Source organism: Paenibacillus baekrokdamisoli (assembly GCF_003945345.1).
Taxonomy (GTDB): domain Bacteria; phylum Bacillota; class Bacilli; order Paenibacillales; family Paenibacillaceae; genus Paenibacillus_Z; species Paenibacillus_Z baekrokdamisoli.
In genome coordinates, this window is the sequence record NZ_AP019308.1 from 1,787,815 (window position 1) to 1,845,485 (window position 57,671).

Here is a 57,671-nt window from a genome sequence, read left to right on the forward strand (position 1 = left end):
ATGACAAAGAGACTTTTTTTGCGAGAAAAAAGGCTATCGACATGTATATGAAGAATGAGCGCCCACTCCATGAAATTAGCGCCGGTACACTCATTGACAGGAAAGATATATTGGCATTTGTGAAGAGATGCCTTTCTTACGATAACCAAGGTAGAATCTGGGGTTATAGAGCACTTATTCCCCGGAAACGATTAAAACAATATGAACGCAAGTCTCTACCTATATTATCAACGCAGGACGAGCTATCCAAAATGACAGGCGCTTTTACATTACTATTAAAGCAGTATCCTACCGTTAAAGAAACGATTGACAATTTGTATTTGGGTAGAAATACAAAACGAGAAGTACGATCGCCTAGAATTAGTGTGAAAGATCTACATGTTAAATTCTTGGAAGCCTGTACCAAGGCGGGTATTACATCCAGCGAATATCCATTTATAAGTGGAGATTTAGGAAAACGATCGTTATATCGTTATGTTGATATTCTTGAACAATGGCACTTTGGCGAAGCCGCTAAACGCTACGGTGAGAATGCAAGTCAAAAAGCAAGACATACAGGAATAGGCGCTCCGAATGCCCCTTCGCCAGTTAGACCTTTGGAACGTGTTCAATTTGACGGACATCGAATAGATTGTTCAATTGCCATTGTGTTCCACACGCCAGAAGGCGACGAAATTGTGGAAGTGATGGATCGCCTTTGGTTACTCTGCATCATTGATGTTGCGACAAGAATCATCTTGGGTCACTATCTTAGCTTTAATAAGGAGTATTCCGCTAGCGATGTACTGCATTGCATTAAAAAAGCTGTCATGCCCAAGGAAGTGCTTCAATTATCAATCCCAGGATTAACTTATCATCCGAATGGCGGCTTTGCATCAAGGCTGTTTCCTGAAATGGAATGGGCTTTGTGGGATGAATTTCATCTGGATAATGGAAAATCTAATTTAGCGAATCAAGTCAGAGATCGACTTAAACGAACCATAGGCTGCGCGGTTAATGCTGGTCCTGTGGCATTGCCAATGAGAAGAGGAATAATTGAAAGGTTCTTCGAAACGTTAGAAGAAAATGGGTTCCATCGTCTCGTAAACACAACCGGTAGCAACCCTAGAGATCCACGACGACAAGATCCGGAGAAAAAAGCAGTGAAATATCGAATTACCGCTGAGCACATAGAAGAACTGACAGATGTACTCATATCCAACTACAACGGAACGAAACATGAAGGAATAAATCTTTTGACTCCGCTGCAATGTTTAGAACAGCGTTTAAACAGAGGTTTGCTTCCACGAGTTATGACTGAGGAAAAAAGACAGGAAATCGCTTTTCTTTCTCTCGCTGCAAATCGAGTTGTTCAAGGAAACATTAGCCAAGGAAAGCGCCCTTTTATTTACTACGAGGGGACTGAGTATCGTAACGAAGTATTATCACGAAGTCCTGAACTTATTGGCACCCAATTAGATCTACTGGTGAATATCGACGATCTCCGAGTAATTAGAGCATTTTTGCCTGATGGCAGTGAGTTTGGCGTACTTACGGCCAATGGAAAATGGGGTATTACGCCGCATTCACTTCAAGTTAGAAAACAAATAAACAAATTAAGAAAGTTGAAAATACTGCATTTCACCAATTACGACGATCCAATTGAATGTTATCACAGATATTTGCAAGAACAGGCTAAAACGAGTCGATCGGATCGTAATCGCTTAGCCGCACTTCAACGAAGTAGAAAAAAGCAGAAAGAAAAAGTGGACTCCAAAGAGATTCTTCCAGATGATACTCAGAGCAAAAATGTTGTTCCATTAGTTGAAGCATCCACTAAAAAGAGTATGAATATAGATCGAAAACGGTTTAGGACCATTACTTATTAACGGAGGGAGAGTCATGGTAAATCAACCTAGCCCCATCGAAAATAGTTCTGCCTTGTCACCGCCAAGACCTTATGTGGCTCAAGGTACTCATCCCATTGAGACCGGAAGATACTTGCTGCCGACGAACGAAATTATTCGTATGTATGATACCGTTGCCCAATGGATCACAAATCGTTCACCCGGCGGGATGATTTATGGCAGACCGAGACTCGGGAAATCAAGAGCCATTACGTATCTTTCATACGAACTTCCAAATGAATTCGGTAATCATCTCCCTATATTTACTATGAAATGTCGACAATACAAACAACCGAGTGAGAGTAGCTTCTTTGAAGATCTATTGAATGATGTGGGGCACGCTTTGCCCTTTAACGGAAAAGCAAATTTAAAAAGAGACCGACTATATCGATACTTTGTAGAAAAGGCTGAACGCTCAGCTCAAAAACGAATTATATTGTTCATCGATGACGCTCAACGACTCTTTGAAATTCAATATGGCTGGTTGATGGATATTTACAACGAACTTGATAGTGCCGGCATTAGCATGACAGTTATTTTGGTTGGACAGGAGGAACTTGTTCATCAACGTAGCGCATTTATTCAAGCCAAGAAAGCTCAGATAATAGGAAGATTTATGGTTCACGAATACAATTTTAAAGGAATAGTCGACGCTGATGATATGGCTGTTTGTTTGTCCGGTTACGACAATATTTCAGAATATCCCGAAAATAGCGGATGGTCCTTTACCCGTTACTTCTTTCCAGATGGGTTTGATCATAATGGATGTCGTCTTGAAAATTGTGCAAAGGATCTATTTAGCATATTTACAAATCTTCGCAAGGAACACGGACTTACAAGAGCAACCGAAATACCAATGCAATATTTAACGCTAACAGTTGAGAATGCACTTCGTCATTTTGGAGCTAATGGGGAGGATCTTCAATGGCTGAACAATGAGCAATGGAAATCCTCGATTACTGGCTCTGGTTACATTGAAGCCGAGACATACCACGAAGTGGTATGAGAAAACTTAAATGTGTTTTTCCTGAGTATAAAGAAATACAGAGGCAATTCACTTGGAATCCGGACTGGATCTCAGATTACGAATCACCTTGGGGAATTTTCGAAAAATTTAAGTACGCAAATTGCGTTACGGCGAAAGATATTCTGTTCCAATTCGGTAATGAGGAAGTATTAAGTAGAAGATCCATAAGTTACAGTCAACAGAATTGCAATCTCATTGATATGCCCCGATTGAACAATGAAAGTATTACAAACATCTTGAAATTAGACGTAAAAGCTAGAAATCAAGAGTTTATGGACCTGATGACATTTGTTCCGAGACATCGTCCTTATCAAGATTTTTTTCGCAAACAGCTGACATTCTGCTTAACGTGCATGAAGAACGGCTTTCACAACATATTAAACCAATTCTCGTTAATTCATGAATGTCCAATCCATGGAGAACCGTTGTCGGACCGCTGTCCGATATGCGACAAATCTTATCCGTATCGTCTCGGTGATGACGCGCTAACTGCACCGTTTCAATGTTTCTGTGGCCATCAATATTTAAGCCGCACTTGTAATTATTCAGAGTTATGGGAATCCAAACCTGTAATCAAATCAACCGAAGTGACAAATTGGATATCCATGTATTATAAACAAAAGATCAATTTTAATGATCTCATTTTGTCCAGTGAAATTTCGTTTCGCAATTTACAAGGCGGTATGGATTTTATTTTGCAGGCAGTCGATCCAAGTTATAAATCAATTCAACCCGAAAAACATTATGTGGTTAAGTCGCCGTCAAAAATCATGATTTATGGAAATTATTATAATGAATTCGAATCCATTCGAGAGTCCGGCAGCGACGAGAGATACCTCGGATTTATTGAAAAAATAAACGAACTCATTTATCAGAGCAATAGAAGCACCTTCTACGCGATTGCTAAACACTTTAGAGCTACAATCCTTCGGGATCATATCGCTTGTGTTAGAAAGTTAGAACTGTTTGATACCAAATGCCCTTATGCGTTTGCATATGTAAATTGGAAAAAATTTATCGAAGGACATGCACATACGCGACAGGTAGACAATAAATATCGACCTTCAAAACAACAAAGCAAATATGAAATGGAGTTCATTTCTAAACAAGATGATTCTGCATTATGGGATATTGTAACTAAATGGGAATACGGCAAGCTCTATTGGAAGTATAAACATCTTACTGCAACTACTTGGATTATTAATAGGGTTCTTGCTCATTTTACCCTTAATCATTTTTACAGATGGCTAGAATTTGCTAAAAATAAGGAATCGCTCGACATGGAGTACAATGATGTTCCATTTCGTTATGAGAACGTTCCATTTTTCTTGATTAAAGTACCAAGTGACAACCAAACGGAACTCGAGTTCCATTGGTGGGTTAAGGATCAATCTCAACGTAATCTTGATTTGAAATGCCCGTTCTAAAATGCGATTGAGGAAAGGGAGTAGTTTATGAATCCCATTTGTATCCGTGGTGCAAAGCTGCATAATTTAAAATCTCTTTCTTTAGATATTCCAAAGGGTAAGTTTGTCGTCATAACTGGTGTAAGTGGTTCGGGTAAGTCGACATTGGCGTTTGATCTCCTATATCAGGAAGGTAGGCGCAGGTACGATCGTGCAGTCGGTTCATCTCATTTATCGGAAACGGACTGTTTCGACGAAATAACGGGTTTAGTGCCTACCGTAGCAGTAGAACAGAGAATTATTCGGCAGTCTAATCCTCGAAGTCTAGTAGGAACACGTACTCGATTACTCAGTCTTATGCAAATTGTGTTTTCCATGGCAGGAAGTTATCGCTGTATTTGCGGTGGTGAGACTGATGAGCAAAGGCTCTGTCATGATTGTGGCCTAACGGTAGAACCGTTACCAGCGGAGCATTTTAATTTTAATTCCCCTTTTGGAATGTGTTTGAGATGTTTCGGTGCAGGACAAGTATCTAGCTTAACGATAGAACAAGCAATGAGCGATCGGAATTTCGATAAATGGTCTGTTTTACGCGGCACACCCGGCAAGATGAAAGATGGAGTGAAACGACTTGCGAAGGCTTACGATTTCGATCCAAACGGATCTTATTTCAACCTGTCTGATAAAGCCCAAGTCGCATATCTAAATGGAGATTTATCTGTAGGATACGAGGGCTTAATGCCTTTTTTACATAGAATCAGCATTGGGGCAGAGGGGACCGGTTCCTCTGTTTGTCCTTCCTGTCACGGCTCTAGAATTGGGCGAGAAGCCCAAAACGTGACCATTAGAGGATTACATATAAGTGCGCTAGCAGAGAAAACATTAAAGGAACAGGCGTATTTCTGGGACGATATATCCGAAAGTATACTCGATCTAGAACCTTCTCTCCAAGGCGTTCTAAAGCGAATTCAGATGCAGATCAATCATCTATGTGGTGTAGGACTTTCTCATCTCTCACTGTACCGGCGAATGCCGACTTTAAGCGGCGGTGAAATGCAGAGATTATTCCTCGCTGCACATCTCGAATCGGAACTGGAAGGACTTATTTATGTCTTCGATGAACCTACCGTCGGTTTACATGAGAATGAAAAACAACTGCTGATCAAGAGGTTGAAAGAATTACAAACTCAAGGAAACAGTGTCATAGTAGTTGAACATGATCTTGGCGTTATTAGTTCTGCTGACTGGATTATTGAGATTGGACCTGGCGCTGGAGAGGAAGGTGGAAGCATTGTCTATCAAGGGAATTACAAAAGCTATATGAATTGTGTGGATTCCCTAATCGCCCCATTTCTTAGTCGTGCAGACAAAGTGACGCGCGAAGGATTTCACAGAGCACGACAAGCTTTTTCTTTTACAGATGCTGTGCCAAGGCTGAAGCTTAAACACGCCACAACCAATAATTTAAAAGATATTGATGTATCCATTCCTCTAGGTATTATGGTTGGGGTAGCCGGAGTTTCAGGTAGCGGTAAAAGCTCACTTATTTCCTCAACGCTTGTTCCTTTGCTGGCTAAATCTTATGGCTCTGTTATCGCTGATGTTGATCAGGAAATAGATGCGGAAGATGAACAAGTGATCACAATAGAATCAAAGTCGACTGTTCTTGAAGGCTCTAGTTTGTTGAACGGGGTATCATTCATCACTCAATCGTCTATCGGGCGATCAAAGACATCTACACCTGCCAGTTATATTGGTATTTGGGAAAAAATTCGAACACTATTCGCAAATCAGAATAAAGCCAAGGGATTGGGGCTAACCTCTGGGGATTTTTCTTTTAATTCAACTGGCGCTTGCTCTGAATGTCGTGGAGAAGGGACGATCAAGAAAGAAACACGAGGATTTACTTTTGAATGGCCGTGCCATGCTTGCAATGGAACTCGCTATTGTCCAGAAGTGCTAGATATCACAGTTAATGGAAAAAACATTGCAGATACACTAAAAATGTCTGTAACGGAGGCTGCGGATTTTTTTGGTAATGAGTCTGGTATATCTGAACCACTTAGGTTACTGGAAAAGGTAGGAATGGGATATTTGAAGTTAGGCCAGTCATCTACGACCATTAGCGGTGGAGAAGCTCAACGGATTAAATTGGCTAAGGAGCTAGGGCGCAGCCGTACTGGTGGAATACTATATATTTTTGATGAACCAACAACTGGACTAAGTTGTGTGGACGTAGAGCGACTTATGGAAGTGCTGAGAAGCCTTGTTGATCTAGGAAATACGGTGCTGGTTGTTGAACACGACTTGTCAGTTTTATTGGAATGTGATTGGCTCATTGAAATGGGACCGGGTGGTGGAAACGCAGGTGGATTAGTAATTGCGGAAGGTTCTCCTGAAACACTTGCATTACTACCGAATTCTATTATCGGTTCCTATTTTAGAGGGGGTAGCATTAATGTCGTGGACGATCTTGACTCCTGAAGAAGGAGCAATCGATGCTTCGCAATTGGCACTTGCGGATCGCGAGATATTCGTTAAATTCCCTAATGTCTTGAGTATGTTAATCGTGCGAGACGGATCTATTGTGTATGAGCGATATTATCGGAATAACGGACCGGATGATGCGTTTCCGGTTATGTCGGTTAATAAAAGCATCTTATCCGCATTAATTGGAATCGCACTTAATAAAGGAATATTATCCAGCCTTGATCAATCTGTGTTGGACTTTTTTCCGGAAATGGATACACATGATGTCGATCCTAACGTACAAAAATTGAATCTGAGGCATTTGCTTACCATGAGTTCAGGCTTCTATTATCCACGATTAGCTGGAGACTCTCAGCCGATATGGCAGCGAACAATACTTAGTCGCAATTGGATTGAATTTAGCCTGAGGTTACCTGTACGGGATGGTATGGGGTTGCAAGTTAACTACAAAAATACAGATGCTCTATTACTAGCAGCTTGTTTGAGCCGAGCTACCGAAACTACAATAGGAGAATTGGCAGAGGAGTGGTTATTCAAACCTCTTGAATTAAACATTCAGCACTGGGAAGCAGAAGATCCTCAAAGGCTTGGCATTGGAGCATTAAGAATGACTGCACGAGATATGGCGACAATTGGCCAGCTTTATTTGCAGAGGGGAGCATGGGGAGAGCAGCAGCTCATTCCCCAAGAATGGATATCAGCATCCACATGTCCTCAACTGGACAATTACGGCTTCTTGTGGTGGATTGACAAGGACGGCTTTTCTGCATCCGGCGCTGGCGGTTCATTAATTAGAGTAATCCCTGAACAGCAGATTGTAGTCGTATTTCAAACTAAACATCTCAAGCGCTTTAAGGATCCACGAGATATTGTAGATCGCTACGTACTGAAAGCGGTATATTAGTTAACAGGAAATTATTTACCATTTGAAAGGACTGCTGATTTGTGTATAGAATTCTTATTGATACTTGTGTTTGGCTTGATCTCGCGAAGGATTACCATCAACAGACGATATTGGCTGCTCTTGAAGACCTAATTGATCAGGGACTTATAGAATTAATTCTCCCAAAAAATGTAGTTGATGAATTTGCTCGAAATAAAGATCGTGTTATAGAGCAGAGCACCCGTAGTCTATCCAGTACTTTAAAACGTGTTAAAGAAGTTGTGGAAAAGTTTGGCGATCCACAACAAAAAAGTAGTGTAATAACACAGCTTAATGATGTTGATCATCGTCTTCCTATTCTGGGAGAGGCTGCAGTAGAAACAATTGACCGAATTGAAAAATTGTTTGAAAGATCTACAACTATTGAAATTTCAGATTCTGTGAAGCTCCGGGCAGCGGAAAGAGCTATCGACAAACTCGCTCCCTTTCACAGACAACGCAATGGAATAGACGATGCGATTCTTATTGAGGTTTACACGGATATTATTAGAGAAGACGAAGCATCTGATAATCGCTTTGCCTTTATCTCGCATAACACTAATGACTTTAGCCACCCAAATGCGAGTAAAAAATTACCTCACCCTGATATTGAATTATGTTTCTCACTAACAAAATCGTATTATTTTATTACTCTTAGTGAAGCGCTTCAACACATCGAACCAGAACATTTTGATGACTTAATGATTGAACATAATTGGACAGAGGAACCAAGAAGGCTGAAGGAGATCATCGAAGCTATTGATGAGCTTGTTACAAAGGTTTGGTATAACCGTCATCAGGTGCTTCGAGAAAAGATTGAGGAAGGTACTACTCAAATTGTCGAGAAAGAGACCTTTCCCATAAAAGATCATGCTACTCGACCAATTCAACGTAATGTATGGGAGAGTGCACTCAGGGCGGCGGCTAAGGTCGAAGAAAGAATTGGCTTAGAACACCTTGGTCCCTGGGATGACTTTGAGTGGGGAATGATTAACGGCAAGCTTTCTGCATTACGTTGGGTACTTGGGGATGATTGGGATATGTTGGATACATAAATTCGGGCGTATAGATGGTCATGCGCGGTGGTTCAACTGGAATATTTATTTTGAGAACAGATGGATTATCCTAATAATGCTATAGGCAAAGAAATGAGAGGCCATACGAACACGGCATCAGCGGACTCGAGAACTCCTATAATCACACCGCTAATTCTTTTTGAAAGGTTATTGATATAATAGAAAGGTGGGAGATTTTTGATAGAAACAAAACGTCTTATAATTAGAGAAATGGTGCAGTCCGATTATGATGCATTGTGCGGAATATTGTGTGATGAGGAAGTAATGCGTGCTGCTTATGAAAGTGCATTCAACTTAGAAGAAGCACAAAATTGGCTTAACAGACATCTTAAAAGATATGAAGAGTATGGTTTTGGACTTTGGGCTGTTGTATTAAAAGAAACAAACGAAATGATTGGTCAATGTGGCTTGACAATGCAAGGCTGGAGAGAAAAAGAAATTTTGGAAATAGGATTTTTGTTTCAAAAAGCGTATTGGCACAAAGGTTACGCAACAGAAGCGGCAATTGCTTGCAAGGAATACGCTTTCTCTGTTCTTAATGCAAATAGGGTTTATTCTATTATTAGGGACACAAATATAGCCTCTCAAAAAGTTGCTGTTCGAAACGGTATGAATATTATTGATAAAGATACTAAGAATTTTAGGAATATAGATATGGAATTTTTTCTGTATTCTGTAGAGCGAACAAAATGAGCATAATACAAAGTAAAAAACAATTGATAATGTAATATGCCTTTAAATGCTATTATGAAATTCAAATTGGGTGAAGTAGTGAAGTAAGCAATCGAATAATGCATGACACAATAATCCCGCAATCAAATTCTTGATTGCGGGATTATTGTGTCAATAAAACTACTGGGGGTATTATTGATTCAGCATTGCGGGTAAGTTTGTGTCATTGGACAAATGATGAAGAAAAAAGTTACTAGGCATTAAATCTATTTATAGACATATGTATAAAATACGGGTTTTGTGTATATGTACATGGGAAAACACAGATCGCTAAATACCTTTGCTTTTTCGTGTCATCATTATTCTGTACTGCCCTTTATAAGTTTTCTTCAAATGAACACATTACAAAAAAACTAAGCGACCTCTCCCCGGTAGATTACCGAGAAGCGATCGCCACTTAACAAACTCTTTTTATTACAGTCTACTTTTTATTTCTTATTTTTCGAACTGGGGAAATAACCCAGTACACCATACCAACGAACAGACCTCCGCCAACAATATTGCCTAAAGTAACCGGGATCATATTATGCAACCATCCAGCAATTGATATTGTTTCTGGGTGATTCGGTAGTAAAGTAGCAATACTTAATAGCGTCATATTAGCCACGCTATGCTCATAACCACTCGCAATAAAGGCAAATAGACACCACCAGATGAGGATTAATTTAGCGACTTCCTCCTTGGCCCGAATGGACATCCAAATAGCTAGACATACTAACCAGTTACAAAGAATACCTCGAAAAAACAGTTCCATTACGGGTAGATGCATCTTTTTAGCTGCTGCCATAAAGAGAAGGTGTTCAGCAGGTATACCCTTGAACAGCCCCGAACCTAGAACCAATAAGCAAAGAACCAAAGCCCCTAGTAAATTACCTATAAATACGATGCTCCAGTTCTTAACCGTATCCTTCACGGTTGTTCTACCTGCTAATGAACTCATCATAAAAAACATATTATTACCTGTAAATAGCTCTGAACCTGCAAATATGACTAAGGTGAGTGCGATTCCAAAAGATCCCCCCATAACGAGGGATTGAAAAGGTGACTTGATTGCGGCTAATGGGGCACCTAATGTGTAAATTAGGATAATCCCAAATCCCACATAGGCACCCGCTAATGCAGCAGCAATTGTATAGCGAAGTACACTTTCGTTCATCTTTTCTTTTTTCTTAACCGCCGACTCTACTATGGACTCTACACTTTCTGTATACAAGCGGTCTACCTCCCATAAAAGCCAATTTGAATATCGTCGTTCTTCACAATAACAGGATATGTCGCGACTTGCCCTGTATCTGGTGCTTGCACTGCTCCACTCGTTAGATCAATCTTCCAGTCATGTAAGGGGTCATAGATATAATGTCCAGATACGATCGCTTCGGCCAAAGGCCCTCCCTTAGGGTGCGGCGACTTATTCGCCAAAGCGTATACATTCCCATCCGAAGTACGAAATATAGCAATCTCCTGACCTTCAATGATCACAACGCGACCCACTTGTACTAAACACTCTTCAATCGAACCTATAGAATAATAATTAGTTGTCATTTCCATTTGAACTCTCCCCCTTTCCTTTCAACATACTAATGGATTATTCCACTGAAATTGCAGAAATGTTATCCTCAAACAGAGCTGTTCGTGTTTTGTCATCATTAAGCATCTTTCTCCATGGTTCTTCCACCTGTTGTAGTGCAATTTCAATTCGATTAACGAGTTCTTTACGGTTATCTAGATTATCCAATATTGCAGACTGAATCTGTTCAAGGCTTATCCGTTCTACCCATTCCGAAGTTCTCTCCAAATATTTGCCGGTTTCACGATAATACTGCATAATTGCTCCACAAATCTCTATCAATTCTTCATCACTTTTAACCTTACAGAAGCTATCAGCAATACGAGACTTAATCCCTCCATTACCTCCAATAAAGATTTCCCATCCTCCATCATTTCCGACGATACCGATATCCTTGGTACATGCTTCTGCACAGTTCCGCGGACAACCATTCACAGCATATTTAAATTTGGCAGGTAAATCGAGACGCTCAAATTTACGTTCTAATAGTTCTCCCATAGACATGGAATCTTGTGTGCCGAATCGACAGAATTGGGAACCTACACATGTTTTGACCGTACGCAGCGATTTAGCATAAGCATAACCTGAAGGCATATCAAGTTCTTCCCATACTTTAGGTAAGTCTTTCTTCTTGACTCCAATCAGAGCCAGCCTTTGTCCACCTGTCACTTTAATGACCTTAACATCATATTTCAAGGAAACATCAGCGATTGTCTTGAGATCTTCCGGTGTCGTAACGCCACCATACATCCGTGGAACAACAGTGTACGTCCCGTCTTTTTGAATATTTGCGTTCATTCGTTCGTTAACAAACCGTGATTCTTTCTCGTCTTCATAACTCTCTGGATAAATCATACCCAAGTAGTAGTTGATTGCTGGTCGGCATTTAGAGCAGCCCTCCGCGTTGCTCCACCCAAGAACATTCATAACTTCACGTGTCGTTGTCAAACCTTTCGCCTTAATCTCTGCTACTACTTCATCCCTATCGAGCGAAGTACAACTACAAATCCCTTTTTTCGAAGCGGTCTTGAAGCCATCCCCAAGGACATACTGCAGTATTTGCTCAACAACTGGTTTACATCCTCCACACGAACGGGTTGCGCCAGTACAAGCTTTAATTTCATCTACGCTCGTTAAACCCTGATCCGTAATAACATCGACAATTGTTTTCTTAGTTACCCCATTACATCCACAAACGATCTCATCATCGGACATTGTTTCTACAGAGGCTTTTTTCTTAGCTCCATCACCGCAGCATCCTGTACCCATGACTGTATTATAAATATCATCAGTCATCTCGGATTGCTGCCTAATCAACTTTTGCAGATTAGAAGACTCTGTTACATCTCCGAATAAGACAGCTCCGACAATGACATTGTCATGAAGAAGAATTTTCTTATAGGTTCGTTTCCACTCATCTTTAGCAGCAATCACGGTGTGCTCCGGTCCTTCAACAAACTCACCTGCTGAGAATACGTCGACACCAGAAATTTTAAGTTTTGTTGCAACAATAGAACCTTCATATGGTAAAGTGTCTACTCCGCAAATATGCTTAGCCAATACATGTCCTTGTTCAAATAATGGGGCTACGAGCCCGTAACATACTCCCCGATGTTGCGTACACTCACCGACAGAATATACACCCTCAAATGAAGTACGCATATAATCATCTACAACAATACCTCTTTCTACTTCCATACCACTTGCCTTGGCAAGCGCTATGTTTGGTTTAATACCCACCGCCATCACAACAAGCTCCGAATCTAATATACTACCGTCGCTGAAACGTAATCCACTTACCCTCTCCCCTCCAATAAGTTCAGAGGTTTGTTTTCTCATCGCGAATTTAATACCTTGACGTTCCAATTCCGCTTGTAACATTGACGAGGCGGTATGATCCAGTTGACGTTCCATAATATCTTCCATCAAATGGACCACTGTTACATCCATGCCCAAATTCACGAGTCCTTTAGCAGCTTCTAACCCTAACAGTCCACCACCAATGATCGCAGCCTTATTATATTTCTGAGCAGCAGCAATCATTTGGTTACAGTCGCTAATATCTCTAAAACCTACTACGCCTTCTTTGTCGCTACCAGGTATCGGTAGAATAAATGGGTTAGATCCTGTAGCAATAATGATCTTATCGTAACATTCCGTATTACCCTTGTCCGTAGTCACTTGCTTATTTTCCGCATCAATATGTGTCACCGTCGTTGTCGTATGCAGCGTAATTCGATTGTCTTTATACCAGTTCCAGTCGTTCAAGACAATATCATCGACCGTCTTGCTACCTTCTAGAACATAAGAGAGCAAAATACGATTATAGTTAGGATGTGGTTCACTACCAAATACCGTAATATTAAATGAATCACTTAGTTTCAGAATTTGTTCAACTGTACTTATCCCAGCCATACCATTACCAATCACTATTAGTTTCTCTTTTTTTTGTTCATGCATGTTAGAATGCCTCCTTCTGCTACCTTGCTTTGTAAAATAAGTGTAGCATTTTAGAACATTTTCATTTGTGATGAATATCACAATGTTTTTGAACAGTTGGAGGAAGATGATGTATTCAGTCTAGACTTGCATGCAATAAACGCGTGGAAAGCACTGATTTGTTGTATGCCACCCGGCATCTTATCTCAAGACAACAATAGGGGCACAAACACGTAGTGGTGTTTGTGCCCCTATTGTCCAGAGGAACGTTAAATTACAAGTAAAAGATATGAAAACTGCCACTAGTTGCTGCTGTCCCAGCTCAATGAATCAGAACACGTTTGGATCCTCGATTGCCCAAAAACGATTTCCATACGGATCAAAAAACATCATGTCCTTGCCACCTCCGCCTCCAGGAACAATCTCACCGACCTTTACTCCGCTATTGATTAGATCCACTCGTAGTTGTTCAATGTTTTCAGTTAATAACTGGACAGAATAATGCGGATTGGAAATGATATTCCCTGTATACCAAATACAATTCTCATCTTCATCTTCTGCACCAAAAAGAAGAATACGTTGACCAGAGGGTAACTTCAGACTTGCAATTCCACTTTTCTAAACCAGCTCAAATCCGAGAACACGCCCATACCATTCAATCGCTTTTTCATATTCTTCAAAGTTTCCTGAATGCGTGACTGGGATTCCGAGTATAATTTCTTTTATTCCGGTTGACATCTTACCCCCCCTTTATGTAAAGCGAACAGTGTATTGATTTACACTTGAATAACACTGATCATATTTCCATTAATATCAGTGAGGTCAAAACGTTTAGGCTCGCCATTCCTTAATTCTGAAACCATTACTCCATTTTTCTTGAGTCTAGCCCTCACTTCTTCTAAATCCTTTACAACAAAATTAAATGGGGTGTATGTAATAATTGGTTTGAAGTCTGAAATTTGAACTAAATGAAATCCGCAGTTAGGTGCTATTGCTAAACCAGCCATTCTTTCGTTGCTCCAACGCAGCCCGAAACCAAATATAGTTTGATACCAAGCCAACGACTCTTGAAGATTCTTTACAGGTAGAAAGACTGCGTCAATACGATCAACAAACTGCTGAACAACTTGTTCACTCATTGAAAAACCTCCATTTTATTGAATTTTTAGTTCTAATACCCATCTTAAAGTACGTCTGTTCGCATGTAAACCTACTTTTCTACTAACCTGCCCGTCCACTCATTCAGCGCAAGCGCCACACACTGATCAGCTTACGCTGAGGCTGAGCTAGAAGAAAATATAAGCTAGAGAGACCAGTCTCGCATTGGACTGTTCTCTCTAGCTTGGCACATTCAGTAAGGCTATAATCCCATTTTCGCTATCGTCAATACAACATGCAGGGTGTCCGCACCTTGTGCGATTGAGGTTATGACGTACCTTCATGCCGGGAGCGGAGGATTGAACGCTTGTTACCTCGTCCGGATATACCAAATACAGGCTGAGTTATCGGCTTATGAGTGTCGCAATCTAGCAAGTAAGAGGATACGACGCGTCACTTCGTTACTTTTACAATCATGATATCGCTGAAAGATGTTCCCGCATCATTCTCCAGTTGGCACTGATACTCATAAGTGCCAATCGGTTTGCCGCGGATCGCCGAAACGGCTGATTGCGCTTGCGGTGTTTGGTTGTTCAGCGTCTGCGTATCGACTAGAACGCCATTCTCATATAGACGATACGTTGTACCGTTAGTGCCCCACCACATGCTCATGTTTACATTAATGTCCCCGTCTCCATCCCAGTTGTCATTGGAGAGCACCGGCTTCGCCGGAGTCGCTTGTGTAACCGTAACAGTCAGCATATCGCTTCTCGTTGTGCCAAATACATTGGCAAGCTCAACGTAGTAACGGTAGGTCCCATTTTTCCTGCCGCTAATGGAGGTAACGGCAGACTGGGCATTCGGCGAATTGTCCGAGAGGATTTGCGTATCGATCAGCACGTCATTCTCGTATAACTTATAAATTTTGCCGTTATTTCCCCACCACATATCCATTTTCACGTTGTAACTGCCGTCAAGTAAGCCCGTATCCCATCCGTTGTCGTCGAACAATACAGGTTTGCCCGGTGCTCCGGTTGCAACAGGCTGCGTATGATCTACCCAGACTTTCCCGTATTGGGCCGGATTTTTGGTTTGGCCGATCCCGCTGCTCCATTCAAGCCATCCGAGTCGACCGCTGCCGTTATTGTCATTAACCAGCACGGACAGTCGAAGCGGACTTTGCGGGTCGTGAACATAAGGATACAATTCGGAAGAATCGACATGGATATAGTACGTCGTTTCATTGGGTACAGATTGATCTACTTTTAAGGACGCGTGCTGCGCTACGCTGTTGCCCGGTGTCCAATTCGGCGGTAAATTGCCGCCGACAAAGGGAACGAATTGTTTATACAGCACGGGGCCCTGCGGTGTCAGTGCCGCCTGGAATTCCACCTGATCTCCAGGGAGTCCTAGTCCGAAGGTATCTACTGCGAACTGCACGCTATCCCCTTTCCAGAAGTTTCCTAACGGATTGTCCTGTACAAATGTCCCATCCTTCACGCGAACGATCAAGTCCAGTCCGCCATCAGAATACCCCGCCGCTAATGTAGCGTTGAAATCCGCTGGTTTCGTCGCCTGGGAAGCTGCTTGATATGCCCAATGATCCGTCGTCCAAACCGCATCGTCGGCAATTGTCAAACTAGTAGGATCGAACAGCCTGCTGCTGGATCCCACCGTTTCAGGAACATTATAGCTCTCCGCACTTCTGTCGAAATCCGAAATCAAGAACGGTTCGGAGACCGGCAAAGCTTCGAGCGCTGTTAACTCCACGTTGCTAATCCAGATTAATTTTCCCGGACGCAATTGAAGTGCGTTATTGGCCTGAAGTGTCTTGCCTTCCCAATCCGTGACTGTCGTCTCTCCGGTGAAGGCAGACGCTAGACGCGCATCGATGGAAGACGAGGCAGTCCCATCGGTCCACACGCCGATTAACGGAATTCCGTCGTTGTCTAGCACAACTGCCTTCTGTCCGTTACCCAGAACATACTCCCCTTTATAAACGAGTGATTGTCCGGCCAAGTCTAGGAAGTGGCGGGTTACCGACGCGGCGAGCCTTGGCTCGAGCCGCGGCTTCGAACGGAATAATCCCGATGCGTGTGTCACATTTCCTGTGCTTTTGGCATAAGCCAAAGTTTCCATTTCCGATAAATTCAACATATTGAAAAATGTGATTTTCTGTGCTCCCCATTTGATCTCTTTCAGGTAGTCCACCACCATGCGCATGGCCATCTCGGATTCCGAAGGTACAGGGCCTGTTACTGAGTTGGAACTGAGGAGGAGAGCATGGCTCTCAGAATTGACCCAACTCTTGGAAGGAACACCTAACGCCTGATCCAGACGCTCGAAATCACGCGGATCGGCTTGATAGCCATGAAGTGCGAGTTTATCGAAATAGGATGCCCCGCCCAAACCGAGCACCTGTTTATAGAAGGACAAATAATTGCGTCCCGCGAGCCCTCCGATCCATACTTCCGAATCCGGCCGCTCCGCTTTGATCGTCTCGTACGCCGTCTTCAGCAATTCAACATAACGTTCGGGTGTATCCATCCAAAAGACGCTCAGCTTAGGCAAATTCGGCTCATTCCATACTTCCCATGATTTTATTCGGTCTCCATACCGGACAACAGCGGCTCGAACGAAATTTTCCCAATCCCTCATATCTGTAGGGGCATAAGCGGAATATTGCGGCACGCTAACGTTCACCTGCGTTTCTTCCGGATGCGGTGATGCCCATTGCGGCGTGTATAACAGATTGCCGGCCAGATCGAATCCGTAGCTGGTCAGCTTGTTAATCTGATCGTCGAATCTCGTCCAATTGTAAACGCCTCTGGATGTTTCAATAGCCCAGCTTGTATCTCTGAATTGCGTTCCCCAAGGAACGGCATGGATTCTCGCGAATCGGAATCCTACGAGATCCGCGAGCTTCATCGCATTCTCACCCTCCGAGAGCTGATAGCTGAAGCCCATGACTGGCCATCTCTCCGCTATCGCCTTGGCCGGGCCCCCGCTTACAACTATGGAATAACGCTCACGCCAAAATTCTTTAGAATCCGTTGACGAATAGGTATATTTAACTGGCAGCTTCGTTAATTCCAGCCCGCTCTGGCGATAAGCAAAAGCGATTTCGTAGTATCCTGGCTCCGTCGGCGTCCAACTCCATCCTTGATCTAGGAACGTTTGCCTCGGAACCGCCAGTTCCGCAATCTGCTCGTTATCCGAGTTGTAAACGCTGCCAATTATGCTCGTGACCGAAGTAGGTACAGTGCCCGCGTCACGCCTGAAGGTTGCCGTATCCCCTATCTCCCACCAGTTCGCCAAGTTGGCGCCTTTCAGCGTAAACGTAATGGGGTCGAACGATTCATCCGATGCTTCTATCTTTACATCATCAAAGTACAAGGTTCCGCTTACTGTGGAGGCCGTGGCAATTTTGGCAGTGGTCAGGTTCAGCACAAGCTTGTTGGTGCCTGCCGGAAATTGACTTTGATCGACTGTAAACGAGATTTCGCGCCAATCCTGAAAGGATAAGCCCTCGGTCTTGTCCGTCGTGTACTGAGCCAAATAAGTTCCGTTATTCTGAAACGAGACGAAAATCCGGGGCTTGTTTCCCGCGTAATCCGATGATGCCTTCACTTTCACTTTAATTCTGTACGAGGTCATATCTGCGGGAAGAGAAATTTCGCTCGACACCCAGCCCGCGAACCCCGCATTCACGCTTGGGACGTACACCGAACGATCTCCGCTGCTCTTCTCGTTCTCCGAATAACCCGCCGCAACCGCAGGGCTGCCGGCCGGTTTCTCCCACCAATACGTTCTCCAATCTTTGGGTGCGAGAACGCCGTTGCTTGCCGCCAGCGTTTCGAAGCTCGCATTGGGTACAGGCATTGATTGTACGACTGCTGCATGACCACTACTTGTTCCCATAACCATGAATATCAACAACAGTCCCAAGAAACAGGCTAAATTCTTCAACCATTTCATCACGGATGGCCTCCTTAGATATCTCTTAATGCAATCGCTTTCATCACTCCTGTAAAATCGATCATCACGAATGCGCATCGTGAAAGATTCATCCACTTGTTAGAGAAAATAGGAAGCAGCCTTATGCGCGGTACTAATAGGATCACCCATTCGCTACTCCGCGCATATAGACTGCTCCATCATGCTGAATGTTTATTTTTTCATTTCCGTTTGCTTCGCCACCATATCCCATAAATCTTTCATCATGAAACTGCTGTCTTGGCTGGTTTGATACCACTTGATCATGAAGTCGTCCATTTGTTTGCCTCCGGCACGATCCCAAGCGGCCAGAACGTCTTTATAGGCCTGATCAACGGAATATTTGCTGCCGCTCAGAACTGATTTCAACCAGGTTTGCGTAATTTCCAATTTGACGGTGTTGAAGGATGCCAACAGTTCCTTCGGCATAGTTGGAATCAGTTCCTGCAAGGTGACAAAACGGTATCGTTTGCTCGGATCGAGATATAAGGACTCGGCTTTATTGAAAATGTCCAACCCCGCTTTTTGCGCTGGATCCTCGGGATTGAATTGATTTTGCATAAAAGCACACTTTCCTGGCAGCAAACGGGAGTACGAGTGCGCGTAATCGCCCGCCCAACTAACCTCCGCCTTGGTTTTATCCGGGTCGATAATTTGCGGACACCCGTTTGCATTCTTATTATAATGCGTGCCTTCTAGTCCGAATAATAGGGTAGTGCCAGTCGATATGCGATCGATAAAGTCGATATACTGGATCGCCGCAGCAGGGTCCTTCGCACTTGCATTGATAGCGCTTGTCATTTGCACCGGGCTCGTTACGTCCGGAATGAATTGACCCACCGGACTTTCCGGTAGCGCGATCGGGATAATCTCTGCATTCGGGACAGCCTTCTTCAGGGTTTCCAAATCGGATACAGTCGCATCGAACCAGTTCCCTATGAAAGCAGGGTAGATGCCAAGCTTGCCGTTCAAGAAATCTTGTTTGGCTTTCTGTCCGTTCTTGTCATTGACAAAGTCCTTATCAATCAGACCTTCGTCAAACAAGCGTTTTTTAAATTCTGTGGCCGCTCTCGCATTATCAAATGCCCGGCTCGGTTGACCGTCTACGAGACCGTACAGCTCAACGGGATTGCCAAACATCATATCGACCACAAACTCGGAACGCCAGCTTATCGCCATTCCGTAAGTATCCTTCTGCCCGTTGCCATCCGGATCTTGCTCAGCGAACGCTTTGGCTACCTTATACAGATCTTCGGTCGTCTTGGGAACTTCCAATTTCATTTTCTTTAACCAGTCTGCACGGATAAACAGGGCGTAACTCGGAGCGGTTTCCAAAGTTCTTCCAATTTTGTACATTTTCCCGTCTGGACTGGTTGCGACTTTCTTGAGAGCGGGATTATCCTCAAGTATCTTCTTGTATTCCACGCTGTTCTGTTCAATCAGATCGTCCAACGGCAGAAGCAGCTTCTGGTCTATGAACGAGTTGACAATATTCGGATCGAACTCATTGATGATGTCTGGAGCCGATTGGGATGCAAACAGAACATTAAACTTTTGAGCTGCATCGTTACGCGGGATCGGAACGAAATTGACGTTCACGGGGGCATTTTCATTAATATATTTGGTCCAACGATTGTTCTCCAGCTTACCTTCGACAGCTGGAATATTGCCACGGTCATAGACCGATACGGACACTTCCCCTTTTGCGGCCGGTGTTGTTGAGGATGCCTCCGGTGTTGTGGAAGAAGCCTCCGGTGTAGAGCTTGCTTGCTTTGAATCATTTTTGTCTGTACATGCCGTCAACAGACTAGACAGCATGATGACAGCGGTTAGCGTTGCTGTAAACTTTTTCATTTTTAACTTACCCCTTTCGTTTCTTCATCGATTTTATACCATTTGTTGTATACTTGTAACCCAGTCACGCAATAGTTGCCGGCATCACCTCCTTCAAGCTCGATCTCTTATCCTTTTACAGATCCCAACATTACGCCCTTAACAAAATACCTTTGCACGAACGGATAGACGATCAGCATTGGAGCGATCAAGACGATCACTCCGGCGGCTTTAATTCCTTCTTCCACCACATGAACCTGATCATCCGGCTGAACGGTCACGCTTTGCTGGAGCACGCTTTGACTTTGGATCATTTTCTGCACCAATACGGTTAAGTTCTGCTTGTCCGTGTCGTTAATATAAATCAGCATGCTCAAGAAGATATTCCAGAAAGCGACACCATAAAAGAGCGATAATGTTGCAAGCACCGGCATAGAAACGGGCAACACGATTTGAAGCAAAAGCCGGGTTTCGCTGCATCCATCCATTCGAGCGGCCTCGTCAATCTCTGAGGGAATGTTCTCGAAGTAAGTACGCAATAGCAGCATATTATAGGTGCTAACAAGTGCAGGCAGCCAAAGCGCCCAATACGAATTGACCAGACCAAGACTTTGGATGACCAGATAAGTAGGGATTATCCCACCCGAGAAGATCATCGTAAAGATCATCGCCAATGTGAAAAATCGTCTAGCATAAAAATGGGGTCGAGATAAAGGGTATGCAGCGAAAGTTGTGACGATCATGCAGAATGCAACGCCGACAACCGTCAAGACTACGCTATTCGAAAACGATTTAACGATTGGCGTTCCATTAAACAATAAGCTGTATGTATCCATATTGAATCCTGCTGGCCACAGTGAGACTTTTCCCGTTTCAATGGCGGTCGAATCACTTATGGATAGCGCAATCAAGTGTAATAACGGAAACAAGCTCGAACAAGCAATCAGGATCAATACAATATAATTTACAGTTTTGAACACGTTCTCCCCTTTGGATAAGCGCATTTTAATCACTCCCTTGTCAGAATAAGCCCCTGTCAAAACGTCTCGCGACCCCATTAACGGTAAGCAATAAAATAAACGCAACGACGGATTCGAACATGCCCATGGCGGTCGTTAAGCTGAATTGCGCGCCTTGCAGACCGACACGATAAATATAGGTGCTGATGACGTCAGCAACATCGTTTACCGCAGCATTTTGCAAGATATAAATCTGATCGAAACCAACTTCCAGTATCCGCCCCATGGACAGGATAAAGATCAACATTATAGTTGATGAAATTCCCGGAAGGGTGATGTGGATGATCTGTTTCCACTTGTTGGCGCCATCCATGCCTGCAGACTCGTAAAGCGATGGATCGATGGTTGACATAGCCGCCATGAAGATGATGGCGTTAAAGCCCATGTCCTTCCAGATACTTGAACTGACAAAGATTGTTATCCATGATTGGATATTGTATAAGAACGGGTACGGTTCTCCCCACCATTCGGTGATCCAGTGATTAAGCCAGCTTCCTTCCATGCCGAAAATGCTGAATATGATTCCACCTACAATAATCCAAGAGTAGAAGTATGGGAGATAGACGAGTGTCTGCACGGTCTTCTTGAACCACATTTTCCTCACTTCGTTCAATAAAATAGCCAGAATAATCGGAAACGGAAACCCAATGAAAATATTCAGGCTGCTTAAAAGCAAGGTGTTTCGAATGATCTTGATACTATTGGGATTACTGAATAGCTTGCTGAAATTTCCCCATCCAGCCCAAGGACTGCGAAATACGCCATCCATTAAGTTGTAGTCCTTGAAGGCAATGATCAATCCGCCCATTGGGGCGTATTTGAAGATGAGGTAAAACAAAATAACGGGGATAAACATCACGATCAGCGGAATGTTTTGTCGGAAACGTTTGCGATCGAACTTCTTTGGTTGTTGTTTATTATTCATTCGGCTATCTGCCCCTCTCTCGCTTTCTATGCCCTAACTGTATATGGCGTGAGGTGTTCATTCAATCGCTCGTTTTCCTTCCATCAACAAAATTCTCAAAGAAAAAGAACCGTCTTCGCCCGGCTTTCCGAGGTCCAACGATTCTTATTGAGGAAAACACCTATCAACAAAAAAGGACAAATCAACAATCTTCTATCCGGATTGACGAACGCGAATTTCCTTCCGGTAATCACCTGGTGTCTGGCCGACCAGCTTCTTGAACGAACGAATAAATGTATTCGGATGCAGATAGCCGACCTTTAGTGTAATTTCCTGAATCGAGCAATCGGTTCTTAGCAAAAGCTCCTTCGCATGTTCGATGCGAATTCGAGCCAAATGATCAATAAAATTTTCTCCGATTTCTTCTTTAAACAGACGGCTGATGCTCTTCATGTGAACATGAAATTCCTCGCTCAGATGGAGCAAAGATAAATCCGGATTGGCGTAATGCTCCTCTAGATATTCCTTAATGCTGCGTATCAGCAAATAATGACTGTTGTTTTGGCGGAGCTCCTTCATCACATTTGCGAATTCGGCTAATATGAGATGCAGTTCCTGCTGGAGTTCATCCAAAGAGTCCCAGCCATCCACCGACTTTTGCAGTTTCGCAAGAGCGTCTCCTGTCCATAACGTCTTCAAATCCGACGGAAGCTCCGTCAACTCTTTCTGCAGGAAAAAAATCAGGTAGCTCATTAGATTGGACAATTCCTCGCGCGTGTACAAGCCCAAGCGCATTTCTTCAAACAACCGCTCGAAATGATCAAGCCATGCACTGTCACCGGTTCGGTATGAGAAAGCCATTGCGCGGATATATTGAAGCAAATCAAGCGGCTGCTGCTTCCCGACAGATGGGATTTGCCAATAGCCGATGACGCTTTTTTGACCTAGCGATGGTTTGTACTGGAGAGCCTTCAATGCTTCATTATAAGCGTCATGAATCAGTTCAATGAGGTCAATGCCTGAACTGATTCCGATCGCAATGTCGAAATCGAGATTCGTTCCTACCCACCGGCATAATTTATCCGACAAGTCCATGATCAGTGATTCAGACTTCTCCTCCATCAAAGCTGTTGGAATATGGAATACTACGGTCAATTGATCGTTCGAAGTCCATTCCGCCCACGATGTAACGTTCCGGGTATCCGCCATTTCTTTCACGACACTTGCGAGTATATATTTTAATAAATTTTGGTCTTGAGGCGTATATGAATTCGTAAACCTGCCATATTTGCTGATTTCGATTACGCTTACGCAAAGAGAGGCGAATTCGAAAGGCAAGCCGAGGCTATTCATCTCCTGCTGCCACTTTTCCAGCTTAAGCGGTCCGTTGCCTTCAATCCATTCGAAGAAGAAATGCTTCCGTTTATAAATTAAATCTTCTTCATGCTGCTTATGATAAGCGTTGAACTGCTCCATCAAATGGTCAAGCGCGGAATCAATGAACTTGAAGTCATCTTGGGCGCCTTTTCGAAACAATTCCGCGCTTTTCTGCTGAGAAAACATCTGAAAACGTTGAATGATCGATTGAATCGGCTTGTAGTTGATTCTGGCAGCCACCACGATCCATAACAGGCCAATGATAAAGAAGATTAAGCAGACGATAAGCCAATAATCCGACATCGTAGAGACGAATCGAAATGCGTTCCCATTCTCCAGTCCGCTGGAAATCGTCCAACCGGAATAATCGGATTTCAATTCAGTCATAATTAAGCCTTCGTCGCCAGAACCCTGATAGATGGGCGTGCCGACGCGGTCATTAAGACGGATGTGATTGGACTCCACAGGCATGAGCGAATGAACGAACCGGATAATCGATTGAACCTGCACATTCACGACGATAAGCCCGTCATTACCAGAATTAAGCGGCACGTAACGGACCAATGACAGGAAATCGGCAACCTGCCTTTGTTCTGTATATCCTTTACGAACATTCAACCAGGAATGATTCAAATTTGGCTGTTTTAAAGCTTCCACAATCACTTGTTTATCAACAAAAGAATCCAACGTGTCAACCGAATAAGGCGTCTGCACCTTATCATCCGATAACCGATACAAGTAAATGGAATCGATCAGCGGCATCGAAGCCATGAGTCTTGACACCTTTAATGATGGCAAATAGCCGGAATAGTAACGTTCGTCACGAAGCGCCTGATTAAAAAAGCCAAACAGCGTTTCATCGGTGGCAACCTCATTCGTGATCGTATTATCGATCAACTGCATCTGATTGTCCAAAGATTGAAGCACTTGCTTCGCATAAATGGCATTTGATTCGACGGCTGTTTTTCGCGACATGTCGCCGAATCCCAGCAGCAAAATAAATAGAAGGAGAGGCACGATAAACAAGAACACTGTTACATAAGAAAGCAGAAGACGACGGAGCCATGTCTTGTTCAGCATCATTCTCTTGATCATTCTATCTGATCACCCGTACTTCCTCCGGAAAATCTGTTTCCCACTTTCCATGATCGTATGTCAGTTTAATCCATCCGGAACGCACGCGGACTTGAAGCGTAAAATATTCCCATTGCGCTGGAATGTTGGGTGAGAACGCGATTTCCTCCCATCCCGGCTTTGACGGTTTCAGTCCGATAATCTCTTCGATCAGCAAGGGGATCGGAGCGCTCGCCCATGGATGACAAAGACTCGTATTCCACTTCTGATCTTTCCCCCAAGCCTCAAAACAAGTCGTAGCCCCTTCTTTCACCATATTCCCCCAAGAATGCTCATCTTGGGAACTCAAGAGCTCGTAAATCAATGCATGTTCACCGATTCTCGCCAAAGCTTTGAGCACGAAATAGGAAAAATAAACGCCGCACGATAATCTTTTCTCGCGAATCTGATTGACGATAGTAGGTATGGATTCATTCGGAGCCAGGTCAAACAGCAAGGGCAGTGTGTTGGAATGAAGCGCGTGATGCGAGCTTCCCTCCGCATCCGTGAACAACCGCCGGGATGGATCATAAAATACTTCAATAAAGCGTTTCTTCAGTCGAGGAAGATGATTTTCATAGGAAAAGTCAACAATATCACGCAATTCATTCACGGCTTGGATGCATCCCAAATAAAAAGCATTCACCACGTTATGGCAACCGGTGCCGATCGGCTTAGTCAGTTCAAAGTCATATCCATCGCGGAGCTCCTTGGGCCAATCGACCAAATTCCATTTATCAGCGATTTCATGCAGTAAGCCGTCTCCTCGATCATAGGCTTGAAAATGATCGAGCAATTTCTCCGCATAAGGAACCATTTCCCGCACAAAGGCAAGATCTCCGCTATAGCGGTAATATTCCAGCAGCTGCAGCGGCCACTGAAGCGAAAAGTCCGCGATTTCCTGCATAAAATGCCCCGGGACCACCGCCATTAGACCTGGGCAGGTGAAGGAACTAAGCGCAAATTGCTCAATCGACTTCCGATACAAACGCAGATCGCCGCTGAGGAGCATGTGAGCATGCCCGATCACTGTATTGTCGCCCAAATACTGCCCTTTCTCACGAGTCGGACAATCCACGAAATTCTCTTGGGAACCATATTTGACGCCATTTTTACAAATCTGAAAAATTTGGTTCATCAGCTCATCTGAGCTTTCGAAACGGCAGCTGTCATCCTCAAGAGGGTAGTGTCTGACAATCGCTTTGAACGAATCGGGTCGAATCGCTTCTTCGGGGCCGAGCAACTCCACGTATCGAAAGCCTTTGTAATCGTAAGCTTCAAAGACATCGTGGCCCCCAGATAACGTCCATCGATCTTGATAAGTGCAATTGCAGCGCATCTGATATTTTACCGTTTGCCCGTCCGCTTCCAGTTCCTCCCCGCAGCGGATTTCCACTTCTTCTCCCGCTTCCCCTTCCGCTTGCAAGGTGAACTGGCCCGTGATTTCCTCTCCAAAATCAATCCAGTAATGCCCTGCAGCCCGCCTTTCAACAGCAAGCGGATTTTTCTCATAAACCGATAATACCGGCGTCGGTTGCTTCACGAACGAATAATCCGTTTGATCGCAGGTTTGGACAGGAAGCCAGGCGGAATCGTTGAAGGAAGGCTCCCTCCAGCCTTTGTCCGACTTTCGAGCATCAATATGTTCAACAAATTGAGTGGAATAACCGAAAATGTCCCCTTTGACATAATCCTCTGCTCGTTTGGCTCTCCAAGTCTCATCGGTCTTCAAGAGAACACGTCCGCCTACCGTCATCTCTGCGATCATCCCTTGTCTGTAATCGCCACTGTTATAGGCCCGGTTGATCAACCCTTGATAATACACATGAACAGCAATGACATTCGTTCCCGGTTGGAGAAAAGAACCGACCTCGAGCCGATTGTAATAATAGTGGCCAGAATCATTCTGGGCAGGCCCTTGAGCGACAAAACGGCCGTTTAGGTACAGCTTGTAGTAATCGTCCGCTGTGATATCCAAATAAGCCTCGTTGAATAGTCCCAGATCGTCATGCTCCAATTCAAATGTAGACCTCACAAGCCAGTGATGATGCTGCAAATCCTCCCGGTGCGTCTCGGCTTTAACCGCTTCCATTTCTTTATAAAACAAATCCAGCTTGTCCAGTACTGCAAACGAAGAGTCTGTTATCCAACACGCTTGCCAATGTTCAATCAATGTGATCTCTCCCCCATTAAGTCCAGTGAATAAGAGCCTATTCCACTCCTTATTCACCGAACTTCTAAAACTCTGTAAATCAAATATCCACTATTATATCATTCAGAATGAGAACCATCTTTCTATTTTTAACAAAAATACCAGCTTTATTTCGAAAACTAGTATAGGATTCTTGGCTGAGAGATGGATCTGTTGTGATCCTATAATAAAAAAACCGCGATTTCCGCGGTTATTAATCGGTCTATTCTTTTGTCAATCAACAGTTTTCCTGGGCATGCTTTTTTTCCTTTTATTTCACTTCCACAACTTCCCGGTCACCCCAAGTAGTCACTCTGGAATAAGATCTGGAATAAGATCCCTCATCATTAGGAGTCACCAGTCGTTAGAAGAAGAAAAACGGAGACCAAGAAGATCGCTGCTTTTCTCAAAGCATTCACCTTCAGGTCTCCGTTAGCTATTGCGTATTCTGTTAAGGAACTTTAACAACGAATGGTACGGTGAACACTTTTCCGTTTTGCTTGAACTGTCCCCAAATTTTGAAAATGCCGCTATGCGGGAATGTCGCCATGAACTTCGCATCCGGTCCAGAGGCTTTCTCCTCTAAGGGATGGACGTGCAGATACTCTCCTGCATCTTGATTAAGAATAACCACATGTCCCACGGCACCTAGAAACGGCTCCAAATCGGTCACGGGATCTTTTGTTTGAGCATCCTTCATATTAAAGGTAAGATTAAGCTCCATTCCTGCCATAAGATGATCGAAGGAAAGGGTCACTTCTTTACCGTCGACGGTTTTCGTCAAGGAGGTATCAGGTATAATCGCTTGTTGTGCTGGCACACTCCCTTGAATCGTTACCCATTTCTTTTTGCTCATGGCTCCCACACCAGTTGGCACAATGTCTGCGATTAATTCAAATTCTCCTGCACTCGGAAATTGCGTAGTTACTGTGAATTCCCCTTTCCCTTTGTAATCCGGATGGATATGGTTAAAGAAGGACAAATCCTTGCTTACAATAATAAAATGCATCAGTTTCTCGTGCTGCCTATCAAACTTTTCGATCGGCATACCATCCTTATCCTTTAAATGAATGGTGATGGTCGTATCTTGGTTAGGTTTGGTCTTATCCGTTGAAAGTGTAAAAGCAGCCTGAATGCGTTCTGCTTCTGCTTTATCCGCTACCGCAGGCATTCCTTTATGATCCATGCCTCCCATTTCATTATGATTCGTACTCGTACTCTCCGTGGTTCCTGAAGTTCCACCTTCCATAGCGTGATCCATCGACCCGCCTGATTTGCCGCAAGCTGTTAAAAAAACAGCTGTGAGTAATAACGCTATTGCAATTTTTTTCATAATTTCCTCCTACACCTGTTCTCCCTTTCATTGTAAAGGAGACTTATGTAGATCTTGTGTAGAACAGGAAGCTATTGTACAGGCAATCGTATCGTTACCGTTGTCCCTTCTCCCACAGTGCTTGTCAGATCGATCGTCCCCTTGTGAGCCTCGACTAATCTCTTCACAATGGTTAAGCCTATTCCATTGCCTCCCGTCTTGCGATCACGAGACTTGTCCACCCGATAAAACCTTTCAAATATGAACGGCAAGTCCTGGTCAAGTATTCCAATCCCCGTATCTATGATACGAATAACCGCCATTCGTTCTTCTCTAGCAACTTCAATGGTAACCTTACCGCCTTGCGGTGTGAATTTTAAGGCGTTCATTAATACATTCACGATGACTTGCCCGATTCGCAGCTTATCGACTGCAGCTTGAATGGATGGTTCGCTCTGAACATGAAGGATAACCTCTTTTTGCTCAAAGGCTGCCCGGCTTGCCTCAACATGATGTTCCACGATTGCCGATATATTCTCAATATTTAAAAAGAGCTTGAAATGGGGAGCTTCCATTTCGGTTAGCTGCTCCAAATCTCCAACGAGGTAGCGCAGCCGTTCAATTTCCTCATAGCAGGATTCCAAACGCTTTGGAGTAGGCTCCCAGACACCTTCAATCATAGCCTCCATATGACTTTTGAGCGTAGCAAGCGGTGTTCTTAATTCATGTGCCACATCCGCTGTCATCGTTTTCCTTAATTGCTCCTGGGATTGGAGCTGCTCAGCTAAGTAATTAAGAGATGCGCCCAATTGGGAAAGCTCGTCTGTCCCTTTAAGGGCCGTTCTTGCCGTAAGTTCTCCTCCTGCCATTCGTTCCGCTATTCTTTTCATATGAATAAGTGGGCTTGTTACTTTTTTCGCTACGACAAGACTTAATAGAATCGAGAATACAATGCCAAGAATAGCCGACCATAGAACAGATTGTACTAGCGCTTGCTCAAAATGATTATCAAAAGCAGCAGAACCCATTCCACTATCCATTGCCTGATGCTGATAGAGATTAAAATGGTAATGGGTCTCAACGATAAAAGCAATCGTAGAGATCAGTAAAACGCCTGAAGCAATGCCAATAAAGGCAATTGCAAACCGTGCATATAAGCCTCTCATCATGATTGTCCCCCTGCAAACCGGTACCCTACAGCAAAGACAGTACTAATATAGACAGGGTTTTTCTGATCGGATTCGATCTTCTGTCTGAGGTTCTTCACATGCTGATCAATTGCCCTTGCATCCCCTTCAAAATCATAACCGAGCACCTTCTGAACCAGGTCCTCTCGGGTGAATATCCGTCCGGGATGACGCGCTAAAGTAAAGAGCAGCTTATATTCGGTTGGGGTTAATGCGATCCGTTCTCTATTTTTGAACACTTCACGTGCGGTTGTATGAATGACCAGATCATCAGATTGAAAGGATATCGTTTCCGCTAATAATTCATCCTCCTGCCAGCGGCGAAGATTGGCTCTCACCCTAGCAATTAGCTCACGAGGGCTGAATGGCTTCAACACATAATCATCCGCACCTAGTGAAAGTCCCTTCACACGATCATCCTCTGTAACTTTAGCCGTTAGCATAATAATAGGAATCGCTGAATATTGCCGAATGAATTGGCATACTTCCTCTCCCGATAGATCTGGAAGCATCAAATCCAATATCACAAGATCCACCTTACCACTTCGAACAATCTCCATAGCACCTTTGCCATCAGCTGCTTCCATCGTACGAAAACCTTCTTTTTGCAAATAAGATACCACGACTTCCCTAATTTTATCTTCATCATCCACGATGAGTATGGTTCTCACATTTAAACACCTCCGTTACTAACATGTACAAAAATTATATATGAACCGTTCGGAAAACACTATTCCATCCATTTGCTCTATACATGCTAAAAAAAGCTGATCATCACCGAAGTGAGATCAGCTTGCCAACTTATATTTCCTCGCGATCGCGATCCTATTTTCCTAACAAAATCTTAGTATAATCGGAATCAATCGGCAGCATGATGACGGGTTCGCCTTGGAATGTAGTAATGTAGCTCTCCAATGTACGATATAACTTGTAAAACTCAGGGTTTTTGCCATAAGCATCGTTGTAGATTTTCGCAGCCTGCTGTTCACCATCCGCTAGAATTTTCTTGGCATCGGATTGTGCTTGAGCGATTAATTCGGTCGCAGCTCGGTCTGCTTTGGAGGTGATTTTACGAGACTCTTCATCACCTTCTGATAAATATCGGGTAGCAATCGACTGCCGGTCGGATACCATCCGGCTGTAGACACTTTGCTTATTCTCTTCTGGCAAATCGGTACGTTTAATCCGCACATCAATGATTTTAATTCCGTTCTCTTCCATACCTGCACTAACCTCGGACGTAATTTGTTCGGTCAAATCTCCACGAGATGTATTCTCACTAATGATGTTCCCGTAATCAATCTCAGAGAGCTTCCTGCGAACCGTACTGTATACAGCAGCATCAATTCGCTCTTGACTATAGGCGACAGACTGAAACTTACGAAGAAACTTCTGAGGATCATCGATGCGCCATACCGTATAATTGTCCACGACGATCGGTTTCTTATCCTTCGTTAATATCGGTGTTGGTTTACTATCATAGACCATTTGATATTTGGGTAGGTGGGTGACCGATTCAATGAACGGAATTTTCAAATTCATTCCGGGTTCATCAATATACCGCACCGCTTCTCCGAATTTCAATACGACTTTATACTCGCCTTCACGTACGATGAATAAAGAACCACTCAATACAATGATGGCCGCAATTACTCCTAAACCTGTGAATATCCAGCGTTTATTCATTTTCCTGTTCCTCCTTGTGCTGCTGCTCCTGTGCTTGGTGTTGAGCTGGCAGTATTTCCAGAGCGAAGTAGTTCATTGATCGGTAAGTATTTCACAGTTTCACTAGAGGAATCTGAGATAAATATTTTCGCTTTTGGCAAAATCTTCTCCAAAGTCTCAATAACTAGCCGTTCTCTCGTAACATAAGGATTCTTCACGTATTCGGAATAGATAGCGTTGAATTTGGCTACGTCCCCTTGGGCATTTAGAATACGAGATTGCTTCAAGCCTTCAGCATCCTGGCGAAGTGCCTCCGCTTCCCCACGCGCTTTAGGTATACGATCATTTTCATATTTGGCAGCATTGTTTATTTTGGTGTTCTTCTGCTCTCTTGCATTGGTCACCTCGCGGAATGCATTCGTTACTTCACCACCAGGTGGTTCAATATCCTGAAATTTCACATCTTGAATATGTATTCCCGTACCATACAGCGTCTGAAGCTCAATAAGCTTCTCTTTCACTTTGCCTTGAATGACCGTTTTCCCTTCCGTAATGGCATAATCCAGCTTATTAGCTCCCATGACTGAACGAATGGCAGCGATCGCTGAATTACGCAAGAAGGCTTCCGGATCATCGATATTGTATAAGTAATTCTCAATATTACTAATATTCCATTCCACTACCGCATCTGCAGATACGATATTCTCATCACCTGTAATCATTAGTGCTTCTTCATCTACTGCCCGAACTTGGCCATTATCATCGCGATAACCAATCGTGATCCGCTGTGTCTTAACAGCTGGCAGCTTAATGACCTCTTGAATCGGATATGGTAATTTAAAATGCAAACCGGCTTTCTCAACATTGTTGGTAATCTTCCCAAAGGTCAATATGGCTGCATGTTCCTGTTCTTGTACCGTATAAAATGTGGTAAAGCCTAAAATGACTGCAACTAGAGCAACACCGCCAATTATCGTCGCTTTCGTCTTCTTTGGTGACCAATTAAACTCAGGTCTATGCGGTATTGAAGCATTAAATTCACTCATTCCATAATTCCCCTCTCTGTCCTGATCTAGAGGTTATTACGGTAAAGCGCTAGAAGCGTTTCAGCATTTACCTAAAAAGTACCAATAGAATTGGCTTTATAAGCCAGATTATCAGCACTATTAGGTACTAAAAAAGCGTTAAATCAGCACAAGACTGATTTAACGCTTTTTAAATTAGGTTCAACCAACGATATTATTAATGCTATTAATTAATTAGTTGTTTGTTTACATAATATTAAATATGTCACCTAATTATGATTGACGATAAATTTATGTAAACAAAAACCGATATTCAAATTCCAACAAGCCAAAGCTTGTCATCTTTGAATATCGGCTAAATTAATGTCATTAATTATTGGTATCGATCAAATTATTTCTCAAACAATTTCAAATATTGGCTATAACCAGCTTCCTTAAGCTCCGCCTTAGGGATGAACCTTAGTGAAGCCGAATTAATACAGTAACGCAGCTTAGTCGGCCCAGGACCATCCGTAAAGACATGACCAAGATGTGAGTCCGCTTCCCTGCTGCGCACTTCAGTACGAATCATCATATGGCTTATATCCTGCTTTTCCTTTACTTGTGAAGGAATGATAGGCTTCGTGAAGCTGGGCCAGCCGCAGTTCGAATCGAACTTATCTAAGGAGCTGAATAAAGGCTCTCCAGACACGATATCCACATAAATACCTTCACCATTAAAGTCCCAGTATTCATTACGGAACGGAGGCTCTGTTCCATTGTTTTGTGTAACTTCAAACTGAATAGGAGTTAACGTATGCCTACGACTCTCTCGGTCCAGCTTGGTATTCCAGTGACTCTCAATGAAATTATCACGTCCGGAACCTTTACGGTACATCTTATAACGAAGCGGATTCTTGTGGTGATAGTCCTGATGATAGTCCTCGGCAGGAAAGAAGATTGTCGCAGGTACAATTGGTGTATAGATTGGTTTATCGAATCGCTTGCTCTCATTAAGTTCCTGCTTCGATTTCTCAGCAAGCTCCTGCTGCTCTTCATTATGAGTAAAGATAGTTGTTCGGTAAGACGAGCCCCGGTCATGGAACTGTCCACCTGTATCCGTAGGATCAATTTGCATCCAATAAATATCAAGCAGCTTCTTATAAGGAAATACTTCGGGATCAAACTTAATCTGTATGACCTCAGCATGGCCGGTAGTCTCGGAACATACCTCTTTGTAAGTCGGATTAACGGTGTGTCCGCCCATATAACCCGACTGCACACTTATTATACCTGGAAGCTCCTCGAACGGTGTCACCATGCACCAGAAGCACCCTCCGGCAAAGGTAGCCAGTTGGTAAGTTTCACCTTGATTATGATCATCCTTCAAGTCGGTTCTCCTCCACTTCTGCATCTTTACTTAGTACCTTAATATCATAACAAAACACGCATAACTTTCCAAACGATTGGAAATTCATACGCAGCGCTGTTCTATGAGAGAATTCTCATTAATTTCTCATAAAGAGGTATCGTTGCTAGTGCTACGCTGTTTGCCTCTTAATGTTGAATTTATCGTGTTTTTTTGTGTGTTATAGTTAACTTCGGACCTATTACAATCAACAACTTGGAGGGAACAACAAGAACATGCCTATGAAACGATTAGTAAAAAGCGTTATAAACGTGAGCTTGTGCGCCACCTTTGGTTTAACAGCACTTGCCTTAGGGACAGCTACACCAGCACATGCAGCAACAGAGACAACCAAAAAAATCATCCAATACGGCAAACAATATATCGGCACTCCATATAAGTTTGGTGTTGTGAGTATGTCGACAAATGCCTTCGACTGTTCCTCTTTTACACAGTATGTTTTTGATAACTTCGATATTTCGCTTGCACGTACCTCATCCATTCAAGCAACAGAAGGTACGCCGGTAGATAAGAATTATCTCAGTATGGGAGATCTCGTATTCTTCAAGACCAACGGGATTGGCATAAGCCATGTTGCTATTTATGCGGGTGATAACAAAATCTTACATAGCTCTAGCAGTAAAGGCGTTACTGTTTCCGATATGACAACCAGCTATTGGCAAAACTCATACGTGACAGCACGTCGCATTGTTAAATCATAAAAGTTATATTATTAAAGCCGATTCATTCGTTTCCTAGTTATCTACTAGACGAATGAGTCGGTTTTTATGTTGCACTTCATATAATCAAAAAAGACGACTCTCTCGCAAATCGCGATAAGAGTCGTCTTTTAGTTTTACATAATTAATATTATGGAAACTAATTCGCGCGGAACAGGCCGTATCCATCCAGTGGAACGATGGGGTATTTATCTGGGGTAAGTCCTTCTGAGGTATGAGGTTGAAGGGCGATATGGACCAGCCACTTCGTAAAGCCGGCAACATTCATCGTTGCCATCTCCTCGATGCTGAAGAACCCAGCTGCATCTACCTCTACCCCATCTGGAATCGGATCACCCGACACATAATCCATAGAAAATGCAATATATACATTATGAATTGATCTTGGTTGGTCCCTAACGGCAACAACACTCTTGATGACTGCCTCGACTCCTGCTTCCTCCAGCACTTCTCTCTGAATAGTTTCTTCAATCAGCTCATGCTGTTCGATATATCCGCCTGGATTCGTCCAGTAGCCTTTGCCCGGCTCCTGTGCTCTGCGAACGAGTAATATTTTTTCTTCCTTCACAACAAGAGCACCCACACCCACACTATAATTTCCCCAATGGACGAAGCTGCAGGCCGTACATGCCATTCGAACCGTACCGTCCATATTTCGTTTCTCTAACGCAGAACCGCATGTTAAACAAAATTTAGCTTCCATATACTCACCCTATTTGTCCGATGTATAAGTCCTGTTCGTACCTACTGCTTATACATCATAGCGCTGGGCTGTTTAAAGTTCAATACCGGGTCATACCCTTAGTATTGCTGTTTCACCGTTAAGGTGAACGTCTTCAAATCAGCTGAGCTGCCACTGCTTATAATGGCAATCATGGTCACCATTACATCGCCTTTTCCACGACCCGGTCGATTGATGAGAGTACCTTTATCAGAAATAACAGATGTCATACTGGAGTACCAAGTAATAGAGCTGCCATAAGAACCTTTTGTAGGCAAAATAATGGATTGTGTTACGCTTGAAGCATTATCTTGATCCTTAAACTTGATTGCAAGCTCTGTTTTGTCTGCACTTACAGCTTCACTGCTTGTTAAGGATGGTTTAACGGTCAGAACGAATACTTTCACATCAGCTGTTCCATTGATATTAATGAAAGCTGTCATCACAACTGTTGCGTCTCCCGTACCAAGAGCTGGGCGATTAATCGTCTTTCCATCATTCGAAAGTATGGCTGGAGAGCTGGAAGTCCATGTAATAACGGAGCCATTGTTTCCTTTTGTCGGCAATTTATCAAGTGCTCTAGTGACTCTGCTCGCATTGTCGTCACCGCCAAAATCAATTTCGAGAGCTGCTTTATCTTCTGCTACCTTCTGTGTATCAGAAACTTGCTGCTTGACAGTTATAGTGAAAACCTTAACATCCGCAGCATTATTATTATTAATTAATGCCGTTAATATAATCGTGCTATCTCCGCTTCCTGCAGCTGGTCGGTTCACCGTTTGACCATCAGAAGAGATCACACTTGCATTTCCCGAGTACCAGATAATCGTAGATCCGTTCGCACCTTTAGCAGGAAGCGGCTTCAGCTTCTGTGTCACATTATTGGCTGTATCCGTGCCGTTAAAGGAGAGATTCAATGCTTCTTTATCCTTTGCTAATTTCTGAGCATCTGTAATGGTGCTGGTTATTGATTTAACAAGTACCGTAAACGATTTATTAGAAGATGCCTGGTTGTAGCGGATTGTTGCAGTTAAGACTACCTTCTCGTCTTTATCTTGAGGACGGTTCACCGTTAAGCCGTTATTTGAAATCGTAGCGGGCTTGTTGGAACTCCACGTGATAATGGAACCATTCGTTCCTAATTGGCTCAACATGAGTGGACCCGTTACTACATTGGCATAATCATTGTTGGTATAACGAATTTGCAGTTCATTCTTATCCGAATTAACTCGTTTCTGATCCGACCATTGCCCTTGATTTGCATCAGACTCACACTTCTTTCTTATTTCTTCAATCTTGCTCTTTAATGCTGCTCGCTCCTTCTCATCCTTTACCTTTTTTAGAGAATGGAGCATTCTATCTTCTACTTTCTTACAGGCGTTTTCATGATTATGGTTCCCTCGATTACCATGAGCCATAGTTGTCGTGCTGCATACAAACAAGGATAGAATTACGAGTAATGCTGTCCATTTCTTCATTCATCATCTCTCCTCAGTCATTTAGTTAACGACATTAATAATCACTAATTTCTTGTGCTGTTATTTACCTAACGTGTAAGATTGATGCTTTGTTGCATAAAAGCGAACAAAAAAATCCGCACTAGGCGGATTCTTTCCAATAAATAAATGGACCTATAAGCGAAGCACTTACTTCGCAAAAACATGATTGCCGATCTTCTTGATAATTTTGAGTGAGCGCACCCAGTCCGAGGTTGCCGTATTCGGGTTATAGTAAAAGAGAGCATTTCCCGACGGATCCCACCCTTTTACAGCATCTCTTGCTGCTTGGAAAGCAGTTGGATCAGGCAATAACCAATATTGACCGTCTGCTACTGCAGTAAAAGCATGGGGTTCCATGATAACCCCTGTTAACGTGTTAGGAAAATTGGAGGATTGAAGCCGATTCATAACAACGGCGCCTACAGCGACTTGCCCTGCATATATTTCTCCCCTTGCTTCGGAATAGATAATTCGTGCAAGCTTCGAGAGTTCTGGCTTGTTAACTGACAATTTCTTTAGCTTCCTCCACGTCTTAGGACCTGCAATTCCGTCCTTAGCAATGCCATTCGCATATTGAAAATTTTGAAGTGCTGTTCGCGTAGTCATTCCGAATGTAGTCGTGATAGGTGATTTAAAATAACCCATTGTTTGTAGCCTAAACTGCAAATCGGGTACATCCGGGCCTGTGCTGCCGAATTTCAATGTTGCTGGAGTCTGCGCTTCAGCATAATAAGTTGTAGTCACTAATGTAGCTAGTACCAATAAGAGAACAAGTACTGATAGTCGTCTGAACATGATGTATGAATCCCTCCGTATCGTTACCTTGCTGCTTAAGCTAGACTTTGATGTTATAAGCAACAGCTTTCATTGTAACATGTACGAAACAGCAGCCTGTCCAATACGAGTAAATTCTAATCATCTAAAAAAACTCTCATTATGGAAATGGGTAGTATGTTCTTACAAAACAAAGAAGCTAAAAATTCGCGACACCATATAATACGTGCATAAAAGTCCGCTTCGTGGACGGATCATTCTTACGATCGCTGTTGTCTCCTGATTTCTTGATTCTATCCTTAGCGGTAGAAATCCGGAGACAAAGGCGAACGCTATCGCTTCTTCAGAACGATTCCGTCCGCTTCACTTTGTTATATGTTATTTCAAGCTAGAGCCATAATTAATTGCATTAATTAATTATTTAATGATCAATAGAGTCATGACTCCACCGAGTAAGTCTTTTTCATCGCTTCAAGGCCATGTCTTGCAATCTCTACAGCCGATTGCTCGCCATAGCTTTCCACAAACAATTCCAAAGATAAATAGCCGCGATAACCTGAATTGTAGAGCAGCTGAGCAAGCTTAGAAGATGGCGCTATGCCTTCACCTGGGAAGACGCGATCGCGATCTTCAATAACCTCTCTTGCAGGTGAAAAAGGATAATCATTCGCATGAACGATTCCAATTCGCTGTCCATTCAAGTAAGCTAAGCTTTCTACATTGCTGCCTCCCGTGTACATATGGAATGGATCAAGTAAAAGCTTAGCATCTTCGACGCCACTCTCTGCAGCGACGTACAGCGCCTCGCTAAGTCGTGACAGCTTCTTCGCCCTCCCCCAGAATTCAAGATAAGGCTCGATCCCGAGCTTACGACCCAGATTCGATAATTGAGCGTAATAAGAAGCCATCTCTTCAAGAGTAACGGCTTCAACATCACCGAACGGAGGTGCAGCAACTGCTAAACAACCCAATTCAACCAGCATTTCCATCTCTTTTTCAGCTTGAAGGAAGGCTTGTGCTCTTACTTCATCGTTTGCGTCAGACCACTTAAAGAAAGCAATTGCGTTGACAACCTGTATACCCGCATCGGCAAAATAACGCTTTAATTGCGCGATGGTACCGCCGTTATTGACATATTGCTCAATATCCTTTACCCATAACTCAATTCCTTCGTATCCAGCTTCTGCTGCGACTTGTACTTGGCCTTTAATATCCAGTTCATAGGGGAATAAAGTGGACACATTTAATGCTAGTTTGAATGGAAACATTCACTTGAACCTACTCTCTATTAACAGATTTAAACGGTACTTTTTATATTTAACCCTCTATAGTCCTTTGTAATACAAGATCCGATTAGGAGGATACAAGGAATCTCCCTCGTGGACCGGACATAAATCCATATCATCCGTATAGCCGACCGCATAAGCTACTTGTTTCACACTCTTCTCTTCATAAAGCAGCAATCGAACCGTTCAATTCCTCAAGTAAAGCCAGAAGCAAGGTACCGCCTCTTTGCTGTACCCGATCTGGGAGTGTATAAGCGATGGTAAGGATTTGCTTCATCATTCCTACTAAGAACTCATTCTCAATTGGCAGATAGGAAGGCCCGTCCGCTTGTAAACAAGCGTATACTGCTCATTACCTACATGATAGACCGTTCTCGTCCCATCTGGAAAATAGAGTAATTCATAGTCATTCAGCAGTCTAGGCCCAAGCCCTGTCCCTGCCTTCATAACGAAGTCTCCCACTACGCGAATGGAATTACTACTCTTTGATAGCTCCCATTTTCTTCAGGTTATTATAACTGATCGCAATGCTTTCTAGTGGAGATCTTCTGCTTTGGTCCTGTTCAACGACTAACCACTCGGTTCCGACTTTTTCTGCCGCTTGGAAGATATCCGCAAAGTTCAATATGCCTTCCCCAACTTCGGCAAAGAACTGCTCCTCACCAGGCTCCATATCTTTAATGTGCAGTAAAGGACATCGATCCTGAAGCTTACGAAGGTAAGCAGCTGGATCTAATCCAGCACGTTTCACCCAATAAGTATCCAGCTCCATCTTCACGAATGACGGATCGGTTTCGCGGAGTAGAATATCTAGGGCATATTCGCCATCAAACTGAGTAAATTCCCAGTTGTGATTGTGATAAAGGAAGGTAACGCCTTGCTTGGCACAATTCTCACCAATACGATTAAAGGCTTGAGCCGCTTCCAAAACAGCTTCACGGGAATCAAAATGATGCGATAGCGCAACGTACTTGCCGCCTACTTCATGCAAATAGTCTGTGATAGAATCCAGATCATTCGTCAGCTGCTCTAAAGAACAGTGAGTGCCAATAACCTGAAGACCTAACCGGGTCAAAAGCTCTTTTTGCTCAGCTACTGTCATGCCCTCTGGTGGAAGACCGAGCTCGATACCCGTATAACCTATTGCAGCAACCTTTTCTAAAGAACCTACATAGTCCTGACTCATTTCCTCACGTATCGTAAAAGGCTGTAAAGCAATTGGGAATTTCATTCTATCTTCATCCTCTCTTCTATTAAAAGTTTAGTTTACAGATCAAGACGATTATATTTTAAACCTAGAGGCAGCGGAGCTGGACGTTCACAGCCAGATTGAATCGTAACATGCCGCTCTGTTTCCGATGCTTCAAAAATGCTAAGCGACACATCCAGTACATGTCGTGCTAATTGACCACTTGCGCGGTTAGGCCTACCGGATTGAAGAGCATAGGCCATATCTGCAATTCCTAATCCACGACTATCGGTTGCAATCGGATGCGAATACGGGAATTCCTTCGTTTCTCCGTTTGACTGCTTAATGGCAATGGAACCACCAAAGAAATTCGGGTCCGGCACATAAAGAATGCCCTCTGTTCCATACACTTCAAGACGCGGCGAATAACCGAAGCTTTCTTTGGATGCTTGTAAGCTGACAACCGCTCCATTATGAAAATCAAGTGTGGCCGCTACATTCATAGGCGCTTCTACAGGAACCGTATCACCAAAGCGAGGTGACTTGTGATTCAGAATCTGTAATTCTCTTACTACCTGCTGTGCAGATCCTGTGACACGACGAACGGGTCCGAGCATAGCGATTAATGCCGTCAAATAATAGGGTCCCATATCTAATAAAGGATCTCCGCCTAGTCTCAGGAAGTTCTGAAAGTTCGGATGCATGCCGTCACTAGAGGTTCCCATAATGATAGTTCCACTTGCCGCATATGGTGTTCCAATCCAGCCATCATCTATGAGCTTGATGCAGGTTTGAATACCTGCGCCAAGGAAGGTATCCGGTGCACAACCAACTCGCAGTCCCTTAGAAGCAGCAAGTGCAAGCACCTCATCAGCATCGGGCAAGCTCAAAGCAAATGGTTTCTCTGTATAGACATGCTTTCCTGACTGAAGCGCTTTCAGATTAACTAAAGCATGAACTGCAGGAGCAGTTAGATTTACAACAATCTCAATCTCCGGATCAGCCAACAATTCGTCTACCGTGCATGCCTTTGGTATACCGAACTCATTCGCTCGCTTACTAGCTAGCTCTGGAAGGAGGTCGGCACAGGCAACCACTTCTAGGATATCAAACATTTCTGTGCAGTTTTTCAAGTAAATATGGCTGATTTGACCACAGCCAATGATTCCAATCTTAACTTTGCGCACTTTCACTCATCCTCCTTAGTAAGCTATAGGCTTGAGTTCATTATTACGCAATTGTTCAATGTTCTCAATGGAGAAGTCAGTCATCCGTACCCGTTACGAGGTTATTATCTGGAGAGGTCAGATACATGCAAGCACGAACAATATCACTTGGACGACCTACACGGCCTGCTGGATGCAATTCTATCGTCTATAGACAGCAAATATTTTGTTTTCGCAGATCCATTCACAAGATAAGAACGAATGTTCTTGTTCATTGTTTACAATGCCTTCAGGCTGTTTTAAAATAGAGAGAGATTCATAGATTTCAACCTATTGGCAAATCGAAATACCCGAGGTGAGATTCCCACTTGAACATTATTAAGATGAAAGATCGACAGGAGCTGGACCGCAAGACACCTTCCATGCCTTGGTACGTGGAGAAATTTATTAATTTCAAGCTGCCTGATCTATCTCCCTCCTCCCTGCTCGAATACATTCGTGACTATGATACTTTCTTCTCTTGGTTATTAGCAGAGGGCCTCGCACAGGGACCTGGCTTCCGTGAGATAACACTTGAGGAGCTTGAGAAGCTTCATATGGATAGCATAGATGCATTCAAAATGTTTCTTGCCACACGCCAGCTGAATACGAACAGCAAGACAACTATTTCCCGCAAGCTCTCTTCTCTTCGGTCTTTGTTTCATTATTTAAGCCAAATTGCCGAGGATGAGGAGTTCTATCCCTTACTTAAGCGGAATGTCATGGCCAAAGTATCCATTAAGCGAACACAGAAGCCCAAAGATACGGCAGCTAAGCTTGAAGGCAAGCTGCTTCAAGAGCAAGAGATCGAGGAGTTCATTCGATATATTCATGAGGATTATGGCAAAGATGTTGCAAAGAATAAGCAAGCACTATATGCCTATGAGATTAATCGTTTACGCGATACAAGCATTATTAGTCTCATTCTGAACTCTGGCCTTCGTGTATCAGAGGTGTTCAATATGAATGTCGACGATATCGATTTGAAAAAGAAGCTTTTGTATGTGTACCGTAAAGGTAAGAATGACGATACGTTCAAGACGCCCGTTTATTTCCGCCAGGAGGCTATGCTGGATCTCCAGCATTACTTATCCTTGCGAGATTCTCAGTACAAATCACCCAAGAGAGAGAAAGCCCTCTTCCTCGCTGTTGCTAATGGTAAGAAGGAAGGCTCTCGCATGACGAAGCGGGCTATTCAAGAAATGGTCATCAAATATGCGAAGAGATTCGGCAAGCCCTTTCTGTCCGTACATAAGCTGCGCCACTCATTCGCAACGGATTATTATTTGCGGAATGATCTTTACAAGACGCAAGAGCAGCTTGGTCACGCTTCACCAGAAACCACTCAAATTTACGCACATCTTACAGATAAAACCATGGCCGAGGCGATTGATCGGCAAATGTAGGATGGCAGCTTAATCGCCCAAAGCAGCAAAAAGAACCCTTGCCTTAGGTCATCTACCCGTCCGTGTTTACGTAAAAGGGTGTGACCTTAGGGTATTGGGTTCTTTCCGTGTAAGTTAGCGTCTGCTGCTGATCCAATTTCGATGAAGACTAGATTATTTTCCTAGCAAAACTTGAATATGTGCTGCAATTTCAGTAACAGCAATTCGCTCTGCTGGCTCCTTGCTTCGACGTTCTTTCAACTCCAGTAAACCTTCGCTTATCGCTTTTCCAACCACAATACGAATCGGAAGACCAATGAGATCTGCATCCTTTAATTTGACACCCATTCGCTCATCACGGTCATCAAGCAGCACACGAATGCCAGCTTCCTGTAACTGTTTATAAAGCTGCTCAGCTGCCTCGCTCTGCGCCTGATCTTGCATGGACACGGGTATTAGATGAACTTGGTAGGGGGCTATGGCAACAGGCCAAATCATTCCGTGCTCATCATGATGCTGTTCAATGATAGTCGCCATAAGGCGTGTAATCCCAATGCCATAACAACCCATAATCATATGCTGCTCTATACCACTCGAATCTACAAAGGTTGCCCCAAGCTTCTCACTATATTTGGTTCCAAGCTTGAAGACATGACCAAGCTCAATACCACGAACGGTCTTAAGTGTGCCCATAGAGCAGCATGGGCAATGCTCTCCCTCCAGAACATTCCGGTAATCGCCAGCAAGCGTAATCGTGAAATCTCGGCCAGGTACGACATGACGAATATGGTAATCCGTCTCGTTGGCACCAGTAATTCCTTCGCCCATTGCTGTAACTGCAAAGTCTACCAACAGCGGGATATTCAGAGATACTGGACCCGCAAAGCCAGTTGCAGCACCTGTTATACTCCGGACGGTCTCGGTATCTGCAAGTTCAATGTGGATGGCCTGTAATGCATTTTTCACCTTTGTTTCATTAATGGAGTGATCGCCTCTCACGAGTACAGCAACCGGTTTTCCATCAGCTATGAATATGACGGTCTTAATGAGATCGGAAGCTTCTATACCTAGTGAGTCCGTTAGCTCATTAATTGTTCTTAAATCTTGCGTGTAGAATCGTTCCATCTGGCCGACTGCTTGTGAGTGAGATGGTGTATGACCAGATTCCACTGAAGTGTTCACACTTGCTGCCTTTTCCAAATTAGCCGCATAATCACAGGTATTACATGTCACAATAATATCTTCACCTGATTCAGCAATAGCCATGAACTCGTGTGTTCCGCCTTCCCCGCCAATTGCGCCGCCATCGGCCTCCACTGCTCGAAAATTCAGCCCACAGCGCTGGAATATACGGTGATAAGCTGCATACATGGCGTCATAGATCCGATCAAGATCTTTCCAATCTGCTGAGAAAGAATAAGCATCCTTCATTAGAAACTCTCGGCATCGAAGCAAGCCCGAGCGAGGTCGCCGTTCATCTCGGAATTTGGTTTGTATCTGGAATAACGTGAGTGGAAGCTTCCGATAGGACTTTATTTCTTGCTCAATTAATGAAGTAATAACTTCTTCATGAGTCGGACCTAAAGCAAATTCACGTCCATGACGATCATGCAGGCGGATAAGCTCCTGACCATAGATCTCATATCTGCCAGATTGATGCCACAATTCAGCAGGCTGTAGAGCAGGAAGAAGCACTTCTTGCGCTCCTGCAAGCTCGATTTCATCACGGACAATCGTCTCAATATGTCTGATTACGATTCGGCCAAGCGGAAGTAACGAATAAATACCAGAGGAGAGCTGACGAATGAAGCCTCCTTTTACTAGCCATTGATGACTGATTGCTTCAGCATCTGCCGGAACTTCCCGAAGTGTTGGTACAAAAGCATTGGTCTGTTTCATTCGAATGATCCTCCCCACATAAAATAACGCGCACCCATCCCTGGTTAAGGGACGAGTGCGCGCTCGTGGTACCACCCAAAATTAATCACAAACCGACAATTGGATTGCATATAGCTGCAATCGTCCAATCGGTCTAGATTCTCTTGCTCGATAACGGGAGTTTTCCGGCTGCAGATACTCTGAGTTCCCTGCAGCAACTACAAGGTAGGAAGCATCAAAGATCGTAAGGAACCTCTCAGCCCACGGTTCCCTCTCTGAATACAGATCTTGTTAGACACTTATATCCTTGATAATGGTTTTTGTGTGAATATTATTTTATATAAAATACACGATTTCGTCATATAAGTCAACGCATTTCAGATGATTCGTCGCAACCATCCTCGAACAACACTCGTATTAGAAGAAGACAATACTCTAATCAAAAATAATGGAGGTCGCCGCCAATCATGCTCAAAACAGCACTTGGTCGTTTTAGATTCATTGGAAATATGGAAGGTACATCTTATTTGGTTCTTCTCTTAATCGCTATGCCACTCAAATACTGGGCAGATATGCCGATTGCGGTCCAAATTGTGGGTGCCATTCACGGATTGCTGTTCACCTTATATCTCATCGCTCTTCTACAAGTATGGATTGTGAAACGTTGGTCCTTCTTGCGTGTTGTCATTGCGTTCCTTGCAGCCTTCGTTCCAATTGGTACTTATATATTGGATGCCAAGCTTCGCAAGGAAACCTAGTTCTTTCAATTCAACGCACTCTGCAATCGCCAGTTCATTCACTCCATCTTGACTATTCTAGGCTCTTAGAGAATAGTCTTTTTTAATTCAACATATCATCCAACACCCATTCTAGCAGCAACAATTGGTGAAGCGAATAAGGAATAACGTTCATCCTTACAGAAGTGGTTATATACTTTTCAGCTACTAATCTCACTCTTAATGGGTTATGCTAATCGATAGTATAGATTCACAGGAGGCTGTTTCATCTTGAAGCTCGATAACCCTAAGAAGCGGATGAGCTCCGTTCAGCTCATCGTCACCTTATATTTCATTTGCGTTGCGGTCTCATCCGTCTTATTGTATTTGCCTTTCTTCCACAAACCTGGTGTTTCCCTATCCTTTATGAATGCTGTGTTCACGGCAGCCAGCGCAATTAGTGTAACGGGACTTTCGGTTATTTCCATCGACGATATTTTTAATAACTGGGGAATTGTGCTGCTTATTATTCTATTCCAAATCGGTGGAATCGGCATTATGACGATGGGAACTATGGTCTGGTTATTATTCGGGCAGAAGATCGGTCTGGAGCAGCGCATTCGAATTGCTGCCGATCATAACCGTTCCAAGCTGTCCGGGCTGGTCGCTCTTATGCGAGATATTATTGTTTTGTCACTCGTTATTGAGCTCATTGGTGCTGTGTTACTGGGGAGCCATCTTCTTATCTCTGGTTATGAGACAAAGTGGTATGTGGCTTATTTTCACGGAATATTCGCTTCGGTGAGTGCTTTCACCAACGCAGGCTTCGATGTATATGGGAATTCCTTAATGAATTTCGCGAGCGATTATTTCTACCAGGCTGTTACGATGGTATTAATTATTTGCGGCGCCATTGGGTTCCCCGTATTAATTGAAGTTAGAACGGCCCTCTCACAGCGGAAGCTTAGAAAATATAAATTCTCGTTATTCACCAAAATCACAACATTCACGTTCGCTATTCTCATTGTATCGGGAACGTTGTTCATATTCTTATTCGAGCAAGAAGGTGTATTGAAAGGGAGAAGCTGGCACGAAGCACTCTTCATCGCATTATTCCATTCTGTTTCCTCGCGCAGTGGAGGACTCGCGACGATTGATATTGGGCAATTCTCCGCCCCTTCTCTGACGATGCTTGCAGGTATGATGTTCATTGGTGCATCACCAAGCAGCGTAGGCGGCGGAATACGGACGACGACGATCTTTGTTATGGTCGCTTCCGTTGTCTCCATTATGCGTGGACAAAAGAGCATACTTGTGTTTAACCGGGAGCTTATAGATGAGGATGTTAGAAGAGCATATATTGTATTTTTCACTGCAATCGCATTAATTTTCACTTGTATGCTTGTATTGGTTTGGGTGGAGAACCGTCCATTTGAACATTTGCTATTCGAGCTCTGTTCGGCCTTCGGAACCACCGGCCTGTCTACGGGCATAACTGCAAGTTTAAGTGCCACAAGCAAAATCATTCTCATTCTTACCATGTTCATCGGTCGAATTGGCATTATGAACCTTCTTCTGTTTCTAAAGAAAGGGAATCAAGATGCACGTCTTCACTATCCGAAGGAACAAGTCATGATTGGTCAATAAAGTGAGTTAGTTGGGTTGATAGATATATCACATCGTACCTTTACACTTCAGGGATTTGCTTTCTTTTATAGCCGGTTGCTCTATGATCACGCCTCTGCTCGCAAAAATATCCATAGATAGGATAAACAGCAGCGAGGTGAATAGCGCAACCGCTACAAATCCGCCCTATATGGTTTACATATATTTAATTATGTAAACCATTCATTTGAAAACCCCGTTTAAATAAGCTTCCAGATTCACTCGAATCGGCATGAAATACATATTGGTGCCAGTCGCCCTACTGAAGTTCAATACTTCCCGAGCAAAATCAATATTCCATTCCAGCGTTGGCTCGAACCGTTTGGGGAAGATCGCATGATTCTTCGTTTCCCAATAATTACGTGATTTTTGACTGATAACAGGCGATACTCCCCAGAATACATCTTCATTTCCGAGCAGCTCATAATACACTTCCATTAGTCTCAAGTCGAAGAAAGGCTGCGTAAAGAATCCATCTGCACCTGCGTCAAGCTTGCGCTGAATGTATTCGTGCTCCTCCTTGAAGTTGTTTCGATAAGGATCGATTGCACTGTATACTTTGATATGCGGGCATTCTTGTTTGATTATTCGAATGAAGTCCACACTAGTTGTCGGATATACGTTACGATTCATATCCTGTGGCAGATCGCCTGTTACAGCTAGCACTTGCGTAATGTTATTCGCATTCAAATAATCCAGCAAACCTAAATTCTCCTTGAGATTAAAATCAATCGCTCGGATGTGAGGAATACAATTCTCATAATACGGTAAAGTTCGAACGGCTCCCTCCCAGCTGCGAATGCTGAATCGTAGCAGATCCGGAATATTGATGGTATTCACTTCCGAGAAGCTGGATTGAATAAGCTGTAATTCATGATCTAATTGCTCGATATCTCGAGGGATAAGCTCAACGGATATTTTCAAAAACCTGCACGTCCATTCCTTGGTTTTGCCTACTTATCTTCGGCTAGCTCTCATTGAAGATGGTTTGTTATTGTATCTGCAGGGTATACAAGTTTCTGCTGTTTACGCGCTTCATCCAAAATCCCCATAACGATAAGCGAGTTTGCATGCGAGTTAATTGGTGACTCTTTCTTCGCGGTGCGAATCATATCGATAAATACTTGGGTTTCATAATACATGGTAGGTCGATCAGCGGGTCGCGATATATCCTCCACACGTCCATCTCGATAACGGATCTCGATCTTCTGGGGATCGCTTATACTGTCGATGATTATGCTGCCATCTTCACCTTGAATTTCTGAAGGTATAGCTGAATTAGAAATTTTCGAATACATAATTACGGCTTCCATATCCGGGTATTGAGCAATCAGACTACCCTGACCGTCCACACCAGAATCAAGCAGCCATCCATTTGCTTTCATTGCGATGGGTTGTCCAAAGAGCACCACAAGCGGATAAATACAGTAAACGCCGAGATCCATTAAAGCGCCATTCGAATACGCAGGATTAAATGCATTCAGCACCTGCCCTGCTTTATAAGCGTCATACCTGGATGAATACTGACAATAGCTTGCAAAATACCGACGCACTTTACCAATCGCCGGCAGATTTTCCATCACGGATTGAAAGCTAGGCAGCAATGTACTCTTCATCGCTTCCATGAAAACAACCTGATGCTCAGCAGCCGCATCGATCATAAGCTGCAGCTCTCTCGTATTCGAAGCCGCTGGCTTCTCGCAGAGAACATGCTTGCCATGACTCATACACAGCACAGCATGCGCTGCATGAAGGGAATTAGGAGAGGCAATATACACGGCATCCAGCTCACTGCTGCTTGCCATTTTGTCCAAATCTGTGAAGGTATGTGCAATGTCATGCTTAGCTGCAAAGGCATCGGCTGTCTCCTGCGACCGTGAGTAAACAGCGGTTAACTCAAAACCGTCTGCCTCTCTTGCCGCTAGAATAAACCTCTCTGTTATCCAGTTTGTTCCTATAATGCCGAATCGAATCATGTTATACTCCCTTCGTTTTCCCTTGTTTGCTTACCCTATTTCAAACTATCGCTTATAGTAGTCCATATTATCAATAAAACTACGAAATAGACAATAATAAAAGCCGCGAATCGAAGCTGTAATCAACATTTATCCAATAGCAAGCAACATTTTCTCAATAGCAAGCAACACTTACCACGTATATTAAATTTACCTATGAAGATTATTTTATTTATATATTAGACCAATAGAACTTTTGGTTATATGATGTATCAAACCATACAACGGAGGAGGAACTGTAACATGTCCATTTATGAGTTTCAAGCGACCACAATAAACGGAACACCGATTGAACTGTCAGCCTACCGAGGACAAGTTCTCTTAATTATCAACACCGCCAGCAAATGCAGCTATTCTCGTCAATTCGCTGATCTGCAGAGCCTTTACGAAAGTCACCGTGAACAGGGATTTGAAATTCTTGGTTTTCCCTGCAACCAATTCAACCAGAAAGAACCAGGGAGCAACACAGAAGTGCAAGCATTTTGCGAGATCGACTACGGAGTGACGTTCCCACTGTTTGAGAAAATAGATGTAAGAGGATCTTCGGCTCATCCCTTATTTCAGTATCTGACGCAGCAATCACCATTCCAAGGCTTCGACACTCAGACCGTAGGCGGGCAAACGATGCAGGACTTTTTGCAGGAAAAGTATCCGGAGATATACGCTGGTGACGGGGTTAAGTGGAATTTCTCCAAGTTTCTTATCGATCGCAATGGCCTTGTGAAAGCAAGATTCGAAACGCCAACAGAACCGCATGAACTAGAGCCTGCTATTGACTTGCTGCTTTAAGGGGATTGGAAGTGTAAACTATTCCTTCATAACAACAGCGGCAGTCCAGAACATCTTTCATGTTCTAGTCTGCCGCTGTGTCTTTTACTCAGGTCATTTAATTCTTAACCTAATCACTATTTATTAATCTTGTTGAGGAAGCAATAACAGATATTGCAGCGCGGCCAGCTCTTGCTTGTTGAGCTCACGTTTGGAAGCGAAATCAGTTACACCGTTCGTTACCGTAACTTCCGGTCCATAAAGTTTGAGGTTCAGCATGGTATTAACGGCTGAAATCGCCCAGCTATCTGTTCCAGGTGCCAGTTTATGTGTGATTGGTGAAGGTTGTTGACCGCTAATGACCAGAAGTCGTTCCACAATGACAGCCGCTTCCTCACGCAGAATCGGCCGTTCTGGCTCGAACTTCCCACTTCCTGTTCCCGTTAATATGCCAAACTCCTTCGCTGCTTGAATTTCAGCTGCATAAGGAGAGCTATCAATGTCTACGAATTCTGAAGGATTCGCAGAGGATGGAACGTTAAGCTCCGTGAATAAAGCATGGATAAATGTACCACGACTAACCGTATCTGTTGGTTTGAAAGGCTTTGTCGGGTCATCGGCAAAAAGACCAAGCGATTGATTACTCAGAATATAAGCCGCATAAGGATGATCAGCGGTGATATCCGGGAAGCCAAGTGCTGCTGGTTTTTTGGCCGAATAGCTAACTGGATTACTATATTTGAGATAATTTACTTTTCCTTGTGGATCTAGTCCGAATGCAAGAAGCTTACTCTTCTCATCTACAAACAGCAGCTTGCCCACCTGAGTCAGCTCTTGTTGGCCATTCACTGCATCAAATACTGTAAGCTTACCTTTACCAGAAGCTGTTACTTTCGTTATAAAGGTCGATGACCTTAGATCCGAATATAAGCCTTCAAAGCTGCGCAGCTCTTCTTGTGTTTGTTGTTGGAATCCCGGTTCCCCTACTGTAGTGGATTGACCGGCATAATAATGATCCATGAAAGCGCCGAATAGATCATCTCTTAGATCCCCGTTGGTATTATAGGTAACGAATATACCTGTCTTACTATCTGGCAAAAACCAGACTATTGAACTGAATCCAAGTATATCGCCGCCCTTAGCAATAGTGAACTGCCCATTGACCTTGGAAGGCAAAAAAGGAGCTTCGAAGCCGTAAGTCGTATCGGGAACAGCAGCATTAATCGACATATGATAGGTCGACATGGCTTTTACAGAATCAGCCGATAAGATCACCGTTCCATCCGCTGCTTTACCGCCATTCAGGAAGGCATTCATGTATCGTGCCATATCACTGGAAGTCGTAATCACTCCGCCCTCAGGAAGCGGGCTTGGTGACAACTCGTAGAAGGGATTAGCTGCACCGGTTGGACCATACGTGGCTGCTAGCCTTATTACCAGATCATCCGTTTGGGTAAAGCTTGATGAGGTCATTCCTAATGGCTTAAACACATGCTTCGTCACATAATCACTGAAGCTCTCTCCACTAACCTTCTCTACTATGTAGCCCTGCAGCCTTGAAGCAAAGTTATCATACATATAGGATGTGCCAGGTTCCCTCACGACAGAGGGGAAATTGTTGAAGGTTGCTTCCTTTAAGCTCATTGGCTTGGTTTTAGAATCAAAAAGGAAATTGCTTGCATCTGGATCGCGAACTTCAAAGCCAGTTGTGTGGGTCAACAGCATAGCGATGGTTACCGGTTTGTTGAAGGGATTCTTTACCTTATACCCATCTAAGAACTTCTCGATATTGTCTTGAAGGGATAGCTTGCCTTGATCCACAAGCTGCATAATGGCTGTTGCCGTGAATATTTTGGAGACTGAAGCAATACGGAAGGTCGTTTTGTCTGGATCAACAGGTGCTTTGGAGACTTGATCCACCACACCATATCCTTTGGTAGCGAGCACCTGTCCGTCCCTTACAACGGCAACGGATACAGCTCCTGCTTTTCTTTTTATCGCATCATTAGCAAAGAAACGATCGAGAAATTGTGTTACTTCCTGTGCATCTTTAGGGCCATCGGATCTTGGAGCAAGTGTAGTCTGTGTGTCTGCGTATGTCGTTGGTACCGTTGCTGCAGCGGCCGTTAAGGCTTTGCTCGGCAAAGATTGGCTAGTCAGATTAACCCGCTCTGCAAAAGCTAATGAACCAGTCTGTACACTAAGGCTTAATACAATAGCAAAAGCTAACTTCGTTGTCATGCGTAGTCGAGTACGATGGGATTTCAATGATAGTCCTCCTTGATCGGAATTATGGGGTTATTTACCATATCCATCGTACCGATAATCTGGCTTGCTGGTAACTAGACCTTAGGCTGGTTTTTGCTATGGCATCTAGCTGTCACTATTTCGATTCAACAGGAATTTCATCAATTGGGTTGTGGAAGCTTTAACGACAAAAAGACACCCTGCGGTGTCTAACATTCATATCTATGGGTGTCATGAAATTGTGACCCGTTTACTACTTTCAAGTTCATATACCTTCGTCTGGGTACCATCAAATAAATAAGTATGACCTTTAGCTATCCATTCATTTCGTTCATAATAACCATCCAGATCAGTGCTTAAATAGAGCGCGGGATATCCGGCGATTCTGGCTTGATCCTTTGCATGATTCTGTAATTGAGTGCCAAGCTTCCGTCCTCTTAACTCCGGCGATACATACAAACAAGCGAACCAAGGCTCAAGATCCTGACGACTATTCAAGTCACTTCTTAATAAGGCATAGCTGCCAACTATCTTACTATCTTCCATCGCAACATAGAATCGTGGAAGGTTATTATCGGTCTGACAAGAATGCTCCATACAATCTCTATAAAAGTGATAGTTACTCTCGCTCCCCCACTGCTTCCAGAAGTAATCCACTATTTCGTCCAGTCTAGCCTTCTGCTCTCGTATATCATAAATTTCGATATTCATTCCCATCAACTCCAATCTACTCAATCTAGAAATGAAAGGTGCGAAACAGAACTTAAAACTCCACACCCCGAACCTTAGCAAATATTAGTGTATCTCGTAAGAAACCATTCACATCGCATTTCTCATGGCGCAACATGCCTTCCTTCGTAAAACCTAGGCGTTCAGCGACTCTGGCACTCCGTTCATTCCGTGAATCACATCTAATTTCGATTCGATTCGCTTGCAATTCATGGATAACAAACTGCGTTATTCTCTCAACCGCTTCTGTAATGAAGCCTTGTCCACGATAGGAGGTACGAACCCAGTAGCCAATCTCGAACTTCCTAGCTTGCCAATCGATTCGATGCAGACCGCTGCCCCCAATGATTTGACTTGTTTTCTTTTCTATAAGATAGAGCATTAAATCAGAGCCTTCCATATATCGGATGCGCCCTTGTCGTGTCACGATTTCTGATTCTTCAATCGTTGGAATTTGTTGCGCCCAAGGCATCCATGGACGCAGTTCCTCTATACTTTCTTTGACAGCTTCATTAACTCGGAACCCATCCCCTTGTATGGGTGCACGAATAGTTAATCGATTGCTTTCGAAACTGTCAGGAATGGATAATAATAGCGGGTTCGTATTCTCTAGCTTCATAGTCATCCCTCCAACAGAATAATGCCCCTTCATTTAAGCTCAACACTAATATAAGTGCTTGATAAATTCGAAAACTTGTGCTTAGAAATCCGCTTTGCTGCCGGATCATTCTTACGATCGCTGTTGTCTCCCTATTTCTTGATTCTATCCCTTAGGGGTAGAAATAAGGAGACAAAGGCGAACGCTATCGCTTCTTCAGAACGATTCCGTCCGCTTCGCTTTGTTTATGGTTTATAACCTTTATTTAATAGCATTAATTAAAGAGCGTTGCTATACTTTTCCTTGTAATAATACTCTATATTTCCTTTAACACTCAACCATTCTTTGTCTTCATTGACTTGGAATATTTAGCTTATCAATCAGATAGTGTTTATAGTAGGGATATAAAACCATATGTCGGGGGGTGCTAACTCATGAAAGTATGCACCGTTTCATTAGAGGATGCCATTCAGATCACGAGATGGAAATATTCAGGTAAGTATTCGTTTTACGATTATGACGACAGTCCAGAGAGCATTAAAGAATTAATGGATGGTACCTATTTCTCGTTAAAGCGAGAACATAATGAATTGATTGGCTTTTGCTGCTTCGGTTCCAATGCGCAAGTTCCAGGTGGACGACAGTTTAACTTGTACCATGAGGATCAAATGCTCGATCTCGGTCTAGGTATGAGACCTGATCTTACAGGAAGAGGCATGGGTATGCTCTTCTTAACAACTTGTATGAATTATGCGAGTGAAACCTTTCCTTCTCATAGACTTCGTTTAAGCGTTGCGACATTCAATAAGAGAGCAATCGCTCTTTATACAAATGCCGGGTTTAAGCCATTGACGTCATTCGATAATAAGGGAACAGAGTTTCTAATTATGACTAGATAATCATCTTCAGCGTGATGCGGCGCCGGTGAAACAGCTATTTGAATACAATGGACGGAATTGCTAGTATATCCATTCATTAAGAAACTGCCGCTTCAATGGCTCGGTTCTCCGTGCTGTTGCTTAGCGGCTTATTATTTGTATAATGGTTTCTAACAACCGAAGCTCGTGCACAAATAGCACGCAATGACAGGATTGGCTGCCAAGTTGATGATAAGATATCAACAAAGGGAGGTGATGCGGTATGGACTGGTTCACTCGGATGAAGAACGCTCTTGAACTCATGGAGGAGAATTTGGAAGAACAGCTGGATATTACTGAAATTGCAAAAGCAGCCTATTCCTCCCCCTTTCATTTTCAACGGATGTTCCATATGTTAACTGGAATGACGGTGGCTGAATATAGTCGGAAACGCAAACTAACATTAGCTGCTCAAGAATTGGCAATATCAACAGCTAAAGTAGTGGATGTTGCTTTCAAATATGGCTATGACTCTCCTGAATCCTTCTCCAAAGCATTTCGGAAGATCCATGGTGTAACGCCATCAGAAGCCCGTAATCCGGAGGTTAGCCTTAAGGCCTTTCCCCGCATTTCCTTCCAGCTATCACTGAAGGGAGATTTGGATATGGATTATAGAATCATTGAGAAAGATGCGTTCCCGGTAATTGGTAAGTCTATTCAAGTTTCGACAAAGGCTGGAGAAAATTTCAGACGAATCCCTGAATTTTGGAGGCAATGTCACGAAGATGGTACAGCTCAGAAGCTCTGTTCAATAGGTGCAGACGAGGATATCCTTGGCATTTGTATGGACATGGAGCATAGCAATGAAGAATTTACTTATTTGATTGCAGTAAAGTCTCACTCAGAGGCAACGGCTGATGAGTTTGTCTCCAAGGTCATTCCCGCTTCGTCCTGGGCCGTGTTCACCTCTATAGGACCAATGCCTGGAGCCATTCAGAACATATGGCAAAGAGTTTTTCAAGAGTGGTTTCCCGCTACTGGCTATGAACATTCCGGTGGACCCGATCTTGAAGTATATCCTCCCGGTGATCCGACAACGGAAGACTATCGGTGTGAAGTATGGGTACCTATTGTGAAGAAATAGAGAATAAGCCGACTGCCCTATGCAGCCGGCTTTCCTTATTGGCCCTTCTAATCCATTCCCTTCAGACGATCGGCAAGGACGCGCATCAAACTTCGCAGCACATCCATATTCTGAAAGCAGCAAGCCGTTAGCTGGAAGTCCCTTTGCTCCGTTCCATACAATTCCATCCAGAAAGCCCTTGGTTTTTCCTCGCCATTCCGGTGGAATCAGAAGGATGCAGCAATATTTTGCCTACCCCGCTTTTCCCTGATGTTAATTCCGCAAAGGAACTCGGACCTTCTTCCAGTGAACGGATCACACTCCAGCCATGCTCGCTCACTCTTCCATCTGTCAGCAGTTGAAGAGAATCGATGAAGTCCTGTTCAGAATAACAAAAAGACCCTTTGATCTCGATTTCCGAACGAATCAGATGATTCACAGGAAGATTCGTACCATCGATGCCAATTCCAATGTTCATAATGGTTCCGCCGGGTTCAACGAGTTTGATGGCGAGTTCTCTTGTACTTTGCAGACCAACCGCATCAATAATAACATCAATATTGCCCGCCAGTCCTTGTAGATGGTCAATCAGATTGGGCGTCCCACTATGAAAGACATCGTCGAATGAGAACTTCTTAGCCGTTGCTATCCGCTCCTCATTCACATCCAATAAATAGATTTTACCAGCACCCAAGATTCTTGCAACGAATCCAGAGAGCAATCCGATGGAACCCGCGCCAATAACCACAACATGAGGTGAATCATGCCTCTCCATCGCTCTTCGAGTTGCGCGCAAGGAGCAGGCAAGCGGCTCGGTTAGAGCAGCCGTCTCGAAGGATAGATGATCCTCGATCGGATACACATTGGAATCAGGCGCCGTAACATATTCCGCATAACCGCCTGGCCGATGGATACCAATGATTTGACGAGTCTTGCATAAGCTGTGCGAGCCACGTTTGCATTGCAAGCAGTCACCACAGGTGATTAATGGATTAACGACAACCCGCTTCCCCACTTGAAGATTCGTCACTTCACTTCCTACAGCTGCAATAATGCCAGCGAATTCATGCCCCATCTGAAGCGGAGGAACACGCAGGCTGTTATGTCCAAGGTAGCCCTCTAGATCAGAACCGCAGATCCCCACTGTCTCTACCTTAATCAGCACCTCGGTAGGTCCAAGCTCAGGTATTTCTTTATCCAAAATATTCATCATGTTCGGTCCAGTCCACACCATCGCTCGCATACCAACACTCCTACTCTCTTAATTGATTTTACCTTCTGGATAGCGCGTCATAATCTCCTTGTCATGTCCGGGCAGCAGTACATCTCCCGCCGCCTTCAGGCGTCTCAGCGCTTCCACAGATTCGTATACGTTCACGCCATAACCAATTGGATGATCCTCTTCCAAATTATCGTACAAATAGGCCACATCCCCAGTAAGCACAACGCGGCCAATATCCGTCGCAATCTGAACGGCTTGGGAGCAAGCGGTATGCCCTCCTGTCCAGATTACGCGAATGCCTGGAGCAACCTCTTCTTCTTTGCCGACCAGTCGAAGCTTACTTTGCATGTTCTCAACCATATAGTCCAGCACATCGTGAGGAAACTGATCAAACACCTTATGGATGGGATGTCTCGCCGCTTCCCAGCCTTCTTTATTCACGACGATCTCAGCATGCGTAAATAACGGGATATTGGCGATATGATCGTAATGAAGATGCGTTAATATAACGATATCGATCTGCTCGGGTTTAAGCCCATGGTTTTCCAGCTGACTCAGCGTATCTTCACCAGGCCCTACTGGGAAACCCGCTTCACTGCCTTTGGCGCTTTCCTTCAACTGGTTCGGATAGCTGCCGCCCATACCAGTATCCACCAGTATCGTTTTCCCTTCGCCCTGGATCAGCCAAAAGTAGCAATTCACATCCCGTGTTCGATTGAAACCTTTCATGAAAAGAAAGACGGGCTCGGGCGCTGTATGTGAGGCGGTTTTCAAACATTGAATGCGGTAATACGTCATCTCTTAAAGCCTCCTAGACTTCATATAAATAGTCATGGGCATTCTCACGCAGCTCAATTCCGGCACCTATACCTGTCGGGAGCGAGAACCAGCCGGATTGCGGCAATTCAACTCCTGTAAAAATGTTATCGTAATTATCCACATCTGCTCCATGGATGTAAGCAAATTCAGCATAGGGTATATTGATTTCCGCAAAAATATAATGAAGAGCCCAAGGCTGTAAGCCTCCTGCGTGCGGAATCACTGGGATATGCTGCGCTGACGCCAATGCACAGATTTTGCGAACCTCGGATATGCCGCCACACCAGCAAATATCCGGCTGCAGAATTTCTGCAGCCCGCGCATCCAACAGCTGTTGAAATCCAAAGCGGGTATATTCATGCTCACCAGTCGCGATCGCAGATGACGTTACTTTACGATTAATGATTCCATAACCCACATAATCATCAGGCGGAAGAGATTCCTCAATCCATTTCACCCGGTAAGGAGCCACTAGCTCAGCCATCCGGATCGTATATTCCACGTTCCAGGCCATGAAGCAATCGAGCATAATTTCCTTGTCTGGGCCAAGCGTTTCTCTTGCCTTGCGCACTAGCTCGACGTT

General features: G+C 43.6%; 47 protein-coding genes and 1 pseudogene (2 of these 48 only partly in view). 14 read left to right on the top strand and 34 right to left on the bottom strand.

Going from position 1 to position 57,671, the window contains the following annotated elements; genetic code table 11:
* The 7 genes from EKN16_RS07870 to EKN16_RS07900 all read left to right on the top strand — a co-directional run.
* On the top strand, nt 1-1,868 hold the 3' portion of the coding sequence (locus EKN16_RS07870; RefSeq protein ID WP_125655189.1) for a TnsB C-terminal domain-containing protein. 97 nt of this gene lie to the left of the window's left edge; only the last 1,868 of its 1,965 coding nucleotides appear in the window; its start codon lies off the left edge, out of view; its stop codon occupies nt 1,866-1,868.
* Nucleotides 1,869-1,881: 13 nt separating this feature from the next.
* Nucleotides 1,882-2,892 (top strand): ATP-binding protein, encoded by a 1,011-nt coding sequence (locus tag EKN16_RS07875; protein ID WP_125655191.1) that lies wholly within the window; start codon nt 1,882-1,884, stop codon nt 2,890-2,892.
* A complete protein-coding gene (locus tag EKN16_RS07880) occupies nt 2,889-4,340 on the top strand; it encodes a hypothetical protein (protein WP_183530794.1) in 1,452 nt (483 codons plus the stop codon). The genes EKN16_RS07875 and EKN16_RS07880 overlap by 4 nt, the downstream gene beginning before the upstream one ends.
* A 27-nt stretch (nt 4,341-4,367) precedes the next feature.
* Nucleotides 4,368-6,803: an excinuclease ABC subunit UvrA gene (locus EKN16_RS07885; protein ID WP_125655194.1), complete on the top strand. Its 2,436-nt coding sequence runs from the start codon at nt 4,368-4,370 to the stop codon at nt 6,801-6,803.
* Entirely contained in the window at nt 6,778-7,713 is a 936-nt protein-coding gene (locus EKN16_RS07890; RefSeq protein WP_125655196.1) for a serine hydrolase domain-containing protein, read from the top strand. Before EKN16_RS07885 ends, EKN16_RS07890 begins: the two co-directional genes overlap by 26 nt.
* 41 nt (nt 7,714-7,754) lie before the next feature.
* Nucleotides 7,755-8,786: a PIN domain-containing protein gene (locus EKN16_RS07895; protein ID WP_125655198.1), complete on the top strand. Its 1,032-nt coding sequence runs from the start codon at nt 7,755-7,757 to the stop codon at nt 8,784-8,786.
* Nucleotides 8,787-8,984: 198 nt separating this feature from the next.
* A complete protein-coding gene (locus EKN16_RS07900) occupies nt 8,985-9,500 on the top strand; it encodes a GNAT family N-acetyltransferase (protein ID WP_082596080.1) in 516 nt (171 codons plus the stop codon).
* A 460-nt stretch (nt 9,501-9,960) separates the two neighbouring features.
* On the opposite strand, the gene EKN16_RS07905 is transcribed toward EKN16_RS07900, so the two are convergent.
* The 17 genes from EKN16_RS07905 to msrA all read right to left on the bottom strand — a co-directional run bounded on the left by EKN16_RS07905 (nt 9,961) and on the right by msrA (nt 33,634).
* A complete protein-coding gene (locus tag EKN16_RS07905; RefSeq protein ID WP_125655200.1) occupies nt 9,961-10,752 on the bottom strand; it encodes a formate/nitrite transporter family protein in 792 nt (263 codons plus the stop codon).
* 5 nt (nt 10,753-10,757) lie between these two features.
* The gene (nirD, locus tag EKN16_RS07910; protein ID WP_125655202.1) at nt 10,758-11,087 is read right to left on the bottom strand and encodes a nitrite reductase small subunit NirD; all 330 of its coding nucleotides are present in this window, start codon (nt 11,085-11,087) and stop codon (nt 10,758-10,760) included.
* Nucleotides 11,088-11,124: 37 nt separating this feature from the next.
* On the bottom strand, nt 11,125-13,566 hold the full coding sequence (gene nirB / locus EKN16_RS07915) for a nitrite reductase large subunit NirB (RefSeq protein ID WP_125655204.1): 2,442 nt from the start codon (nt 13,564-13,566) through the stop codon (nt 11,125-11,127).
* A gap of 309 nt (nt 13,567-13,875) precedes the next feature.
* Nucleotides 13,876-14,004 (bottom strand): hypothetical protein, encoded by a 129-nt coding sequence (locus EKN16_RS33450; RefSeq protein ID WP_260182950.1) that lies wholly within the window; start codon nt 14,002-14,004, stop codon nt 13,876-13,878.
* A 317-nt stretch (nt 14,005-14,321) separates the two neighbouring features.
* Nucleotides 14,322-14,684: a VOC family protein gene (locus tag EKN16_RS07920; protein WP_125655206.1), complete on the bottom strand. Its 363-nt coding sequence runs from the start codon at nt 14,682-14,684 to the stop codon at nt 14,322-14,324.
* Between the two features lie 412 nt (nt 14,685-15,096).
* Nucleotides 15,097-18,621: a hypothetical protein gene (locus tag EKN16_RS07925; protein WP_164522725.1), complete on the bottom strand. Its 3,525-nt coding sequence runs from the start codon at nt 18,619-18,621 to the stop codon at nt 15,097-15,099.
* A gap of 192 nt (nt 18,622-18,813) precedes the next feature.
* A complete protein-coding gene (locus tag EKN16_RS07930; protein ID WP_232016296.1) occupies nt 18,814-20,493 on the bottom strand; it encodes an extracellular solute-binding protein in 1,680 nt (559 codons plus the stop codon).
* Nucleotides 20,494-20,600: 107 nt separating this feature from the next.
* Entirely contained in the window at nt 20,601-21,476 is an 876-nt protein-coding gene (locus EKN16_RS07935) for a carbohydrate ABC transporter permease (RefSeq protein ID WP_125655210.1), read from the bottom strand.
* A 16-nt stretch (nt 21,477-21,492) separates the two neighbouring features.
* Nucleotides 21,493-22,416 (bottom strand): ABC transporter permease, encoded by a 924-nt coding sequence (locus EKN16_RS07940; protein WP_125655212.1) that lies wholly within the window; start codon nt 22,414-22,416, stop codon nt 21,493-21,495.
* Between the two features lie 192 nt (nt 22,417-22,608).
* A complete protein-coding gene (locus EKN16_RS07945; protein ID WP_125655213.1) occupies nt 22,609-24,867 on the bottom strand; it encodes an AraC family transcriptional regulator in 2,259 nt (752 codons plus the stop codon).
* A gap of 1 nt (nt 24,868) precedes the next feature.
* Nucleotides 24,869-27,058 carry a family 78 glycoside hydrolase catalytic domain gene (locus EKN16_RS07950; RefSeq protein WP_125655215.1) on the bottom strand — a complete coding sequence of 730 codons (2,190 nt, stop codon included), beginning with the start codon at nt 27,056-27,058 and terminating at the stop codon, nt 24,869-24,871.
* A 469-nt stretch (nt 27,059-27,527) separates the two neighbouring features.
* Entirely contained in the window at nt 27,528-28,409 is an 882-nt protein-coding gene (locus tag EKN16_RS07955; protein WP_125655217.1) for a DUF8832 domain-containing protein, read from the bottom strand.
* 71 nt (nt 28,410-28,480) lie between these two features.
* Nucleotides 28,481-29,557, bottom strand: coding sequence for a sensor histidine kinase (locus EKN16_RS07960; protein WP_125655218.1), 1,077 nt, complete (start codon nt 29,555-29,557; stop codon nt 28,481-28,483).
* Nucleotides 29,554-30,246: a response regulator transcription factor gene (locus tag EKN16_RS07965; RefSeq protein WP_125655220.1), complete on the bottom strand. Its 693-nt coding sequence runs from the start codon at nt 30,244-30,246 to the stop codon at nt 29,554-29,556. Before EKN16_RS07965 ends, EKN16_RS07960 begins: the two co-directional genes overlap by 4 nt.
* Nucleotides 30,247-30,400: 154 nt before the next feature.
* Complete coding sequence (hflC, locus tag EKN16_RS07970) at nt 30,401-31,261, bottom strand: protease modulator HflC (protein ID WP_125655222.1); 861 nt, start codon at nt 31,259-31,261, stop codon at nt 30,401-30,403.
* The gene (gene hflK, locus EKN16_RS07975; protein ID WP_125655224.1) at nt 31,258-32,286 is read right to left on the bottom strand and encodes an FtsH protease activity modulator HflK; all 1,029 of its coding nucleotides are present in this window, start codon (nt 32,284-32,286) and stop codon (nt 31,258-31,260) included. Before hflK ends, hflC begins: the two co-directional genes overlap by 4 nt.
* Nucleotides 32,287-32,656: 370 nt before the next feature.
* Entirely contained in the window at nt 32,657-33,634 is a 978-nt protein-coding gene (gene msrA, locus EKN16_RS07980) for a peptide-methionine (S)-S-oxide reductase MsrA (RefSeq protein WP_375782086.1), read from the bottom strand.
* Nucleotides 33,635-33,894: 260 nt separating this feature from the next.
* Here msrA and EKN16_RS07985 point away from each other — a divergent pair, with 260 nt between their 5' ends.
* The gene (locus EKN16_RS07985) at nt 33,895-34,374 is read left to right on the top strand and encodes a C40 family peptidase (protein ID WP_232016298.1); all 480 of its coding nucleotides are present in this window, start codon (nt 33,895-33,897) and stop codon (nt 34,372-34,374) included.
* Nucleotides 34,375-34,531: 157 nt separating this feature from the next.
* On the opposite strand, the gene EKN16_RS07990 is transcribed toward EKN16_RS07985, so the two are convergent.
* From EKN16_RS07990 to EKN16_RS32925, 8 genes and pseudogenes are all read right to left on the bottom strand, one after another.
* Nucleotides 34,532-35,095 carry an NUDIX domain-containing protein gene (locus EKN16_RS07990; RefSeq protein WP_125655230.1) on the bottom strand — a complete coding sequence of 188 codons (564 nt, stop codon included), beginning with the start codon at nt 35,093-35,095 and terminating at the stop codon, nt 34,532-34,534.
* 98 nt (nt 35,096-35,193) lie between these two features.
* Nucleotides 35,194-36,591 carry an immunoglobulin-like domain-containing protein gene (locus tag EKN16_RS07995; RefSeq protein ID WP_125655232.1) on the bottom strand — a complete coding sequence of 466 codons (1,398 nt, stop codon included), beginning with the start codon at nt 36,589-36,591 and terminating at the stop codon, nt 35,194-35,196.
* Nucleotides 36,592-36,759: 168 nt separating this feature from the next.
* Nucleotides 36,760-37,407 carry a cell wall hydrolase gene (locus EKN16_RS08000; protein WP_125655234.1) on the bottom strand — a complete coding sequence of 216 codons (648 nt, stop codon included), beginning with the start codon at nt 37,405-37,407 and terminating at the stop codon, nt 36,760-36,762.
* Nucleotides 37,408-37,823: 416 nt separating this feature from the next.
* Entirely contained in the window at nt 37,824-38,654 is an 831-nt protein-coding gene (locus EKN16_RS08005; protein WP_125655236.1) for a sugar phosphate isomerase/epimerase family protein, read from the bottom strand.
* A 303-nt stretch (nt 38,655-38,957) separates the two neighbouring features.
* A complete protein-coding gene (locus EKN16_RS32140; protein ID WP_164522726.1) occupies nt 38,958-39,119 on the bottom strand; it encodes a hypothetical protein in 162 nt (53 codons plus the stop codon).
* A 31-nt stretch (nt 39,120-39,150) separates the two neighbouring features.
* Nucleotides 39,151-39,903 (bottom strand): sugar phosphate isomerase/epimerase family protein, encoded by a 753-nt coding sequence (locus tag EKN16_RS08010; RefSeq protein ID WP_125655237.1) that lies wholly within the window; start codon nt 39,901-39,903, stop codon nt 39,151-39,153.
* Between the two features lie 35 nt (nt 39,904-39,938).
* The gene (locus tag EKN16_RS08015; protein ID WP_125655238.1) at nt 39,939-41,048 is read right to left on the bottom strand and encodes a Gfo/Idh/MocA family protein; all 1,110 of its coding nucleotides are present in this window, start codon (nt 41,046-41,048) and stop codon (nt 39,939-39,941) included.
* A gap of 76 nt (nt 41,049-41,124) precedes the next feature.
* Nucleotides 41,125-41,223, bottom strand: a pseudogene (locus EKN16_RS32925) (3-ketoacyl-ACP reductase); the annotation flags it as partial.
* A gap of 172 nt (nt 41,224-41,395) precedes the next feature.
* Here EKN16_RS32925 and xerS point away from each other — a divergent pair.
* Nucleotides 41,396-42,472 carry a tyrosine recombinase XerS gene (xerS, locus tag EKN16_RS08025; protein ID WP_125655239.1) on the top strand — a complete coding sequence of 359 codons (1,077 nt, stop codon included), beginning with the start codon at nt 41,396-41,398 and terminating at the stop codon, nt 42,470-42,472.
* A 153-nt stretch (nt 42,473-42,625) separates the two neighbouring features.
* On the opposite strand, the gene EKN16_RS08030 is transcribed toward xerS, so the two are convergent.
* Nucleotides 42,626-44,350: a proline--tRNA ligase gene (locus tag EKN16_RS08030; RefSeq protein ID WP_125655240.1), complete on the bottom strand. Its 1,725-nt coding sequence runs from the start codon at nt 44,348-44,350 to the stop codon at nt 42,626-42,628.
* 446 nt (nt 44,351-44,796) lie between these two features.
* Here EKN16_RS08030 and EKN16_RS08035 point away from each other — a divergent pair, with 446 nt between their 5' ends.
* The gene (locus tag EKN16_RS08035) at nt 44,797-45,087 is read left to right on the top strand and encodes a DUF3817 domain-containing protein (RefSeq protein ID WP_125655241.1); all 291 of its coding nucleotides are present in this window, start codon (nt 44,797-44,799) and stop codon (nt 45,085-45,087) included.
* 276 nt (nt 45,088-45,363) lie between these two features.
* Nucleotides 45,364-46,692, top strand: a complete 1,329-nt coding sequence (locus EKN16_RS08040) for a TrkH family potassium uptake protein (RefSeq protein ID WP_164523094.1) — start codon at nt 45,364-45,366, stop codon at nt 46,690-46,692.
* Between the two features lie 201 nt (nt 46,693-46,893).
* On the opposite strand, the gene EKN16_RS08045 is transcribed toward EKN16_RS08040, so the two are convergent.
* Nucleotides 46,894-47,634, bottom strand: a complete 741-nt coding sequence (locus tag EKN16_RS08045) for a methylenetetrahydrofolate reductase (protein ID WP_125655243.1) — start codon at nt 47,632-47,634, stop codon at nt 46,894-46,896.
* A gap of 50 nt (nt 47,635-47,684) precedes the next feature.
* A complete protein-coding gene (locus tag EKN16_RS08050) occupies nt 47,685-48,686 on the bottom strand; it encodes a Gfo/Idh/MocA family protein (protein WP_125655245.1) in 1,002 nt (333 codons plus the stop codon).
* 282 nt (nt 48,687-48,968) lie between these two features.
* On the opposite strand from EKN16_RS08050, the gene EKN16_RS08055 reads away from it, so the two are divergent.
* Nucleotides 48,969-49,514 (top strand): glutathione peroxidase, encoded by a 546-nt coding sequence (locus tag EKN16_RS08055; RefSeq protein WP_125655247.1) that lies wholly within the window; start codon nt 48,969-48,971, stop codon nt 49,512-49,514.
* A 123-nt stretch (nt 49,515-49,637) separates the two neighbouring features.
* Here the strand turns inward: EKN16_RS08055 and EKN16_RS08060 are convergent, their stop codons facing one another.
* From EKN16_RS08060 to EKN16_RS08070, 3 genes are all read right to left on the bottom strand, one after another.
* Complete coding sequence (locus tag EKN16_RS08060) at nt 49,638-51,761, bottom strand: serine hydrolase domain-containing protein (RefSeq protein ID WP_183530796.1); 2,124 nt, start codon at nt 51,759-51,761, stop codon at nt 49,638-49,640.
* Nucleotides 51,762-51,971: 210 nt separating this feature from the next.
* Nucleotides 51,972-52,451: a GNAT family N-acetyltransferase gene (locus EKN16_RS08065; RefSeq protein WP_125655251.1), complete on the bottom strand. Its 480-nt coding sequence runs from the start codon at nt 52,449-52,451 to the stop codon at nt 51,972-51,974.
* Nucleotides 52,452-52,503: 52 nt separating this feature from the next.
* Nucleotides 52,504-53,088, bottom strand: a complete 585-nt coding sequence (locus EKN16_RS08070) for a GNAT family N-acetyltransferase (protein ID WP_125655253.1) — start codon at nt 53,086-53,088, stop codon at nt 52,504-52,506.
* Between the two features lie 413 nt (nt 53,089-53,501).
* Here EKN16_RS08070 and EKN16_RS08075 point away from each other — a divergent pair, with 413 nt between their 5' ends.
* Nucleotides 53,502-53,966 carry a GNAT family N-acetyltransferase gene (locus EKN16_RS08075; protein WP_125655255.1) on the top strand — a complete coding sequence of 155 codons (465 nt, stop codon included), beginning with the start codon at nt 53,502-53,504 and terminating at the stop codon, nt 53,964-53,966.
* A 241-nt stretch (nt 53,967-54,207) separates the two neighbouring features.
* Nucleotides 54,208-55,068: an AraC family transcriptional regulator gene (locus EKN16_RS08080; protein WP_125655257.1), complete on the top strand. Its 861-nt coding sequence runs from the start codon at nt 54,208-54,210 to the stop codon at nt 55,066-55,068.
* 127 nt (nt 55,069-55,195) lie between these two features.
* Here the strand turns inward: EKN16_RS08080 and EKN16_RS08085 are convergent, their stop codons facing one another.
* The 3 genes in view from EKN16_RS08085 to EKN16_RS08095 are tightly spaced (at most 18 nt apart) and all read right to left on the bottom strand, a layout consistent with a single transcriptional unit that may run on beyond the window.
* Entirely contained in the window at nt 55,196-56,290 is a 1,095-nt protein-coding gene (locus tag EKN16_RS08085) for a zinc-dependent alcohol dehydrogenase (protein ID WP_125655259.1), read from the bottom strand.
* Nucleotides 56,291-56,308: 18 nt separating this feature from the next.
* Nucleotides 56,309-57,067: an N-acyl homoserine lactonase family protein gene (locus EKN16_RS08090; RefSeq protein ID WP_125655261.1), complete on the bottom strand. Its 759-nt coding sequence runs from the start codon at nt 57,065-57,067 to the stop codon at nt 56,309-56,311.
* A gap of 13 nt (nt 57,068-57,080) precedes the next feature.
* A protein-coding gene (locus EKN16_RS08095) for an enolase C-terminal domain-like protein (RefSeq protein ID WP_125655263.1) crosses the window boundary here: on the bottom strand, nt 57,081-57,671 show its 3' end. Its footprint extends 597 nt past the window's final position; only the last 591 of its 1,188 coding nucleotides appear in the window; the start codon falls outside the window, past its right edge — the gene reads right to left on this strand; it ends in the stop codon at nt 57,081-57,083.

Bases quoted from the DNA above. Each gene is read 5' to 3' on its own strand.
- EKN16_RS07875 (WP_125655191.1), top strand. From the start codon at position 1,882: ATGGTAAATCAACCTAGCCCCATCGAAAATAGTTCTGCCTTGTCACCG.
- EKN16_RS07880 (WP_183530794.1), top strand. From the start codon at position 2,889: ATGAGAAAACTTAAATGTGTTTTTCCTGAGTATAAAGAAATACAGAGG.
- EKN16_RS07885 (WP_125655194.1), top strand. From the start codon at position 4,368: ATGAATCCCATTTGTATCCGTGGTGCAAAGCTGCATAATTTAAAATCT.
- EKN16_RS07890 (WP_125655196.1), top strand. From the start codon at position 6,778: ATGTCGTGGACGATCTTGACTCCTGAAGAAGGAGCAATCGATGCTTCG.
- nirD (WP_125655202.1), bottom strand. From the start codon at position 11,087: ATGGAAATGACAACTAATTATTATTCTATAGGTTCGATTGAAGAGTGT.
- nirB (WP_125655204.1), bottom strand. From the start codon at position 13,566: ATGCATGAACAAAAAAAAGAGAAACTAATAGTGATTGGTAATGGTATG.
- EKN16_RS07920 (WP_125655206.1), bottom strand. From the start codon at position 14,684: ATGAGTGAACAAGTTGTTCAGCAGTTTGTTGATCGTATTGACGCAGTC.
- EKN16_RS07925 (WP_164522725.1), bottom strand. From the start codon at position 18,621: ATGAAATGGTTGAAGAATTTAGCCTGTTTCTTGGGACTGTTGTTGATA.
- EKN16_RS07930 (WP_232016296.1), bottom strand. From the start codon at position 20,493: ATGAAAAAGTTTACAGCAACGCTAACCGCTGTCATCATGCTGTCTAGT.
- EKN16_RS07935 (WP_125655210.1), bottom strand. From the start codon at position 21,476: ATGCGCTTATCCAAAGGGGAGAACGTGTTCAAAACTGTAAATTATATT.
- EKN16_RS07940 (WP_125655212.1), bottom strand. From the start codon at position 22,416: ATGAATAATAAACAACAACCAAAGAAGTTCGATCGCAAACGTTTCCGA.
- EKN16_RS07945 (WP_125655213.1), bottom strand. From the start codon at position 24,867: ATGATCAAGAGAATGATGCTGAACAAGACATGGCTCCGTCGTCTTCTG.
- EKN16_RS07955 (WP_125655217.1), bottom strand. From the start codon at position 28,409: ATGAAAAAAATTGCAATAGCGTTATTACTCACAGCTGTTTTTTTAACA.
- EKN16_RS07960 (WP_125655218.1), bottom strand. From the start codon at position 29,557: ATGATGAGAGGCTTATATGCACGGTTTGCAATTGCCTTTATTGGCATT.
- hflC (WP_125655222.1), bottom strand. From the start codon at position 31,261: ATGAATAAACGCTGGATATTCACAGGTTTAGGAGTAATTGCGGCCATC.
- hflK (WP_125655224.1), bottom strand. From the start codon at position 32,286: ATGAGTGAATTTAATGCTTCAATACCGCATAGACCTGAGTTTAATTGG.
- EKN16_RS07985 (WP_232016298.1), top strand. From the start codon at position 33,895: ATGAAACGATTAGTAAAAAGCGTTATAAACGTGAGCTTGTGCGCCACC.
- EKN16_RS07990 (WP_125655230.1), bottom strand. From the start codon at position 35,095: ATGGAAGCTAAATTTTGTTTAACATGCGGTTCTGCGTTAGAGAAACGA.
- EKN16_RS07995 (WP_125655232.1), bottom strand. From the start codon at position 36,591: ATGAAGAAATGGACAGCATTACTCGTAATTCTATCCTTGTTTGTATGC.
- EKN16_RS08000 (WP_125655234.1), bottom strand. From the start codon at position 37,407: ATGTTCAGACGACTATCAGTACTTGTTCTCTTATTGGTACTAGCTACA.
- EKN16_RS08005 (WP_125655236.1), bottom strand. From the start codon at position 38,654: ATGTTTCCATTCAAACTAGCATTAAATGTGTCCACTTTATTCCCCTAT.
- EKN16_RS32140 (WP_164522726.1), bottom strand. From the start codon at position 39,119: ATGAAGGCAGGGACAGGGCTTGGGCCTAGACTGCTGAATGACTATGAA.
- EKN16_RS08010 (WP_125655237.1), bottom strand. From the start codon at position 39,903: ATGAAATTCCCAATTGCTTTACAGCCTTTTACGATACGTGAGGAAATG.
- EKN16_RS08030 (WP_125655240.1), bottom strand. From the start codon at position 44,350: ATGAAACAGACCAATGCTTTTGTACCAACACTTCGGGAAGTTCCGGCA.
- EKN16_RS08035 (WP_125655241.1), top strand. From the start codon at position 44,797: ATGCTCAAAACAGCACTTGGTCGTTTTAGATTCATTGGAAATATGGAA.
- EKN16_RS08040 (WP_164523094.1), top strand. From the start codon at position 45,364: ATGAGCTCCGTTCAGCTCATCGTCACCTTATATTTCATTTGCGTTGCG.
- EKN16_RS08050 (WP_125655245.1), bottom strand. From the start codon at position 48,686: ATGATTCGATTCGGCATTATAGGAACAAACTGGATAACAGAGAGGTTT.
- EKN16_RS08055 (WP_125655247.1), top strand. From the start codon at position 48,969: ATGTCCATTTATGAGTTTCAAGCGACCACAATAAACGGAACACCGATT.
- EKN16_RS08065 (WP_125655251.1), bottom strand. From the start codon at position 52,451: ATGAATATCGAAATTTATGATATACGAGAGCAGAAGGCTAGACTGGAC.
- EKN16_RS08070 (WP_125655253.1), bottom strand. From the start codon at position 53,088: ATGAAGCTAGAGAATACGAACCCGCTATTATTATCCATTCCTGACAGT.
- EKN16_RS08075 (WP_125655255.1), top strand. From the start codon at position 53,502: ATGAAAGTATGCACCGTTTCATTAGAGGATGCCATTCAGATCACGAGA.
- EKN16_RS08080 (WP_125655257.1), top strand. From the start codon at position 54,208: ATGGACTGGTTCACTCGGATGAAGAACGCTCTTGAACTCATGGAGGAG.
- EKN16_RS08085 (WP_125655259.1), bottom strand. From the start codon at position 56,290: ATGCGAGCGATGGTGTGGACTGGACCGAACATGATGAATATTTTGGAT.
- EKN16_RS08090 (WP_125655261.1), bottom strand. From the start codon at position 57,067: ATGACGTATTACCGCATTCAATGTTTGAAAACCGCCTCACATACAGCG.